We start from the raw sequence: 57,671 nt of genomic DNA, 5'->3' as shown, positions 1-57,671 counted from the left end.
AGCGGGTTGGCGGTATGCCGGGTCACCGTGATCACCTGGCCGCGGCGCTCGCGAAAGAAGCGGGCAATCTTTCCGAGCGCCGGATGATTGCCGTGCTCGGAGAACACCAGCAACACGTCGCCGGCGCCGGCGACGGAGATGTTCGCGGTCATCCGCGCGGTATCGAAGTTGTGCACGGTGAGGATGCCCAGCAGCGACAGCCGCAGCGCGAAGTTGCGCGCGTAGATGTCGTCTTCGCCCAACCCGATGATGAACACCTTGCCGTTGCGGCCGGCCTGTTCGATCGCGTCCGCCACGGCGTGCAGCGTCTCCGGTGGATTGATCAGCCGGGTCGCCTCCTCAGCCTCGGACTTGCGCCTCCACAGATTGCCGGCGGACGAGCCGCCGGCCTCGCCCTCGCTGGCCGCGGCCAGCTGCGGCGCGTCGCCGTTGTCGGCGCGGGCGATCGCCTCGCCGACCGAATACTTCAGGTCCGGATAACCCTTGAAGCCCAGCTTCTGGGTGAACTTGACCACGCTGGACTGGCTGATCCCCAACGCATTGGCCAGTTGCTGCGAAGAGTAGTCGCGCAGCAGCTGCGCGTTCTCCAGTATGAAGTCGGCAATGCGCCGCTCCACCGCCGACATCTGGTCGCGTTCCGAACGGATTTTGACCAGCGGCGACATCAACCTTCGATCCTCTCCAGACCCCGTATCTCGCGGATACCCAGGCCGGGGGCGTCCGTCACCGAGATTTCCGACTCGTTGAAGATTACCCCACCGTCGACCGGATTGAACTGCGCCAGCGACGGGCCGTCCAGGTCGATCTTGGCGATCACATTGGACTTGGCCACCGCCACGTGCACCGCAGCCGCCACGCTGATGCTGGTTTCCAGCATGCAGCCGATCATGCATTCGATGTCGTACATCGCGGCGATGTCGGCGATGCGGATGGCGTTGGAGATGCCGCCTGTCTTCATCAGCTTGATGTTGATGATGTCGGCGGCGCGCATGCGGATCAGCTCGATCACTTCCATCGGGCCGAACACGCTCTCGTCGGCCATCACCGGCGTGTGCACGCGCTCGGTGACGTAGCGCATGCCGGCGAGGTCGCGCGCCTTCACCGGCTGTTCGATCAGCTCCAGCTTGATGCCGGCGTCCTCCAGGGTCTGCAGTGCGTACACCGCCTGCTTGGCGGTCCAGCCCTGGTTCGCATCCAGCCGCAGCAGCGCGCGGCCTTCCACCGCGGCGTAGATCGCCTTGACCCGCTCGATGTCGACGCCGATGTCCTTGCCGACCTTGATCTTCAACGACTCGAAACCGCGCTCCACCGCCGAGATGGAATCGGCCACCATCTTGTCGATGTAGTCGACGCTGATGGTGATGTCGGTGGTGATCACCGGATCGCCGCCGCCCAGCAGCTTGTACAGCGGCGCACCGTAGAGCTGGCCCCACAGGTCGTAGATGGCAATTTCCACCGCCGCCTTGGCGCTGGTGTTTTTCTCCATCGCGCTCTGGATCAGCTGGGTGATGTGGTTGAGGTTGGCGATGTCCTGGCCGATCAGGCGCGGCGAGATGTAATGGCGGATCGCGTCGATGATCGAGCCGTGGGTATCGCCGGTGATCACCGCGGTGGCCGGCGCCTCGCCGTAGCCGACCTGGCCGGTGTCGGTATGCACCATCACCACGATGTCCTCGATCGTGCTGACCGTGCGCAACGCGGTCTTGAACGGGGTCTTCAACGGCACCCGCAACATGCCGAACTGGATGTCGGTGATTTTCATGGATGTGTGGCCAATGGCTGTTGTCTTGTGGAGCAGCGTTCGTGGAGAGTGTCGAACCGCATCTTGTTGGTCATTGCGCGGAAGCTCGGGAATATCCCGTTCACCGGCGGATGCGCACGATGCTGGTCATGCGATCGACGTAGCTCTGCTCGTGGTTGTACAGGTTCGGGATCAGCGGCATCACCGCGACCGAGTTGAGCTTGACGTGGCCGAAACCGCCCCCGGGTTTGCGATACGTCATGCCGCCGACGTCATTGATCACGTAGGGCTGGCCGTTGAACTGGCCGATCACCATCATCACGTGGCCGGGGATGTAGACCAGGTCGCCCACCTGCAGTTCGTGCGCTGCCTTGAGACGCGCCTCGCGGCTGTCCTTGCCGGTGAACGCGCGATGCTCCAGCGCGGGGCTGATCGCCTGCTTGCTGGTGTTGCGCGGCATCTGCACGCCCATGCTGCGATACACATCGGAGACGAAGCCCGAGCAGTCGCGGCCGTCGTACGCGTGGCCCCAGCCGTAGCGTTCGCCGAGGAACTTGAACGCTTGCCGGATAATGTTGGCCGGGGTCAGCGCCAGGTAGTCACCGGAAGTGTCGGTATTTTTCTGCAGCAGCGCCGGCGCGAGCTTCAGCGTGCCATCGGCCGCGCGCACGGGCAACTCGAGCACGTGCGTGGCGTATGGCGTCTGCCCGTTGACCGGCTGGTCCGGCGGCAGGTCGGTCAGCACCGGCACGCGCGTGCCCATGTCCAGTTGCAACTGCGACAGCGCCGGCTGCTCGCGGGTGAACACGGTGCGCACGCTGGCCCCGGTGACCACCCGGTAGGGCGTCTTGTCGACGTAGCCGAACACCTGCGTCGCACTGCCTTCGGCCACCTTCCGTTTTTCGGTCCACGCGGCATAGCGCGGGCTGACCACGAACACCCACTGGCCATCGGCACTGGCATGCACGATCGCCACCGGCGTGCCGGGAAACTCGGCGCTTTCCTGGAAGCGGTCGATGTCGGTGTCGCCCTTGGCGCTGAACACGCGCAACGTGGTCGGGAACGTGCGCAGCGCGGCGCGCTGCACGATGAGTCCGTAGCGCGTCGGCTGTTGCGCGGGAATCGCGCCGAGTGCGAGGTTGTCTACCACGCCTTTCAGCGTGGCGGCGGGTACCGGCTTGCCATCGACATCGAACAGCGGATGCTTCGGCAGCTCCGACAGCGCCTCGATCCAGCCGGCCACCTGTGCGCGGCTCAGGTTCTTCGGCAGCGCGCGCAGGTCGTGCATCGACGGGTCGATCTGCAACAGCTTTGCGTTCTGCGCCTCGATCGTCGCGCGATCCATGATCACCCGATCGGGCTCGCTCTGCAGGCCGATCCAGAACGCCGGGGTGAGCTGCGCCTCGCCCACCCCGAGCACGCCCGAAGGCGGGATCGCCAACGCCGGCGGGGCCTCGCGCGCGGCGGTCGACCCGGCGCCGAAGGCGAGGCTCAGCAAGGCGGCGGCAAGCAGGGAAAATCGCATCGTCCTGGTCCTGTAGGGAAGTGACATCAACCGGCCGCCAGTACCGACATCACATGGGCCACCACGATGCCGAAGCCGGTACCGAGGATATAGCCCAGCAACGCCAGCAGGATGCCTACCGGCACCAGCGCCTTGGAGTAGCTGGCCGCAAGGATCGGCGTGGCGGCGACGCCACCGATATGCGCCAGCGAGGATATGCCGCACAGGAACAGATCGAAGCGAAAGAGCTTGGCGAAGCCGACCAGCAGCACCGCGTGGATCGCGATGATGGTAACCCCGCACAACAGGTACAGCGGCGCGGCGGCGATGCCTTGGAAGTTGCTCTGCGAGGCCAGCACCGCCACCACGCTGATCAGCAGCGCGCCGGAAATCGTGCTGGCCCCGGGATAGCGCGCCAGCGGCGTATGCGCGACGACGAGGCCCGCGCCGGTGGCCAGCAGGATCGTCCAGGTGGTCGCGCTGAGCATGCTGGAGGTCGGCAGCCTGGTCGCCAGCCAGCCGGCCAGCGCCGCGGCGAGCAGGGCCATGCCCAGCCACAGCAACACGCTGTCCGGCGTGGTCGGGCCGCCCGGAGTCGCCACCGCCACCTCGATATCGCCGCTGGACTTCGCACGGGTCCAGCGGTTGAAGGCCGGCGCCAGCCGCGCCACCGAGAACAGCACCACCACCCACATCGAATAGCACAGCGCGTCGGTCAGCAGCGACATCGCCAGCAGCCCGTCGGACATGCCGATCGCCTGCTTCACCGCGATCATGTTGGCGGTGCCACCGACCCAACTGCCGGAGAGCGCGGCCAGCGGCTGCCAGGTATCGCCGGGCAGCCAGCGGTGATAGATCAGGAAGGCGCTGATGAAGGCCACGAACAGGCTGACCGAGGTGCACGCGAACACCGCCAGCACGCGCGGCCCCAACGCCCAGATCGCGCGCAGGTCGCAGTTGATCATCAGCAGGAACAGCAGCGCCGGCACCAGCCGCGCCACCAGCATCGACTGCGCGGCATGGATCTCCTCGTTGACCTGCCACAGGCCCGACACCGCCAGCGCGGTCACCAGCAGGTAGGTCAGCACGATCGGCGGCAGCACCGAGAACAGCTTCCAGCCGTAGCGACGCTCCACCGCCGGAAACAGGCCCGCGGCAAGCAGCATCACGGCCAGGTACGGCCATACCGTATGGATCACAAGCAGCCCCTCCTGGGTCGTTCGCGGATAGGCGCGGCCGACGGGTTTTCAACGTGAAGGAATATCTGATTCTTTTCTAATTTGATCGAAGCATAAATTATTGACCGTCATTTGCAAGCGTGTTACACAGCAGTTTCAGGGGATTCCGAAATCGGGGTGTGGTGATGAATGGGTTGCTGCCTGTCGCGAGGAAAGTATGCCGCCGTGGCCGTGCGCTGCGCATGCTGCTGTGCCTGCTCGCGCTGCCGGCCAGCCCGTTCGCACTGGCCGACGCAGCCTCACCCGGCGGCGCCGTCGCGCCCATCATGGCGCAGATCGACGCCGGCCATTTCAAGGCCGCCGACACGGCGATCGCCGACGCACTGGCACAGCCGGGCATCGACGCCGACACGAAAACCGCGCTGGCTTTCCAGCACGAACGCATGCGCCGCATCCTGCTCGACTTCACGCTCAGCGCGGACGAGGTCAAGGCGCGCGTGCGCGAGTCGATTCCCGACCTGACCGACGCCGAATTCGCGAAATGGGACGCTGCCGGCCTGTTCGAGCATCAGGTGATCGATGGCCGCACGCTCTACTTCAAGCGCTCGCCCGGCAACCTGTTCCGGATCAGCCCGCAAGCAGTGGCGCGCCGCGCGGTGCAGACGCCGATCACCGACGGCCCGATGGAATCGCTGAACGCCCACCAGCGCGCGATCTACCACGCGGCGCTCGGCGAGCATCGCAGCAGCGTGCTGCCGCGACGCGTACGCATGACCCAGACACTCACCGTCGATGCCGATGCGGTGCCCGCCGGCGAAACCGTGCGCGCATGGATTCCCTACCCGCAAGCGATCCCGGGCCAGCAGGAGGACATCCGCTATGTCGCCAGCGTGCCGGCAAAACACGACATCGCGCCGGCGTCCGCGGCGCAGCGCACGGTGTACCTGGAGAAGCCTGCGGTGGCCGGCCACAAGACGGTGTTCTCCGTCACCTATGAAGTCACCCTGCTGGCGCAGTACCACGCGATCGACCCGGCCAAGGTGCAGGCCGAAACGATCACCCCGGAACTGGCCCCGTTCGTCGCCGAGCGCGCGCCGCACATCGTGTTCACCGACGCGATGCGTGCGTTCTCGCGCAAGGTGGTCGGCAACGAGAAGAACCCGTACCGCATCGCGCAGAAACTGTTCGCCGCGGTCGACAGGATTCCGTGGGCCGGCGCACGCGAATACTCGACGATCAGCAACATCAGCGACTACGCGCTGCACGCCGGCCATGCCGACTGCGGCCAGCAGACGCTGCTGCTGATGACCCTGCTGCGCCTCAACGGCATTCCCGCGCGCTGGCAGTCGGGCATGGTGTTCTCGGACGACGGCACCGGCTACAGCAACATCCACGACTGGGGCTACCTGTACCTGGCGCCGTACGGATGGGTGCCGATGGATGTCACCACCGGGCGCCTGCACCCGGGCCCGGGTGACGACAAGGCACTGGAGTGGTTCTACCTCGGCGGGCTCGATGCGTACCGCATCGCGTTCAACGCCGACTACGGGCGCCGCTTCGTGCCGCCCAAGCAGCACTTTCGTTCCGACAACGTGGACTCGCAACGCGGCGAGGCGGAGTGGCGTGGCGGCAACCTCTACTTCGACCAGACCGGCTACGACTTCGATTGGCAGATCCATCCGGTGTCGCAGGGACGCAACAACAACTGAACCAGCAGCTATTTCATTTGAGGCATCGACGGCGTCGATGGGGAGATGGGGATATGGGCAGCAGCAACCATAAATTTCGCAGGACCGTCCTTTGCGTGGCGCTGGGCGCAGGCCTTCTGTCGATGGGCGCACCTGCCGCCTACGCGGGCAGCAACGACGGCTCGGTGGTCGGCCATACCGCCGCCGGTGCCGTGATCACCGTGCACAGCGCCGACAACGGATTCACCCGCTCGGTGACCGCCGACGACAAGGGCAACTACCGCTTCCCGTTCCTGCCGGTCGGAACCTATACGCTGGAAGGCAGCAAGGGCGGTGCGCCGGTCGGGCAACCGGTCAACGTCACGGTAAGCCTCGGCAATGCCACCACGGTCAACCTCGGCGCCGCCGCGGCCACGACCACCCTGGAAACGGTCAACGTCAGCGGCAGCATCCTGCCCGGCGTCGACGTCACCTCGACCGAATCGGCCACCAACGTCACCCGCGAGCAACTGGCCCGCATACCGGTGGACCAGAACATCACCTCGGTGGCGGTGCTGGCGCCGGGCGTCAACAAGGGCATCGCCGGCTTCGGCGGCATCTCCTTCGGCGGTTCATCGGTGGCGGAGAACTCGTTCTACATCAACGGCCTCAACGTCACCGATTTCTACAACCGCAACGGCTTCTCGTCGGCTCCGTTCGCGTTCTACCAGGAGTTCCAGGTCAAGACCGGCGGCTATTCGGTCGAGTTCGGCCGCACCACCGGCGGCGTGATCAACGCGGTGACCCGTTCGGGCACGAACGAATTCAAGTTCGGTGCCGAGATCACCGCCGAGCCGGCCGACTGGCATTCGGCCGGCGACAATCATTACCGCAAGAACGGTGATCTGTACCTCGTCTCCAGCGAAGACCGCGACTCGCTGTTCAAGACCAACGTCTACGCCTCCGGCCCGATCGTGAAGGACAAGCTGTTCTTCTTCGCCATGTACGAGGCACGCGCCGAAACCCCGCGCAATACCGACGACCTCGGCCAGACCATGACCCGCAACAATGCCCATCCCGGCTTCTGGGGCACCAAGGTGGACTGGCACATCAACGACAGCAACCTGCTGGAGTTCATGGCTTTCTCCGACAAGGACTCGAACGTCGGCAGCGTCTACAACTACGACCTTGCCAGCCACACGCGCGGCAGCAAGACCGACGAGATCTACACCGACAACGGCGGCCGCAACTGGGCGCTGACCGGCACCAGCTACCTGACCAACAACCTGTCGATGAAGCTGATGTACGGCCGCAACGAACGCGAGGCATTCAACCGCGCCCTGAGCGATCTCGAATGCAACCACGTCGGCACCGACGGCAACATCGCCACGCCGGACATGGCCCTGGGCTGCACCACCAGCACCTCGGTGGCGCACCGCAACGACGTGCGCAAGCAGGCCCGCGCCGATTTCGAGTGGACCCTCGGCGACCACCTCGTGCGCTTCGGTTTCGACCACGAGACGAACACGTCCGGTTACGATCGCTACTACCCCGGCCCCGACGCGATCTACTACACCGTCTACGCCGGCAACCCGGGCGATTCGATCTCCAACCCGAATGGCGGCGGCGTGATCCCGCCCGGCTACACCGGCTACGTCCGCGCGCGGCGCTACGAGATCAACGGCACGTTCGAGTCGACCAACTCGGCCTATTACGTGGAAGACAACTGGCAGGTCACGCCGAACCTGCTGCTCAATGCCGGTCTGCGCGACGACGGCTTCGACAACAAGGACGGTTCCGGCCGCAGCTACATCAAGATGGACAACATGATCGCGCCGCGACTGGGCTTTTCATGGGACATGAAGGGTGACGGCACCACCAAGCTGTTCGGCAACCTCGGCCGCTACTACCTGCCGGTCGCCAACGTGATCAACATCAAGCAGGCCGGTGGCCTGCTCGACCAGCGCACCTACTACGCGTTCGGCGGCTGGGAGACCAAGAACCGCGACGGCAACGAATATGCGATGCCGATCCTCGGCCCGCAACTGGGTGGCGTGGATACTTCGCAAGGCGACGGCACTGTCGGCGACCTGCGTTCCGAGGTCGATCACGACATGGACCAGGTCTACCAGGACGAGGCGATCCTCGGCTTCCAGCAGATGCTCGACGACAAGTGGTCGTGGGGCGTGAGCGGCACCTACCGCCGCCTGCACAACGCGATCGACGACATGGAGATCAGCGCCACCGCGCAGTGCGGCGAGAACGGCTACATCGGCTGGGTGATGGCCAACCCCGGCTCCAAGGTGCAGGTGTGGGGCGACACCAATTGCGACGGTACGCCTGACGGGTATCTCACCGTCGACACCTCCAAGGAAGGCTGGGCGATGTATCGCCAGGATGGCGTCGACGCGAACGGCGATCCGGTCCTGACCTACATCGGCCAGCGCGGCTGGGTGAAGCCCAAGCGCACCTATACCGCCGTGGAGTTCCAGATCGATCGCGCGTGGGACGAGAAGTGGGCGTTCAATGCGTCGTACACGCTGTCGTGGAGCCGCGGCAACGCCGAAGGCCCGGTCAATTCGGACACCAACTTCGACGACACCGGCCGCACCGAAAACTTCGACGACCCGTGGGTGAACTTCGGCGGCGACGGCTACCTGCCGAACGACCGCCGTCACCAACTCAAGCTGCGCGGCACCTATGCGCTGACCCCGCACTGGCTGATCGGCGCAGACGTGCAGGCACTGTCGGGCACGCCGATCACCGGTTTCGGCGTGGGCAATCCGTTCGATTACAGCAACTACCACAGCTACTACATCTGCGTGCAGAACTGCAGCTCGACCAACTCCGCCGACCGTGTCTACGTGAACTCGCCGCGCGGCAAGTACGGCCGCACGCCATGGACGTACAACATCGGCGCCAGCGTCACCTACCTGCTGCCGATCGGCGACAAGGGCCGCTTCAAGGCCAAGCTGGCGGTCTACAACCTGCTCAACTCGAAGCGCACGCTGAACGTCGATCAGGACCTGCAGACCACGATTGGCGACAGCACCAACCAGAATTTCGGATCGCCGATCAGCTTCCAGGCACCGCGCTTCACCCAGCTCACCCTCAGCATGGATTTCTGACGCCCCCCCTTGGGCGGCTCGCGGTTGGCGAGTCGCCCTTTTTTTGACGTGGGACCTCGGCTCGCGGTTGGCGAGTTGCCTTTTGCCCGGGACCTGCGCGACAGCCGCGTCGGGCGCCCCTCGACACGGAACACCGCCTTGCAACCGACGATGAGAACGAACGAGCCCACGCCGGTTGCCGCCATCGACAGCGCCCCAGCCACCGCCGACCATCGCCACTTCGACGGGGTCGACCTTGAAAAGCTGGCGCAGCGCATTCCCACCCCATTTCACGCCTATTCCGCGACGGCGATCCGCCAGCGCATCGGCGAACTGCAGTCGGCGCTCGACGGCCTCGACGCCACCATCTGCTTCGCGGTCAAGGCCAACCCGAACCTTGCCATCCTGCAGCTGATGGCGAACGCCGGCGTGGGCGCCGACATCGTCTCGATCGGCGAGCTGCGCCGCGCCCTGCATGCCGGCATACCGGCCGACCGCATCGTGTTTTCCGGCGTCGGCAAAAGCGCCGACGAGATCGCCGGCGCGCTCAGCGTCGGCATCGCCCGCTTCAATGTCGAGTCGCTCGACGAACTGCACACCTTGCAGCGGCTGGCGCAGGCGCGGCAGGTGATCGCGCGCGCCGCGGTGCGCATCAATCCGGATGTCGACGCGCGTACCCACGCGAAGATCTCCACCGGCAAATCGGAAAACAAGTTCGGCGTGAGCATCGAGGAGGCGCGCCGCTGGTTCGCCGAGCGCAAACAGCTTTCGCACGTGCAGCTCAACGGCCTGCACGTGCACATCGGCTCGCAGATCCTCAGCCTGGAACCGTTCCGCCTCGCGCTGCAGCGGGTCGCGGCGTTCTGGCGGGAGCTTGTCCAGGCGGGCCATTCGATCACCAGCATCGATGTCGGCGGCGGCCTCGGCGTGTGCTATCGCGCCGGCACGGATCGGCCGGTCGCCGCTGCCGATTACGTGGGCGTGATCCGTACCGCGCTGGCCGGCTACCACGGCCGCCTGCTGCTGGAGCCGGGCCGTTACCTGGTGGCCGAAGCCGGCGTGCTGCTGACCCGGGTGGTCCGCATCAAGACGGGCATCGAACGCCAGTTCCTGGTGCTGGACGCGGCGATGAACGACCTGCTGCGACCGAGCCTTTACGACGCCTGGCACGACATCGTGCCGGTGTCCGATGCAGCCCGTCCGACGACCCGCTACGACATCGTCGGGCCCGTCTGCGAAACGGGCGACACGTTCGCCCGTGACCGCGAGCTGCCCGAATGCGCAAGCGGCGACTTGTTGCTGATCAAGGGCACCGGCGCGTACGGTACGTCGATGGCGTCCACCTACAACTCGCGACCGCTGGCTGCCGAAGTACTGTTGCAGGACGGCCGCTACGCCGTGGTGCGCCGCCGCCAGCACTTCGAGGAAATGATTGCCGGCGAACAGCCGGCGCGAAACTGGGAAACCGCATGAACATGACCGCCCGCCTCGCCATCCTCGCCGCCCTGACCATGGGCGCCGCCGTGCCGGCACACGCCACGCAGGATCCGCCGATCACCATCGACAGCCACGTCGACATCCCCTTCAACTACATGGGCGAGCCACGTTTCGACGCGGGCAAGGACACGCGCCTGCTGGTCGACCTGGGCAAGATGGAGCGCGGCGGCCTCGACGCGGCGTTCTTCGTGATCTGGGTGCCGCAACACAAGCTGGACGCCGCCGGCTACGCCAAGGCGCGTGCACAGGCCCGGCAGAAGTACGATGCCATAGGCCACATGTTGCTCGCCTACCCCGACCGCATTCGCCTGGCCACCACGCCCGAACAGCTGGTGGCCAACCACAAGGCCGGCCTGCTCTCGGCGACCATCGAAATCGAGAACGCCTATTCGCTCGGCCACGATCTGCACCGCCTCGATGCCGCGTTCGATCGCGGCGCGCGCTCCGTCGGCCTGGTCCACGTCGGCAACAACGACCTGTGCACCAGCTCGCTGCCCGACACCGAACACGGCGAGCCGGCGATGAACAGCGCCGGCGACAAGGGCATGAGTGATTTCGGCCGCGCCGTGGTGAAGCGCGCGAACGAACTCGGCATGATGGTCGACATCTCGCACGCGTCGGACAACTGCGTGCGCGATGCGCTGAAGGCATCCAGCGCGCCGATCATCGCCACCCATTCCGGCGCCCGCGCCGTGCTCGACCACCCGCGCAACCTGCCCGACGACCTGCTGCGCGCGATCGCCGCCAAGGGCGGCGTGATCGACGCCGTCGCCTACAAGGAATTTTTGAAGAACGACCCGGGCCGCGCGGCCGCGGAAAAGAAACTGCAGGAAGCCGTGGCGAAACAGGCCGGCGAAAAGGAATACGACAGCGACGCCGACGACTACCGTCCGGAGATGGAAGCCGGCATGGCCGAGATCCAGAAGAAATACCCGCTGGCCACCCTGGACGACTACGTGAAGCAGATCCGGCACATGGTGAAGGTCGCCGGCATCGACCACGTCGGCCTCTCCTCCGACTTCGACGGCGGCGGCGGCATCACCGGCTGGAAGGATGCCGGCGAAACCCGCAACGTCACCGCCGCCCTGCGCAAGGCCGGCTTCAGCGACGCCGACATCGCCAAGCTGTGGGGCGGCAACCTGCTGCGCGTATGGGGCGAGGTCGAGCGCCATGCCGCCCATCATTAAGCCGCACCTGCTGCTCGCCGCGGTACTCGGGCTGGGTTGCACACTCGTCCACGCGGCCACGCCCGGGGCCAAAACCGCTGCCTACGACAAGATCGTCGACGCCACCGTCGCCCGTTACCACCTGCCCGGCATCGCCGTCGGCGTGATCGAGAACGGACAGGTCGTCTACACGCGCACCGTCGGCGAAACCGTCGCCGGCTCGGGCCGGAAGATCACGCCGGATACCCTGTTCAAGATCGCCTCCAACAGCAAGGCGATGACCACCGCCCTGCTCGGGCGGCTGGTCGACCAGGGCGAGCTGCGCTGGGACGACCCGGTGACGAAGTACCTGCCGCAGTTCCGCATGCACGACCCGTGGGTCACCGCGAACATGCGCGTGGCCGACCTGCTCACCCACTCCAGCGGCCTGCCCGAAGGCGGCGGCGACCTGATGCTGTGGCCGGAACCGAACAGCTTCACCCGCGCCGACATCATCCACGGCCTGCGTTTCATCAAGCCCGGCTACAGCTTCCGCTCGCAATACCAGTACGACAACCTGCTCTACGTGGTGGCCGGCGAAGTCGCCGCCGCCGCGGGCGGCGCACCGTACAAAACGCTGATGCGCCGCGAAGTGTTCGCGCCGCTGCACCTGGATCGCTGCCAGGTCGGTGCATGGAACCGCGACGCGGTCGGCGACGTCGCCACCCCGCATCGCCGCGACGACGGTCGCAATGTGGCGATTCCCGAGGAGGCCGCGATTCCCGCGATCACCTCGGCCGCGGCCGGCGGCATCCGCTGCGACCTCACCGACATGCTCAGCTGGGCACGCAACTGGCTGGTGCCTACGCCCGCGCAGCTGGAATGGCTGTCGCCGGCGCAGCGGCAGATCCTGCAGGCGCCACACATGCTGATTCCGGTGTCCGCACAGCGCCGGGCCTGGGACAATTCGCACATCATGGCCTACGGTTACGGATGGCGCATGACCGACGTGGACGGCCAGTGGAACGTCTGGCACACCGGCACCTTGAACGGCATGTACTCGATGCTGTCGCTGTTGCCCGACCACAAGAACGGCTTCGTCTTCATGATCAACGGCGAAGCCGATGACGCACGCACCGTGCTGGGCGAAGCGCTGACCAAACACTTCACCCAACCCGGCGATCCGCACGATGTGAACTGGTACGCCGACGCGCTGGAGCGCACGGCGAAACAGCACGCCGGGAAATCGCCGCTGCCGGATACCTCGACACAGCAGCCGGCTGCTGCGGAGGACATGGCGGCGTGGACGGGTACCTGGTACGACCCGTGGTTCGGCGACGTCTCGCTGTGCCCGCGCGACGGCAAGGTGCGTTTCGCAGCGGTGAAGTCGCCGACGCTGACCGGCACGGTGATGCGCCTTGGCACGCGCTATCTGGTGCACTGGGACGACCCCGGCGACCTGGATGCGTGGCTGGATTTCCATGCGGCCAGCCCCGACCATCCGGTCACCCTGCGCATGGCCAAGCTCGATCCGAACGGCGACTTCAGCTCCGACTACGAAGACCTCGACTTCCAGCGCATCGGAAGCTGCAGCCCATGATCATCCGGCCATCCATGACCATCCGCAGGAGCCCGCTCGCGGGCGATGCCTTTACTCCCGGGAGGATCGCCCGCGGACGGGCTCCTGCGAGAGCCTGGCTTCTGATCGCGTTCGCCTTGCTCGTCGTCATCGGCGGAATCGCCCACGCGGAACACCCGACTCTTTCTCCCGCAAAAACTGCCGCTGCCGCCAACCTGGTCGACATCCGCAGCCTGGTGCCGGACATCGCCGAGGACATCAAGTACGCCGGCAGCGACAACTTCGTCGGCGCGCCGGTGGACGGCTATCTGGCGCCGAAGTGCTTGCTGCTGCGCCCGGTCGCCGAGGCGCTGGCCCGGGTCGAACACGAGCTGCGCGCGCAACACCTGCGCCTGAAGATCTGGGATTGCTATCGACCCGCCCGCGCGGTGGCGAACTTCGTGCGCTGGGCGCGCGACCTGGACGACCAGCGCACCAAGCCGAAGCACTACCCCACGCTGGACAAGTCGCAACTGCTCGGCGACTACATCGCGCCGGTCTCCGGCCACAGCCGTGGTGCCACCGTCGATCTCACGCTGGAACGCTGCGTCGCCGGCGACAAGCCCTGCGAGCCGCTGGAGATGGGCACCGACTTCGACTACTTCGGCACGCGCGCAAACACCGACACCCCCGGCCTCACGTCGCGGCAACGCGAGAACCGCGCCTTGCTGCTCGGCGCGATGGAACGCGGCGGCTTCCGCAATTACCCGATGGAATGGTGGCACTACACCTTCACGCCGGAACCCACGCCGCACACGATCTACGACGTGCCGGTGCAATGAGCACGGTCGCACCGTCCCAATCCCTGCCTGGAGGTCTGGCATGCGTATGCCGAGGTTGATTTTCGCCGCGACGATCTTGCTCGGCAGCTGCGCAGCCACCGCCACCGACGCCGCGCAGCACACCGACCACCTGATGCGGAAATACGCCGGCAACGTTCCCGGTGCCTCGCTGCTGGTGCTCAAGGATGGCAAGCCGCTGGTCCGTCGCGGCTACGGCATGGCGAACATGGAGCAGCACATCGCCGCCACGCCGGCCACCGACTACCGGCTTGCCTCGGTGAGCAAGCAGTTCACCGCCGCGGCGATCCTGCTGCTGGCCGAGGACGGCAAGCTGAAGCTCGGCGATTCGATCCGCCACTGGCTGCCCTCGTTGCCCGGGATGGCCGACAAGGTGACGCTGCGCGAGTTGCTGAGTCATACCGGCGGGCTGATCGACTACGAAGAGCTGATTCCACCAGGCACCACCGGACAGCTCGACGACCAGGACGTGTTGCGCATGCTGTCGGCCACGTCGAAGAGCTACTTCGCGCCGGGTACGGCCTACCGCTACAGCAACACCGGCTACGTGCTGCTCGGGCTGGTGGTGGAAAAGGCTTCGGGCGAAAGCCTGCCGGCATTCATGCAGCAGCGCATCTTCAAGCCGCTGCACATGGACCACACGCTGATGTACGTGCGCGGCGGCCCCGAAGTGACGAATCGCGCCTACGGTTACAGTGAGGAGAACGGTCGCTGGACGCGCACCGACCAGAGCGTCACCAGCGCCACCCGCGGCGACGGCGGCATCTATTCCTCGATCGACGACCTGGCCAGATGGGACGCCGCGCTGTACGACGACCGCCTGCTCAGCGACGCCTCGCGCAAGCTCGCCTTCAGCCCGCACGTGAAGGTCGTCGGCGAACCGTACGAGGCCAGCTACGGTTTCGGCTGGCGCATCACCGGCGACACGCTGTGGCATTCCGGCGAGAGCATCGGCTTCCGCAACGTGATCGTGCGCTGGCCGAAGCAGCACCTCACGATCATCCTGCTCAGCAACCGCAACGAGCCGGAGCCATACCGCACCGTGCTGGCGATCGCCCAGCGGTACCTGCAATGATCCTTATGAGAGGTCCGTTTTCGCCGGGCCGCCTGCTGCGCCGCGCGACCCTGCTGGTGCTGGTCGCACTGCTCGCCGCCTGTGCGCCGCTGCCGCCGCGCAATCCGCTGGCGACCTGGGTGCCTTCGCCCAACCACGACATCCGCCGGCCCGTGTTGATCGTGCTGCACTACACCGACCAGCATTCGGTGCAGGAAAGCCTGGATACCCTGCGCACACGAAACAGCGGTGGCCCGGTCAGCTCGCACTATCTCATCGGCAGCGACGGCCACGTCTACCAACTGGTGTCCGACCAGTTGCGCGCGTGGCATGCCGGCCCGGGGCACTGGGGCACGATCACCGACATCAACTCCGCCTCCATCGGCATCGAGCTGGACAACGACGGCCATTCGCCGTTCGCGCAACCGCAGATCGACAGCCTACTGCGCCTGCTCACCGACCTCACCGACCGCCTGCACATACCGCGCACGCAGATCGTCGGTCATCAGGATTTCGCGCCCGCGCGCAAACCCGACCCCGGCCCGCTGTTTCCATGGAAGCAGCTCGCCGATGCCGGCTTCGGGTTATGGCCGCAAGGGATACTGATCGATCCGCCGGCCGGCTTCGATCCGTGGATGGCGCTGGGTCTGGTCGGCTATCCGCTGGAAGATCGTCCCGCCGCCGTGCACGCCTTCCACAACCACTTCCGTGGCATCGACGGCGACACGCTCGACGCCGAGGACCTGCGCATCCTCTACAACCTGGCGCAGCAAATCGAATCCGGCAGCACTACGCGAACCGCTGGCTAGAACGCCAACACCTGATCGGTATAGGTCTCGACCAGCGCGCTGAACGGCCGGCCATCGCCGGCGAACAGCAACGCGCGATGCTGCAGCAGAAAGTGTGGCATGGCCAGCGCGCGTGCGGTCGGTTGCATCTGCGTGCGATGCAACTCCCAGCCAGCAGGCAGTGGCGACCACAGCAAGTCGGCGCTTAGCGTCTCGCGGCGAAAATGCAGCGGCTGCACCACCTTGCCGAAGGGCGTGTCGGTGCTGTCGAGCTGGCGATTCATCGCGGCAGTCAGCCGGTTCGGCAGATACCAGTTGTCCGCTTCGGACAGCACGTGATCGCCGCACTTCAACCGCACCCGTCGGTACTTCACCGGCTCGCTCGCATCGATCGCCAACCGCGCGCGCCATTGCGGTGGCAACGGCTTGTCGCCACCATGCACACGTTGTGCAACGACGCGTGCCGGCGTCGCCATGTGATGGGCGCCGCACCAATGCTCCAGTGTCAACGTCGCGCTGTCATGGCTGAGCAAGTCGGCATTGAGGGTCTGCAGCAGGGCCAGCGCCTGGGTTCGGGCGAGCGGCGTATCGGGCCATTTCGGCGCCGCCGCAGTTCGTGCGATGGCGACGTTGCAGCCGATCATCGACAGCAGCGCGAACAGGCACACCCGGCGGAACGCCTTCACAGCCCTTTCGCCGCCTGCGCCACCGCGCGGAACAATGCACGGCCCTTGTTCATCGTCTCCTCCCATTCGGCGGCGGGATCGGAGTCGTAGACGATGCCAGCGCCGGCCTGCACGTGCAGGCGGCCGCCGTGGATCACCGCGGTACGGATCGCGATGGCGGTGTCGGCGTCGCCCCACCAGCCGATCCAGCCGATCGCGCCCCCGTAGATGTTGCGCTTGTACGGTTCCAGTTCCTGGATGATCTCCAGCGCGCGCACCTTCGGCGCGCCGCTGAGCGTACCGGCCGGGAAGGTGGCCTTCAGCACGTCCATGTAGCTCAAGCCTTCGCGTGCGGTGCCTTGCACCTGGGAGACGATGTGCATCACGTGCGAGTAACGCTCGACCACGAACGAGTCGCTCACTTCGACGCTGCCGGTCTCGCTGATCCGGCCAAGGTCGTTGCGGCCGAGATCAATCAGCATCACGTGCTCGGCCCGCTCCTTCGGGTCGGCCAGCAGCTCGGTCTCCAGCGCCTGGTCTTCCTCTTCCGTGGCGCCTCGCCGGCGCGTGCCGGCGAGCGGTCGCACCACCACCTTGCCGTCCTTCAGCCGCGCGAGGATCTCCGGCGAAGAGCCGACGATCTGGGTCTCTCCGAGATCGACGAAGTACATGTACGGTGACGGATTCAACGCGCGCAACGCGCGGTACACGTCGACCGGCCGCGCGTTGAAACCGACGCTCAGGCGCTGCGACGGCACCACCTGGAAGATGTCGCCGGCGCGGATGTATTCCTTCGCCTTTTCCACCATCGCCTCGAACTCGTCCTTCGTGAACGAGGATTTGAAATCGCTCTCGTCCAGCGCGATCGACTGGGTGAGCTGCGGATACGAGGCGCCGCCCTGGCGCAGCCGGTAGACCAGCGCGTCGAGCCGGCGCTGCGCCTCGGCGTAAGCCTGCGGCTGCGCGGGGTCGGCGTGAACGATCAGGTACAGCCTGCCCTTGAGGTTGTCGAACACCGCCACTTCCTCGGCCAGCATCAGCAGCACGTCGGGCGTGCCCAGCTCATCCAGGCGATCCCACTGCGCCAGCCGCGGCTCGATGTAGCCGATCGTCTCGAAGCCGAAGTAGCCGACCAGACCGCCCGAGAACGCGGGCAGTTGTGGCAGCCGCGGCACGTCGTACTGCGCGCGCAGCTTCTCGATTTCCGCCAGCGGTTCATCCAGATGGCGGCGCTCGGTGACCTCGCCGGAATCCTCCACCTCTAGCTCATGTCCGCGCAGGCGATACACCCGCTTCGCCGGCAGCCCGATGATCGAATAGCGTCCCCAGGTGGCGCCGCCCTCGACCGATTCGAACAGGAAGGTGTACGGGCCATCGGCCAGCTTCAGGTACACCGACAGCGGCGTGTCGAGGTCGGAAAACACCTCGCGAACCAGCGGAATGCGCGTATGCCCTTGGGCCACCAGCGCGTCGAATTCGGCTCGGCTGATTTTATCGGGGGAGATCACGTGGGAAAATCCGGATGGCCAAACGAGGAAGCGGCCATTGTAGGCGAAGCGCGGCTTCAGCCACTCAGGCGCTGGCGCGGCATGCCGTGCAGGCGCAGCGAAAACGCCACGCCGCTGCCGTCGTCGAGGTTGCGGGCGCTGGCGATGCCGCCGTGGCGTTCGGCCACGAGCCGTACCACGTAAAGGCCCAGGCCCAGGTGCGGGGCATCGCCGGGGGTGGCCTTGTCGCGCAGGCTGACCAGCGAATCGAACAAGCGGCCCTGCATCGTTGCGGGCAACGGCGGGCCCTGATTGGCCAGCTCGATTTCGGCGCCGTCCGGCGTGCTGCGCAGTTCCAGCCGCAGCCAGCCGTTCGGCGGGGTGAATGACAGCGCGTTGTCGAGCAGCTTGTCCAGCGCCTGGGCGATCAGCTCGGGCGCGCAATGCAGGTACAGCGGCGTGTCGGGCAACGTGCATTCCAGCCGGCGCGTATCGATCAGCGGCCGATAGGCGTCGGCGCAGCCGCGCACCACGTCGCGCAGGTCGACGTCCTCGGGTTCGGCGGCAAGGATCGAGCGTTCCATCCGGCTCGACTCGCTCATCGCGCGCACCAGCGCGCCGAGCCGCGCCACGCCGTCGCGGGCACGGGCCAGGTACGGCTGTGCTTCGGCCGGCAGCGCGGACCGCTCCTGCAGTGCATGCTCGAGGTTGTCCAGCGACGACTTCACGATCGCCAGCGGCGTGTTGAGTTCGTGCGAGAGTTTCGAGGCGAGCGTGCGCAGGTAATCGGTGTATCCGCCGACCACCTCGAACAAGCGCTCGAAGCTGCGTGCCAGGTCGCCGATCTCGTCCGGTGCATCGGTCATCGGGAATTTGCCGCGTTCGAACAAGCCGTCCAGACGTCCATCGTTGAGTTGCGCGCGCTCGGCCGCGTTGCGCAGCCGACCAAGCCGCAGGCTGAGCCGGGTGGCGAACGCGAGCAGGATGCCGCCGGCTACCAGCAGCACGCCGAAACTGGTCAGCAGCAGGCCGAGCAAGGCCTTGTTGGCCAGCAGCGGCACCGCGCGGCTGGCCTGCTCCAGCAGCAGCACGCCATCGACCTTGCCGGCGTGCTGGATCGGCACCGCGGCAGCCAGTACCACGCTGCCGCGCTCCTCGCCGTTGCGCCAGACCGCCACCGGCTTGCCGCCGCCGGCGGCGCCGACTTCGGCGGTGTCCAGCCGCGGCACGTCCTGCGACCACAGATCCGCATCCTCCAGCCTGGTCGCCAGCAGCGATCGGTAGACCAGCGAGGCGAACCAGCCGGGCTGGCCATCGCTGCCGGGCGTGGTGTCGAGACGTCCGCTGCGCGCCAGCAACCAGCCTTGCGGTGCCAGCACGCGTGCCTGCACGCGGTCGGGCACGAGTTGGGCCAGCTCGCCGGAGAGCGTTTCCGAATAGCGGATCAGCGGTCGCGTATCGGAAGCCATCCGATCGCCTCCCGCCGACGCGTCGTAGACGCCGACCCCCAACGCGTGCAACCGCAGATTGCGCGGCAGGCGCAGTTCGACGTGATAGCCGCTGCCGTCCTCCTGCCACTGCGCAGCGATCAGCTCGGGCAGGCCGTCGACCGCCGGATCGAGCGGCCGCGCCGTGAGCGACCCCGGTGCCGCACTGGCCAGCAGGTAGCGCCGTTGTCCGGCGGCGTTGGACAGGGTCAGGATCAGGTGATCGGCGGCGAGTGCGCCGACATCGGCGGCATCGGCGCGTGTGCGCCGGGTGTCGCGCACGTCCGCGTACAGATACAACCAGGTGTCGTCCGCGGCCAGCAGCAATTTGCCATGCTGACCCAGCGATTGGCTCCACGGCGTCAACGGCGCCCAATCGTCGCCATAACCGTCCACCGTGATCGGCCCCGCGGCCGACTGCACGTACCAGCCCCGCGCCGGCGCCGACTGCACTGCGCCGGTCACCACCAGGCTGCGTGCCACCGCGCCGGCCGAGGCCAGCAAGGCCTGCGCCTGACCTTCGCGCAGCAACGCTTCCATCTGCCGCACGTACAGCCAGCCGGCGATCGGCAGCGCCAGGGTGCACAGTGCAACCAGCAGGAGTTTTCGACGCAGGCTCATGCGGCTGGGCGATCAGCGGCCCGGCGCACGCGCGGGCATGGACGTATCCCGCATCCATCGGGATGCCACCACCACCTGCATGAAATCGCCAAGCAATGCACGGCGTGACGGATCGGCAGCGTCGAATGCCATCGACCAGCTCAGCCGGACGCCGCTGGCCGTACCGGGATCGCAAAACACCACCACGTCATCGACGTGATCGCTGCCGCTGTACACGGTTGCCTCGCATGGCATCGCCGGATGGTGCACGGCAAAACCGGAGACCTTGCCGGCCGGATCGTGCTGCAGGTAGCGCTTGCGATCGGCCTCGACCTCGGCAGCCAGCGTCGGCAGTTTGCGGGGCCACACGTTGAGTACCATCACCCGCTGCGGATTGCCGCTCCACTCGCCCTGGTAGAGCACGGCGTCGACACCGATCGCCCGTGCATAGGTGCAACAGTCGCGTGTCCAGCCGGCGGGTGTGGCGGCTGTGATCACCCACGCCGGCGTGTCACCGTCGCGGGCGCCACGTGCCAGCGTGTTGTCCACCGGCGTAGCTGCCTGCGCCAATGTAGTCACCACACCCAGCGCCAGCAACGACAGCACGCGGCGCATCGGCACGCGCCACCTCACGGCTTCCACCGGTAGCCCACGCCGTGCACGGTTTCGATCGCGTCGAATTCCGGTGCCACCGCGATGAACTTCTTGCGGATGCGCTTGATGTGCGAAGTGATGGTGGCGTCGTCGACGACGAGCTCCGCCTCGCGCATCAGCTGGTCGCGGTTCTTCACGTGGCCGGGGAAACGGATCAGCGTGTGCACCATCCAGAACTCGGTGACGGTAAGCGGCACTTCCTCGCCGTTCCAGCTGATCCGCATGCGCTCGGACTCCAGCTTCAGCGGGCCATGCTCGATCACCGTCTCGCTGGACGCCGGTGCCTTCAGCGATTCGATCCGGCGGAACAGCGCGGCGATGCGCGCAGCCAGCTGGTGCAGGCTGGTGTCCTTGCTGAGGTAGTCGTCGGCGCCCAGGCGCAGACCGGAGATCACGTCGAAATCCGAGTCGCGCGCGGTGAGGAAGATCAGCGGTAGCGTCGACGATTTCGCACGCAGTTCGCGGCACAGGTCGAAGCCGCCCTCCGGTTCGTCGCCGAGGCCGATGTCGATGATCACCAGCTCCGGCAATTTCATCGCAAAGGCGCTGGATGCTTCCTGGCGCGAGCCGTAGCCACGCGCGTCGTAGCCGAAACGGTTCAGCGCCTCGACGTAGTTGGCGCGGATCAACGGTTCGTCTTCGACGATGGCAATGCTGCGGCCCATGGCGCGCTCCCTGTTGTAGTGCGCGCAGCGTGCTATGCGCGCCGCGCCGACGCAAGTCGCCTGGTGCAACTGCCAGCGATTTGCCACAAGCCAGCGGCAAACCGGCCGCATTGCGCCGGTCGTCGCGCCGCTGCGGCCGGTTTGATGGGAACCGTGCACCGCACGTGGAGACGCTCATGTCAAAAACCGAAATCACCGAACGCGACCCGAACACCGAACTGCAAGGCTTCGAACCCCTGCGCATGACCTTGGCGCTGGGCGCGCTGCTGCTCGGCCTGCTGCTGGGCATCCACTGAGGAGACTGTCATGTCGAAGCTCTTTTCCCATCCATTCCGTTTCAACCCATTTGCCGTGGAAGGCACTGGCACGTTCGGCGCGAAAGGAGTCGCGCCGGACGTGGGCCAGGATGAAACCGACCCGGATTGGCAGCCGATGTAACGCCTGCTCCGCCCCCTGTTCCCTCCGACATGGTGGTTGTTCTCCCCTCGCTTGCGAGGGGATTTTTTTTGCGCGCCATCCATGGAAAACGCCGTCAGCGTTTCGCCCCGATTGCACCGCATCCCGGCTCCGTTGCGTCGGCGCTTCGGCCGCTGTCCGTGCGGCAATGCAACCGTGCCACCTTTCAACTTCAAGGAATGACCATGCCTGCCTCACGACGATTCCCATCTGCACTGTGTTGCTTGCTCGCGCTCTGCGGTTTGCTGTTCGGCATGGCCGCGCACGCCGGTACGCCGGGCAGCGGCGAGCTGCGCCTGCACGATCGGGCCGGCCACATGCAAAGCCTGGCCAGCCTGGATACCGACGTGGAATACCACGTCAGCGGGCTGGTCGCCGAGGTGCAGGTGCGCCAGCAGTTCCGCAACACCGGAAAGGACTGGCTGGAGGGCGATTACCTGCTGCCGCTGCCCGTCGGCGCGGCGGTGTACTCGATGGCGCTGGACATCGGCGAGCGCCGCATCGTGGCCGACATCAAGCCGAAGGAAGCGGCGCGCAAGGTGTTCGAGCAGGCCCGCACCGAGGGGCGCAAGGCCGCGTTGATCGAGGCGGACAACGGCAACCTGTTCCGCACCGCTGTCACCAACGTGGCACCGGGCGAGGCAGTGACGATCGTGCTGCATTACTGGCAGCGGATCGATTACCAGGCCGGCGAATTCTCGCTGCGCTTCCCGCTCACCTTCACCCCGCGCTACCACATGCAAACCGGCGCGCAGCCAGGCGATACCGGCATCGACGCGCCGCAGGTGTTTGCCGATGACGACGCGTCGGCGCCGCTGCGCACGCATATCGCGGTGCGGCTGGATGCCGGCGTGCCGCTGGCCGACGTGGCCAGCCCCAGCCACGCGATCGTCAGCGAGCGGCAGGGCAAGTTGTGGAACATCCGCCTGCGCGACGACAGCGTGCTGCCCGATCGCGACTTCGTGCTGCACTGGACGCCGCAGCCACGGACCCAGCCGAACGTGGCCAGCTTCAGCCAGGACGTCGACGGCACGCACTACGCGATGCTGATGTTGTTGCCGCCGCAGCAGCAGGCGCAGCGGTTGCCGCGCGAACTGATCCTGGTCATCGACACCTCCGGCTCGATGGGCGGCGAATCGATCCGCCAGGCGCGCGCCGCACTGGACCTGGCGTTGAGCCGGCTGCAACCGGGCGATCGTTTCAACGTGGTCGAATTCAACTCGATCCTCAACCCATGGCAACAACAGGCCGTGGCCGCCACGCCCGCGGCCTTGCAGCAGGCGCGCGCGTGGGTGGGCCAATTGCAGGCCGGTGGCGGCACCGAGATGGAGCCGGCGCTGCGCTTTGCACTCGGCGGCCACGCGCCGCCCGGCTATGTCCGCCAGGTGCTGTTCGCCACCGATGGCGCGGTCGATGACCCGAACGGGCTGATGCACTTGATCGACGAACGACTGGGCGATTCGCGGCTGTTCCCGATCGGCATCGGCAGCGCCCCGAACGCGCAGTTCCTGCAGGCAGCGGCACGCCACGGCCGCGGCAGCGAAACCGTGATCGCGGATACCGGTTCGCTCGCCGCATCGATGCAGCAATTGCTGGCCAAGCTCGACCACCCGGCCCTGCGCGACCTGCGCGTGGACTGGCCGGCGGGCAGCGAAGCGTATCCGCGCCAGCTGCCGGACCTGTACCTGGGCGAGCCATTGCTGGTTACCGCGAAACTGCCGCAGCGGATCGCGAAAGTGCAGGTGCACGGCAAGCTGGCCGATCGCGACTGGACCGTACCGGCGGACCTGTCCACACCGGCACCCGCCGAGGGGCTGGACCGGCTGTGGGCTCAATCGCGCATCGCCGATCTGGAGGATCGACTCGCCCGCGGCGGCAACGCGGAGGAACTGGTCGGGGAAATCACCCGCACCGCACTCGCCGCCCATCTGGTCAGCCGCTACACCAGCCTGGTGGCAGTGGACACGACGCCGGCACGCAGCGCCGAGGCCGCGCTCAAGCACACACGGATCCCCAACGTGATGCCGTCCGGCACCCACTTCGCGCAAACCGCCACCCCGGCCGAACTGGAAGGGTGGCTGGCCCTGCTCGGCCTGCTGCTGGCGGCACTGGCTTGGCGGATGCAGCGGGCGGCGCGATGAACCGGCGGCGTGGCTGGCGTTACCTGATGTTCGCCGCGCTGGCGCTGGCGGCCGGACTGGGCCTGGATGCCGGCTGGATCCACGCCAAGGCGGCGTTGGCGCAGGTACTGCTGGAGCGCGCCTGGGCGCACTCCGACCACGGCCGCCGCACGCAGCGGCCGTGGCCGTGGGCCGATATCGCGCCGCTGGCCCGGCTCAGCGTGCCGCGGCTAAAGCGGAATTTGATCGTGCTCGACGATGCCAGCGGCCAGGCGCTGGCGTTCGGCCCCGGCTGGACGCCGGGCAGCGCACGGCCCGGAACGCCCGGGCTCGTCGTCATCAGCGCCCACCGCGACACCCAGTTCAGCTTTCTGAAGGCGTTGCGCCCGGGCGACCGCGTGCACCTGGAGGGCCCGGCCGGCGGCAGTGACTACCAGGTGGAAGCCAGTCGCATCGTCGACAGCCGCCAGCACGGCCTGCCCGCTGCCGACGCGATGGACGGGCTGTGGCTGGTCACCTGTTATCCGTTCGACGCGATCGTGCCCGGCGGGCCGTTGCGCTACGTGGTCCAGGCGCGCCGCCTGAACGGCGGCAGCGGATGATCGAACCGGCGGGAACCAACCCGGAGCGCCCCGGTCAGAACTTGTGATTGGCACCGGTTCCATTGCCGTGGAACGTGCCGGTGCGATGGTTGACCCCTCCCTCTGCAGCGATCGCATCGGCACAGCCAATCACTGGTGTTTCCTCTCACGTCATTCCGACGACGTTTACCCGGCGCAACTGCGCCGGGTTTTTTATGGAAGCGTCGAAGAGTCTTTGCCGGCTTGTCGTGCATTTCAGCCGGCTGGAGACGCGATCCCTGCCTTCGCAGGGATGACGGGCTTTGAGGGGTCCTCAGCCGATCGCCTTGCGCATGGCGGCGCACATCCTCAATCGATCGCCTTGCGCATGGCAGCGCACATCCTCAATCGATCGCCTTGCGCATGGCGGCGATCTCGGCACCGTAATCCTTCGCGTGGAAGATCGCCGAACCGGCCACGAACGTATCGGCGCCGGCAGCGGCGATCGCGCCGATGTTGTCGGCAGTGACGCCGCCGTCCACTTCAAGGCGGATCGCGCGGCCGCTCGCCTCGATCCGTGCGCGCGCCTGGCGCAGCTTGTCCAGCGTGCCGGGGATGAACTTCTGGCCACCGAAACCGGGGTTCACCGACATGATCAGGATCAGGTCGAGCTTGTCCATCACGTAGTCGAGGTAATCCAGTGGCGTGGCCGGGTTGAACACCAGCCCGGCCTGGCAGCCGGAATCCCTGATCAGCCCCAACGTGCGGTCGATATGCTCGCTCGCTTCCGGATGGAAACTGATCAGGCTGGCGCCGGCCTTGGCGAAGTCCGGCACGATGCGGTCGACCGGTCTGACCATCAGGTGCACGTCCACCGGCGCCGTGATGCCGTATTTGCGCAGCGACTGCAGCACCATCGGGCCGATCGTGAGGTTCGGCACGTAATGGTTGTCCATCACGTCGAAATGCACCCAGTCGGCGCCGGCGGCAAGCACCGCGGCGGTGTCCTCGCCGAGCCGCGCGAAGTCGGCGGCGAGGATGGATGGGGCGATGATGGGGGATTGCTTGGTCATTTGAGTGCCAACCGGATCGGGTGTCTTTGTGGGAGCGGCTTCAGCCGCGATGCCTTTGGTGCAGACAAGGGCATCGCGGTTGAAGCCGCTCCACAGTCTAATGCCTACTTGAACCCGCGCATTTCCTTGATCCGGTCGTACGCAGCGTTGATATCGCTGGCGCGCGCCTCGGCGCGCTTGCGCATGTCCTCGGGCAGGTCGCCGAGGCGGTCGGGGTGGTGTTCGGAAATCAGCTTGCGATACGCGCGCTTGATCGCGCGATCGTCCGCGTTGCGATCGATGCCGAGCACCGCGTACGGGTCCGGCCCCTGCGCCGAGCGCTGCGGCGGCACGTAGCCGCCCGAACCGGTCGAACCATGCGCGTGGCCATGACCGTGGCCGCGCGGGCCGCCGGCGTTCCACGCGTAACCCTTCATCGCCATCAGGGCCATCAACTCCATGTCGCTGATGCGCAGCGCAAAGGCCAGCTGGCGCAGGATCGACATCTTCTCCGGCGACGGGTTGCCTTCGGCCAGCACCGTCTCGATCACCACGTCGAGCACCGGAAAGGCATGGTCGCGGCGCAGGCCCACCCAGTTGCGCAGGGCGGTAATGGTCTGCGTGACATCGAACTCGGGCTGCTTGCCGACGTTGAAACTGGCCACCGCCTGCTTGCGCAACTCCGCGCTCAGATTCATCCGCGTCATCAGGCGCTCGGCTACCGCGATCTCCTGCTCCGACACGCGGCCATCGGATTTCGCCACCGCGCCGAGCAGGGTGAACAACGGGCCGACGAAGCCGCCGGCTTCCGGAATCGCGCGCTTGCGCTGGCTGTAGCGCAGGTTGTCGAAAACAAACCCGATCACCGCGCCGGTGATCGCACCGGGCAGGTGGCCGATGATCAGCCCGAAAAAGGCGAACCACAGCGTGTAGGAAAAACTCATGGATGATCCTGCGGCTGCGGCGATTGGACGCTGTACCAGCGCGCCAGTGCGTCGAGGTCGGCGTCGCTGACCGGGCCGATCGCAGCGCGCATCACCGGCACATTGCGGCGGCCGTCGCGATACTGCTTGAGGGCATCGCGCAGATAGTCCAGCCGCTGGCCGGCCAGATTCGGCACGCCGGGCATGCCGGCCTGGCCGTGGGTACCGTGACAGGCCGCGCAAAGCCCGAGCCGAGCCGGCGCAGCAGACTGTCCACGGACATGTGTCGGGATGGCAGCGGCAAGACAGGCGGCCGCGATCAGTGAAATACGCATCGGCAACAGATGGGGCTAAAGGTCGCCAATTCTAGCAGTCCGCCTGAATTCCCTCGCTCCCGCGTTTCCGGCACCCCGGCCGCAGCGGCTACAATAGACGGCTTCCCCATCCGTGGAACCCGCCGCCGTGCCCACCACCTTGCCGCAATCGAACCTGCCCGGCCTCGAACTGATCCACCGCGGCAAGGTACGCGATGTCTACGCGCTGGACGACGACCGGCTGCTGATGGTCGCCACCGATCGCCTCTCGGCATTCGACGTGGTGCTGCCGAACCCGATCCCGGGCAAGGGCGAAATGCTCACGCAGATGTCCAATTTCTGGTTCGGCAAGACCGCGCACCTGGTGCCGAATCACCTGCTCGACGTACCGCTGGCCGAAGTGCTGCCGCCAGGCACCGACCTGGCGCTGTACGCGAAGCGTACGGTGGTCGCGCGGCGCCTGAAGCCGGTGCCGGTGGAAGCGATCGCCCGCGGCTACCTGATCGGCTCGGGCTGGAAGGACTATCAGGCGAGCGGTTCGCTGTGCGGCATCGCGCTGCCGGCCGGGCTCAAGCAGGCGCAACAATTGCCCGCGCCGATCTTCACGCCATCGACCAAGGCCGCCGTCGGCGACCACGACCAGAACGTCAGCTACGACGTCGTGGTCGATGCGGTCGGCGCCGAACTGGCCGGCAAGGTGCGCGACGCGACGCTGGCGATCTACCAGTGGGCAGCCGCCTATGCGGCCGAACGCGGCATCATCATCGCCGACACCAAGTTCGAGTTCGGCACCGACGCGAACGGCAAGCTGTACGTGATGGACGAGATGCTGACGCCGGACTCCTCGCGCTTCTGGCCGGCCGACGAATACCGCATCGGCATCAGCCCGCCCAGCTACGACAAGCAGTTCGTGCGCGACTGGCTGGAGACGCAGGACTGGAACAAGACCGCGCCCGGTCCGGCGATCCCGGACGAGGTGATCGCCCGCACCGCCGCCAAGTATGCCGAGGCGCTGCAGCGCCTGGCCGGTATCAAGCTCGACTGAATACCGTTTTCGGACGAACACCCTTCCCCGTTCGCGCTGAGCGCAGCGGCGGAGTCGAAGCGCATCGCGCGAGGCGTCGACTTCGCGCCTTCGGCGCTACGCTCAGCCCGAACGGATCGGGATATATTCAGGCCGGATGCCAGCAGGACCATACCCAACCCGGAGTTGCCCCGATGCGCGACATGCAGAGCTGGCTCGACAGTTACAGCGGCGACCACCAGAACCCGACCAACCGGTTGTTCCACTGGTTTTGCGTGCCGCCGATCGTGTGGTCGGTGATCGCGCTGTTGTGGGCGATCCCGGTGCCTGTCAGCCAGCTGCGCCCCGGCTCGTGGGCGGTGCTGGTGATGGTGCTGGCGTTCTACTGGTACTGGAAGCACTCGCACCGGCTGGCCGTCGCGCTGCTGATCGCGTTCGCCCTGCTCGGCCTGCTCACCAACTTCCTGTACTCGCGGCTCGGTGTCGCCCAGCTTTGCTACCTGGCCATCGGCGTCTTCGTGGTCGCCTGGATCGGCCAGTTCATCGGCCACAAGTTCGAGGGACGCAAACCGAGCTTTCTCACCGACCTGGCCTATCTGCTGATCGGCCCGGCATGGCTGATGGCCAAGCTGCTGCGCGGACTGGGATTCAAGCAAGTCATATGACCACTCTGCTTACCGTGATCAGCAGCCTGCTGTGGTGGGTGTTGTACAGCAGCATGGCTGCGCTGGTGTTCGCCCTGATCGGCTGGTCGGTGCTGCGCTGGACCGAACGCTGCGCGGTGGTGTTCAATCGCATCTATCTCGCCTGCCTGCTGTGGACGATGCTCGGCATGCTGCTCGTCGTCGGCGTGGCCGCCTACGAAGGTCATCTGCATCCGCCCTATGGCGCGCTGCTGAGTTCCGGCCTGCTGCGCTGGATGCTGGTGCTGGACATGCTGGTCGGCAGCATCCTGCTGTGGCGGCTGGTGCCACGCATCGACGCCCGCCGCATTCGCCCCGGCAGCGCCTGCATGGCGGTGGCGGTGATCATGGCGATCGGCTTCGGCGTCGCTACCAGCCTGGCCTGAACAATGCTGGCCACGCGGAGGGGTGAAGCGTTCACCCCTCCGCTGGGTCACACGTGCGTCAGCATGCCGCCGAAGAGCACCGCCATGACGGCGAAGAAGATCACCCCCAGCACGATAGCGATCACGCTGTAGACCAGTTGCACCGTGCAAGCCTTGCCGTAGCCGATCTGGCTGCCGTCCTGCGCCAGCAGCAGATAGTTCACCATGGCAGCGCCGACCAGGAAATTCACGATCATCGACAACAGTCCGCCGACGGCTCCCTGCGTCACCATGCCCACGACTGCCATCGCTACGACCACCGCGATCCAGGTCAGCACCAGCGCTCCCACCGCGCGCAGGTAGGACGGCATGTAGCCGACCACCAGGCGGAACGACACGCTCAGCACCAGTGCCGCAAGCAGGATGCCCACGACGACCATCACCAGGATCCCGACCAGACCCATGCCGGCCAGCGCGGCCCACGAAGAAGTACCCATAAATCCCCCTGACTCGGTGAAAGGAAAACCGCCCGGCGGCATCCCCATGCCACCACCCCTCCCCTGGCGGTGGCGCCAGCCTAACCGATTCCTCCGGCCCCGGCAGGATGCCTCCCTCGGCCAGCACGGGGTGTGTACCCATCATCAGCCCGGTGGAGGCGCGACCTTTGCGTGGCGCATCGGCCGTGCATGAAACGAGGCCGGTCGTTGGCTTCTGAAACCTTGACGCCCCGGCGATCGTGTCACCGTGCGGCTATTTTGCCGCGCCCGATTCCGGCGCCAGCGGCAACTCCAGGTAACTGGGATGTTTCGGGTCCAGGTGAACCGAGACCAGCGCGGTCCGCGCCGTGTCCGCTGTTTCGTAACCGATGCGACCGCCACTGTTGTAGTTCTTCTGCAAGGACGGCGTGTTGATCGGCGCCAGGACGACGCGCAGGCGGGTACCTTTCGGCAATTCCCTGACCGTGAATCCGAAGCCGTCGAACCTATAGGATTCGATGGCACCCGGGGTGACTGGCTTCTCCGTGGACAAGTCGCTGCGAAACCGGGCCCGCACGAAGTCCTGGCCGAGCACGATGGTGCGGCCCTGCGGCAACAGCGCCTCGATCTCGCAGCCGATGTCCGTGTCGGGAACGTCGAGCGAGACATGGGCGACCAGATCCATGACACCGGCGATCGTCATGGGCGCATCGATCGCTTCGCTCTGGTAGACGAGCCGTTCGGCCTTGAACGCCGTCGAAGCATCGGTCAGGTCATTGTCGTCCGGGCGCTTGAGCAGCTCATCGGCCGGTTCCAACGCCAGCGGCGCGCTGCGGAACGTGTCCGGCGATTGCTTCGCCGGGGCCGATTCGGCGAGGTAGCCGGAATGAAACACGTCGCTGGCCGGACCGTCGGGGGAGCTCAGGTACAGCCGCAGGGTATGCGTCGACAGGTCCTTCAACGATGCCGCGTGACGCCACTCGCCGGCACCCATGACGTAATAGTTGACGCGATCGCTCAGCATGGCCGGCCGCTTGCCGGCCTTGAGCACCCAGTTGAAGAAGTCGATATGCAACTGGTCGATGTCCAGCACCGAGTTCTTCGGGAACGTCAGGCCACCCAGTTTCTCCTGCGGCGCGCGCGTGCCCGGATGGTCCCATGGGCCGATCAACAGATAGAAACGGGACTTGGCCTTGGCCGATGCATTGGCCATGAATTCGCGGTAATAACGCAACGCGCCGCGCTGGTCGCCATCGAAGTAACCCGTGATGGTGAGGATCGGAATGTCGACGGACGCATAATCCGCAGGCTTCGGATTGAACGCCGCCCAGTAGCTGTCGTAGGCAGGATGCGCGAGCCACTCCAGGAACGCGTCGCGGTTGGTTCCGGCAAGGTCGGCCAGTTCATGGAACGGTTGGCCGGACTCGTAGGCACGCACAAAACGCGTCTGCCAATACTTGTCGTCCCCGAACAGGTTGTCGTTGCCCGTATGGCCGCTGGTATACGCCAGCCACCGTGCCATGTAGCTCAGGAAGATGCCTTTCGGCTGCGGAAAATCCCAGCCCGGATAGACCGCCGCCGTCGGCACCGCCGCGGCCAGGTGCGGCGGATGTTGCGCGATGATCTGCCATTGATCCATGCCTCGATAGGAGCCGCCGCGCGTGACCACGCGGCCGTCGCACCAGGGCTGCGCCGCCAGCCACGCGATGACGTCGGCGCCGTCGGGTCCGTTGCCGTACAGCGGCGTGAACTTGCCCTGCGAAGTGCCGCGACCACGCACGTCCACGCTGACGTAAACGTAGCCGTTTTCCGCGAACTTCACCGCGCGCTGCTGGGTTTCATCGGAGATGTACGGCGTCATCACCAGTACCACGGGCAACGGTTCGCGCACGTCCGCCGGCTTCCAGATCGTCGCAGCCAATTTCACGCCATCGCGCATCGGGATCATGCGGTGCAGGTCGACGGTCACGTTCTCGCCCATATCGGCGGAGGCGGATGGCGCCACCGCGGCGGGAGCAATCGGGCACGCGAGGGAGGTCGCGATCAGCATGCCGACAAGGAGTTTCCAGCCAGTATTCATCGATGTCCCCTTTTCAAGATGACACTTCGCGCCGACGATGAACGATCATCACTGTCGCCTCGCTCCGGAGGCCGGAATCGGCGAGGCTGCAATATAGCTTGGCCACGTCCGACCTTTTCGGGACGGCGGTCAACGCGCTACCGACTGCATCGCCTTCCGATTCTCCACGCGCACCGCCTCGACAAAGCCGCCAAACGGAATATCGGTGATCCCCACCAGTCCGATATGGCTGTTCTCGCCATCGAGCAAGCGCCCTGTCACCGGCTGGTCGACGTACTGGAACCAGTGCACGCCCACGACGTCGGGATTGGCGACCGCGGCGGCGACGAAGCGCGCATAGGCCTCGCCGCGCTGTGACTCGTTCCACACCGACACCACGCCCTTGCCGAACGGGCCGCGATCGTCGGAGCCGAAGTGGAATTCGCTGATCAGCACCGGCTTGTCAAGCGCATGCATCGCGGCGACGTCGAAGCCGTGCTGCGGCAGGTCGGCGTAGACGTTGAAGCTGACCACGTCGCAGTACCTGGCGCAGGCGGCGACGGCTTCGGGCGTATTGACGGCGAAGCGGCCGCCGAGGAACAGGTGGTGCGGATCGTGCCGATGGATCGCGTCGGCAACGGTGCGGAAATAGGTGTCGGCATACAGCCGCAGCCAGGCGCGGTAGTCGTTCGCGATCGCCGGGTGTGCCTCGTCCGGCGCGGGCGCGGCGAAACCGGTGGCGTCCAGCGCACGCCATGAACCCAACGCGATGCCCCAGGCCGCGGACAGCGTTTCCGGCGCCACGTACTGCTTGCGCAACATCGCAATGAAGGCCTGCTTGGCCGGGCTTTTCGCGTCGCCGGCCAGCGTGCCGAGCGCGAGACCCCAGCGGCCTTGCGGGCCGGTGCCGGCCCACGCCAGTTCGTTGTCGGCGAAGTAGCCGAGCAGCCAGGGATCGTCGCGCACGCCCGCACTCGCCTTCGCCACCGCCGCTTCCGTGGCCTGCACGAAGCGCGGATCGAACGGGTCGGGCATGCGGCCCCACCAATCGAAGCCAGTAGCCACGTTGGCGTAGTTGCCGGCGATGTTGATCGAACGCGTATACGGCAGGCGATGGGCCCGGCCCAAGGCGGGGTCGCTCCAGTTGCCGATGGTGTTGAAACCCCACGCCTGCAACCGGTCCAGCGTGCGTGCACGCCACGCGCCTGGCCAATCCTTGCCGTCGAGGCGATACAGATTGGCCGCGTAGAAATCGAACCAGCGGCCGTGGTTGTAGCCGATGCCCTGGCTGGCCGCCTGGTCCTTGCTGCGGTTGTCGCCACTGCCGTAAAACACCGCCCACTCGCCACTGTCCGCTGGCAGGCCGGTGAACATGAATTCGCGGCCCTCGACATAGCTGCGGCCACCGTCGGCGTTCACGGCGTTGACGCCGAGCGAGAAGAACGCATGGCCGTCGGGTGTCACCAGCCGCCAGCGGCCATCCACCCTCTGCGTGTGGAACCAATGGGTCTTGTGCAGATTCCGGACGTCCGGACGTCCACCATATTCGTCCTGCCCGACCACCTTCACCGGTACCGATGGCTCACGCACATGCGCGGCGCGCAACGCGTCATCGGTAGCGATTTTCTCCGGCCACCGGCTGCGGGTGAACTGGCCGTAACGGTCGACGATGCCGGTGTACGCCGCGCGCAAACCGGCCTCGCCCGGCACCGTATCGACCCGGCCAAACAGCAAGGTCTGCGCGGCCTGCGGCGCAGGCACGGCGATCCGGATCGCGCTGACCCGTTGCAGGTCCAGTGCGCCTTGTACCGTGGTCGCCAGCAGGATCAACCGGCCGTGATCGTCGAACGGCATCGGCGGTCCGGACTGCATGCCCTCGCTGCGTGGCGACTCGGCGCGCAGCGGGATCACCACCGTCTGCGCCGGCCCGGCCGGCACGCCGACCGTCGCCTGCAATCGCTGCCCCGTCGCGTCTTCGATCTCCACCGCGAGCGTCACCGCCCACGGCATCGCGTTCTGCACGCGCATGTGCAGTTCGCCCTGCCCCGACCAGTCCCATGCCCCATCGGCTGGCGCAATCACGATCTGCGGGTGTGCCGCCGGCTGGAACGCGTAGCGCTGCTGCACCACGCCGTCGCTGGCGCGCTCGACGGCACCCACGCGCTGCACGTGATCGAGGGTGATGTGGGTCCCCGCGCCGGCATTGGCCAGATCCGCCACACCGGGCGTGCCGGCATGGCAGGCGCCCAGCCCGCACAGGCACAGCACGATCCATGCACGACGCTTCATCGCCAGGCAACCTCCGCGTCAAGTCGAAACCTGTGGGAGCGGCTTCAGCCGCGACGCCCTCCACCCATTGCTTCACCGTGCGCAAAGGCATCGCGGCTGCAGCCGCTCCCGCAAAAAAGTCAGGAGCGGCTGCGCGTCCACCATTGCCAGCCGTAGTACACCGGCACGCCCAGCGCAATGATCACCAGGCTCATGCCCGCATCGCCGGGCGCATGGATCGCGCTGGCCACGATCACGCCGAACACGGTGATCGTGAAGATCAGCGGCAGCAACGGGTAGAACGGCACCTGGTAGGGCGCCGGCTCGTCGATGAAGTGCTTGCGATACCAGAACAGCGTGCCGATGCCGAACACGTGGCCCAGCCACTCGCCCACCGTGGTGTAGTTGAGCAGCTGGTTGAAGCTGCCGGACAGGGTCAGCACCACCGCCCACGCGCCGAGCAGGGCCAGCGCGATCTGGGGTGCGCGCGTGCGCGGATCGACGCGGCCGGCGGCACGGAAGAACACGCCATCGGCGCCCATCGTCTGCAGCACGCGGGCGCCGCCGGCGATGGCGATGCTGCAGTAACCGAAGGTGGAACAGGCGATGCCGATCGCCATCACGGTGGCGCCGTTCTCGCCGAACAGCCGCCGCATCAGGTCCGCCGCCGGCGCCTGGCTGGCGGCGAGACCGGCATGGCCGAGCCCGGCCAGGTAGGCGTAATTGGCCAGCACGTAGCAGATCACCACACCCAGCATGCCCATGCCCAGCGCGCGCGGCAAAGTGCGCTGCGGGTTGCGCACTTCGCCGGCGAGGTCGTTGAGATAATGGAAGCCGCCGTAGGTGAACAGCACCGGCAGCAAGGCGCCGGCAAACGCCCACGACGACGCCGGATGGTCGGCTTCGGGCAGCAACGCCAAGCCGAGATGGCCATGCGCCAGCACCAGCCCGGCCACCACCAGCAAGGCGATCGCAGCCAGTTTCAGCACGGTGAAGATGTTCTGCATCCAGGCGCCGGCGCGGATGCCGAACAGGTTGATGCCGACGATGAACACGATCGCACCCACCGCCACCGGTTTCACGTACAGCAATGGTGCGCCGATCGCCGCGCAGAAATAATCGGCGAACATCGTGGCCACCGCCGCCACGCTGCCGGGGTAGTTGATCAACGCCATGGTCCAGCCGAACAGGAAGGCCGGCAGCAGGCCGAACGCCTCGCGCAGATACACATAGATGCCGCCCGCCTGCGGCCGGCGCGCGCCAAGCTCGGCGTAGCACAGCACCCCGGCGAGGGTAAGCAGGCCGCCGATCACCCACAGGATCAGCACCTCGCTGCCCGACGAGGTATGCCGCGCCACCGTCGCCGGCGTAAGGAAGATGCCCGCCCCGATCACGCCGCCGATGACGATCATCGCGGCGTCCCAGGTGTTCAGGCGGCGGGCATAGGCATTGGCGGGTTCGGTAAGCATGGCGGCTACCTTGCCATTGTCGATGCGGTTTCCACCAGTCCCGTGTGGCATGGGCCATGCTTCGCCGTCGACCGAAGCGTCGACCACGGCGGCTCCATTACGGTGCGCGGACCTCCACTCGCGACCTTCATCCATGACCATCGCCTGCTTCATTCGCTACGAGATCGACCCTTTCCAGCGCGCCGCCTTCCAGACCTACGCCGAGAACTGGGGTCGCGTCATTCCCCGCTGCGGTGGCGAGCTGCTCGGCTACTTTCTGCCGCACGAAGGCACCAACAATGTGGCGTGGGGCCTGATCGCATTCGACAGCCTTGCCGCCTACGAGACCTACCGTACGCGCCTCAAGACCGATCCGGAGGCCCGCGCGAACTTCGCCATGGCCCAGGCCGGACGCTTCATCCATCGTGAGGAGCGGACTTTCGTGGAGGGCGTCACCGGTACGCTCGGCCTTCCTGCGCACTCCGGGGGATCCGCCGCATGACCCGGCACGACTGGAGGCCTCGCGTAGAGATCGGTCGCAACCATCCTGCAAATTGACAAGCAGCGGCTGCACCGGAAGACTGTCGCCGGCGGCGCGATGCGCTGCCGCTTCCGGTGCGGCGGCCATGCCGTCGCCATCGCTATCGAGGGGTGCTGCAGCGGACGCCGTCCGCCACGCTCGGTACGCGAATCCGTTGCAAGGGCGCCCTTTCCGCTATTGGAGGTGTCGCCATGTCCATTCCCGCTACCGCTCGTCGGTGTGCCTTTGCCACATCCGCCGACCATCCGTCGATCCAGCCGGACGATGCATATCTGGCCGCGTCGCTGCAGCGCCTCGGCGTCGACCCGGTTGTCTGCGTGTGGAACGACCCGCGGGTGGACTGGTCGGCATTCGACGCCGTGTTGATCCGCACCATCTGGGATTATTTCAAACACCACGCGGCGTTCCTCGACTGGCTGGACCGGCTGGATCGGCTGGGTGTACCGACGATCAACGACAGTGCCCTGCTGCGCTGGAACAGCGACAAGCGCTACCTGCTCGAACTGGCCCGGCACGATGTCCCGATCATTCCGACGCGGCTGGCCAGCGCGGCCGAATTGCCCGGCGTGCTGGCGACGATGTCGGGATCGCTGGTGATCAAGCCAAGCATCAGCGGCGGCGCCTGGCATACCGTGCGCGGCAGCGTCGGCGACGCGGCGTTCGACGCGGCGGTGGCGAAGCTGCCGCGCGAGCTCGACTATCTGGTGCAGCCGTTCGTGCCGGAGGTCGTCAGCGCCGGCGAATGGTCGCTGCTGTATTTCGCCGGCACGTTCAGCCATGCGGTGCTCAAGCGTCCGGCCGCGGGTGACTATCGCGTGCAGGGCGAACACGGCGGCAGCGCCGTGCCGGCGCAGCCCGATGCCGCGACGCTTGCCGCGGCCGCGCACGCACTGGCGGCGGTCGCCGCGATCGGCCATGGCGATCACGCCTATGTACGGGTCGACGGCGTGATCAGCGCGGGCCGGTTCCTGATCATGGAACTGGAGCTGATCGAACCGTTCCTGCACCTGGCCGCGCACCCGGCCGCGGCCGAGCGCATGGCGCTGGATGTGGCCGGGCGCATCGCCCGCGCCCGGCCGCCCGAGCACACACCGACGACGTTGGGCGCGCACTGACATGGCACGCGAGGCTCAGTTGCAGGCTGCCGATTCATCGCTTGCCGAGCCGCCATCGCGCTGGCTGCGCGGGTTGTCGTGGAGTGGCTCCCTGCTGGTGTTCGGCGGAGCGGCGTGGCTGCTGCACCGCTACGTCAGCCATCTCGCGTGGCGTGACGTGGTGGCGGCCTGGTCGGAGCTGCCGGCACGGCATATCGCGTATTCGGTCATGGCGGCAGCGGTCAGTTTCGCGATGCTGGCGCTGTTCGACGTACTGGCGGCGCGCACGGTGGTGGGCGATCGGGTCTCCGCCGGGTTTGCGGCGTTCGCCGGAGCGGTCACCCAGGGCATCTCGAACACGCTCGGCTTCCATGCGATCACCGGCACCGCCCTGCGCTATCGCCTCTATGCCGCGGAGGGCATCGGCGCCGGCGATGTCGCGCGGATCGTCGGCGTGGTCGGACTCGGCGTAGCGCTGGGTTTTGTCGTGGTGATCACCGGCGCGCTGTGCTGGCAGCCGGCGATCACGCACGGCTGGGGCCGGTTGCCGGGCACGCTGCTGGTGTTGGCGTTGGCGGCACTGCTGATCTGGCTGGGCCGGCGCCCGCGCCGATGGGCGGCGGGGCGCTGGACCCTGGCGTTTCCCGGTGCCGGGATCGCCTCGATGCAGATGCTGATCGGCACGGTGGAGATGCTGGCCGCGATCAGTGCGCTCTACGTGCTGCTGCCGGCCGGGTCGGCACCGCCGTTCGTCGATTTCCTGCCGATCTACGTCGGCGCCGTGCTGGCCGGCATCGTCAGCCATTCGCCGGGCGGGCTCGGCGTGTTCGAGACGATCATGCTGGCGTCGTTTCCCGCCGAGGCGCGCGCGGATCTGCTCGCCGCGATGCTGTGCTACCGGCTGACCTACAGCCTGCTGCCGTTCGGGCTGGCCAGCATCGCGCTGGGCGGATTCGAATGGCGGCTGCGCCGTCGGCGCGCCGGGACAATCCGCACGGGGTAGTTCGAAACTTCGATCAGTTCGACGGTGGATAGTGGCGAATCAACCGCTGCTGGCGCAGGTGGTGGCGCGCCAGTGCCGCCATCCCGATCGGCCGATGCCCGCGCGCGCGATTGGCCGCGCCGAGTTCGAACATCAGGCGCTGCTTGGCGAACACCATGCGGTAGACCTGCCGCACCGAATATTTCGGATCCCACGCGTGCACGGCTTCGGATCCGGCACCATTGACTTCGATGATGGTGAAGCGGCCGTGGCGCAGATCCTTCAAGGTGCGATAACGGACGTCGAAACGGCCTGCGTGGAATTGCGGCATGTCGCTGGCAACCGCTTCTATCGCGGCCAGCAACTCCTCGCTGGCGACGGCCGAGCCGTCCTCGTAGCGGCCGCCGACGCGGGTCGAACCGATCAGCGAAAGGCGCACGCTGTCGCCGGGTAGCGGTACTTCGTCGGGATCGTGGCGGCATTCGTGTTCGCGCTGGTTGCGCGTGGCCCGTTGCAGGCGCGGGTCGTTCTCGATCAGCTGTGCCACGGTACTCACGCCGTCGCCGATGACCTGCGGGTAATGACGCAGCAGGATGCCGAGCAGCCAGCCGCGCGACTGACCCGGGCGACGCACGTAGAAGATGCCGGCTTCGCCCGGCTCGTCCAGATAGCGCTGAAGCATCAGCGCCTCGCCGACCGGGTAGCGCGCCAGGTAATCGGCCAGATCCAGTGCATCGTCGAGCCGGCGCACGCCAAAGCCGCACCAGCCGAGGTCCGGCTTGGCCACCAGCGGAAACACCAGACCCGCATCGCGGATCGCCGCCGACGCGGTGGCCAGCATGTCGCCGCCTGTGAGCCGCAGCATCACGTATGGCGCCACCCGCGCGCGGGCGCGCGGCCCCATGCAGGCGAAGTATTCCGACTTGGTATCGCCGACCAGGCCACCTGCGGTGATCCGCGGGTTGACCGCGGACGGCAAGGTCAGGCTGCGATGGCGCAGGCCCAGCCAGAACCACTGCAGCACCATGGGAATCAGGTTGAGCCATTTCGGGATGCGCTCGAACATGCCCATTCGCCGCGGCGCCGCCGACGAGGTGTGGCGCCTGCCCGCCACATGGACGATCCGCTCACTCATGCCCCAGCACCTCATAGCGAATGGGCTTGTACGCGAAGTTGTTCGACTGCCCGGCGGAGCACGCCGTCAGGCCGATCAGCAAGTCCATCTGCGCCTCGAACACGATGTAGTCGCCGGCCCGGCTCAGCGGTGGCTCGACCCGGATCACGCCGGTGAGCGGATCGATCGGCACGTTCATGAACACGTTGAACGCGGTCGGGATGGCATCCGCCGCTATCCCGTAGGGAGCCAGCGCCTCGGCCAGGTTGCCTAGGCAGCCGCGGTGCGGCTGGGCATCGCCGTAGATGATGCGGAACATCTCCGCCGAACACGGCGACAGCAGGAAGTCATGCCGGCCGACGGTGTCCTCGGCGATGCGCAGCATCACCCGACTGCGATTGGAGTAGATCGGGTCGCCGGTGCTGAGGTAGATCCTGCTGGCGTAGTCGATGCTGCGCCCGGAAGAGATCGCCTCCGCCGCATCGTTCCGGTTGAACGCGACCAGGTCGGCCACCTGCTCGCCCTGCGGATCGATCACCTTCAGCCGCTCGTCGCGCTTCAACTCGAAGGCGACGCCACTGCGCGGGGCAATGGTGTGGATCACCGGCGTACTCCGGAATCAGCTGCACGAAACGGACATTGCCAGTCCGGTCCGACCACGCGCCCGCTGTACTGGCGCGCCTCCGAGTTCTCGCCGTGAACGGCCAGCATCGGATTCGCCGAGCCGGCATACGCCACGTCGCGCCGGACGATCGCCTGGCGCAGCTTCACGTAACGGCCGTCCGCGCGCAGCTGCTCGAACTGGCCGTGCAGATTGAACACCAGCGCCGGACATTGAAAGCGGCGGGCGCTACGGCTCGCATCCGGGTGCAGGCCCACCACATAGAACGCCTTGCCGCCCACGCTCATGCTGAAGTGCGCCGAAGCGGGATCGTCGCTGACGCTGGCGTCCCAAGCGTGTTCGCGACGGTCGATCGCATGGATCGCGCGCAGGCGTTGCCACAGGGCCGCCTCGAATGCCGACTCGGACAATCGCGCGGAACACGGGAAAAACAGGACGAAGCTGACGAAAGGCACGCCGTCACCATGCCGCGCCGCGAACGCCTGCAGCGCGCCGGTGATGCAACGATCATCGCGCGCGCTGGCGATGTCATGCGCACAGAGATAATGCAGGCGCTGGTGCGCGTGCGCCGCCTTCGCACCCAGGCACGGGAACGTCGCCTGCCCGATGAATGCATCGAAGGCGCGCTCGGTCGCGGCGACCTGCGTCGACCACGTCGACACCGGGTCCGGATGAATGTCGCGCTCGCACGTGAGCATCGTCATGTCGCCGGGTTTCCACGCCACGCAGACCACTCGGCCTGCCTTGCCGCAAGAGCCTACGGGCGGCGACGGTTAGCGGGCGTGAAGGCCTGTCCACTGCTGGATAGTGTGGCGTTGCGTACTATCTGGAACTTATAACGGCGCCCTTGGCCGCCATCCTGCGTTGCTCGTTGTCGCCATAGCTACGGCTATGACTCCGCCTCGCGCCTTGACTGGCGGCCAAGGGCACTCGTTCTAATGTCCCATCAAGTACGCAACGCCACACTAGAATGGCCGGGCCCCTTCCCCATCCGGCAACCGGCTTGGCTTCCGCCCCACGCAAGATTCTTCACGTCGACATGGATGCGTTCTACGCGTCGGTGGAGCAGCGCGACGATCCGTCGCTGCGCGGCAAACCGGTGGCGGTGGCATGGCGCGGCGCGCGTTCTGTCGTGTGCGCGGCCAGCTACGAAGCACGCTTGTTCGGCGTGCGCTCGGCGATGCCAGCGATCCGCGCTGAACGGTTGTGTCCGCAGCTGGTATTCGTGCCGCCGGATTTCGTGCGCTACAAGGCGGTGTCGCGGCAGGTACGCGAGATCTTCGCGCGGCATACCGAGCTGATCGAACCGCTGTCGCTGGACGAGGCCTACCTCGACGTCACCACGACGAAGACCGGCCTGCCCTCGGCCACCGCCACGGCCGAGGCGATCCGCACCGCGATCCGCGAAGAGACCCGGCTCACCGCGTCGGCCGGCGTGGCACCGAACAAGTTTCTGGCCAAGATCGCCTCGGACTGGAACAAGCCCGACGGCCTGTGCGTCATCCGTCCGCACCAGGTCGAGGCATTCCTCACGCCGCTGCCGGTCGGCCGGCTGCCCGGCGTCGGCAAGGTGATGGAGGCCAAACTGGCCGCGCTCGGCATCGCCACCGTCGGCGACCTGCGCCCGTTCGCGCTGGTCGAACTGGAGCAACGCTTCGGTCGCTGGGGTCGCCGCCTGCACGAGCTGTCGCGCGGCATCGACGACCACGCGGTGCAGCCGGAACGACCGACCCTGCAGATTTCCGCCGAAGACACGTTCGAGCACGATCTGCTGCTGGATGAACTCGAACCGCATATCCGCCGGCTCGCCGAGAAAGCCTGGGCCGGCTACCAGCGCGAGAACCATCGCGTGGCGCGTACGGTCGTGCTGAAGCTGAAGACCGCGGACTTCCACACGCTCACGCGCAGCCTCACCCCGGCCCGGCGACCGATATCGGCGAACGAACTGGCCGACATCGCCTGCGCGTTGCGCGAACGGGTCGAGCGCCCGGTCGACAGCCGCTACCGCCTGGTCGGCGTGGGCCTGGCCGGCTTCGTCGACCAGGACAGCTACCGCGCGCAGCGCGACCTGTTCGATGCCCGCTGAGGTAACCCCGACGAGCCGCTTCTTCGTGGGAGCGGCTTCAGCCGCGAGGCTCCTGGCTCTTCCGGGTGGTTCGGGGCAGGAGCATCGCGACCGAAGTCGCTCTCACCCGTTCCGTCACGCCCGGATCCAGCGCCACAGTTCGCCCCAGGACGGCTTCTTGCCGTACATCAGGATGCCGGTGCGATAGATCCGTGCGGCGAGCCACACGCAGGCCAGCAAGGCCAGCACCATCAAGGCCAGCGACACGCACAGCTGCAGCAACGGCACCGAAGTCATCGACCAGCGCACCGGCATGGTGAACGGCGAAAAGAACGGGATGTACGACATCGTGACGCCGAGAGTCCCGGTGGGGTCCTTGATCAGCGCGAACACCGCGAAGAAACCCACCAGCACGAACATGGTGACGAAAATCGCGTACTGCTGGGTCTCCTGGATGGTGTTGCACATCGCGCCGATCGCGGCATACAACGCGCCGTAAAGCAGGAAGCCCAGCGCGAAATACAGCAGGAACACCACCAGCAGGCTCGGCGCGATGCCCGGTATCGCAAAGCTCCTGGCCGCCTCGGCGCTCACGCCGAACGCGCCGGCCAGACGCGCGCCCTGACTGCCCAGGACGAAGGCCGAGCCGACCCAGATGGCCATTTGCGTCAACCCGGCCAGACCCACGCCCAACACCTTGCCCAGCAGCATCTGGAACGGGGTCAGCGACGAGGTGAGCACTTCCATGATGCGCGAGGTCTTCTCCTCGATCACCGAAGTCATCGTCTGCTGGCCGTAGATGAGGGTCGCCAGGTACAGGACGAAACCCATGAAGTACGCGATCATGAACGAGGCTTTGCCGCTCTGGCCGGTGAGCTTGCCGTCGGACACTTTGGTGGTGTCCAGGTCGGCCGGTGCCATCGCCTTGGACACCAGCGCCTGATCCACGCCCGACTTGGCCAGGCGCACGCCGGCCAGCGCCTCGGAGACGTCCCGTCGCAGCCGCGACATGGATTCGGGCGAAGTCACGTTGTCACCGTAGTAGGTGAGCTTGCCGCTGGCCAACGTGTTGTCGGCGAGCACCAGCACGCCATCCCAGCCGTCGTGCTGGCGACCTTTCGCAAAACCGGTCTTGGCGATCAACCCGTCACGCACCTGGGCGAGGCTGGCCGCATCGGCCGGGAACACCTGCACCCGGTAGCGCGGCTTGGCACCTTCGGCGTCACCGAAGGTGGCCGCCTCGAGCACCTTGCCCACCGGCTGGCCCAGGCCGCCGCCGGAAGCATCCACCACGGCCACGTTGCGGGTGCGGTCGCCGCCGCTCATCATCAGGCCGGGCAAGAGCACCATCAGCACCATGAACACCGGCAGCAGCACGGTAGAAATCACGAACGCCTTGGTGCGCACACGCTCGACGAACTCGCGCCGGATCACGGCAAAAATCTTCTTCATGCGGCGACTCCGGCGGGAAGGGGGATGGCGGCAGGATCGGCACCGACCTTGGCGATGAAGATCGCCTGCAGCGAGGGTTCCACCACTTCGAAGCGGCGCAGGCCGACGCCTTCGCGCACCAGCGCGGCCAGCAGTTGCTCGGGATCGGCACCGTCGGCCATCTTCAGCTCGGCACTGGCACCGTAGTCGTCGACCCGGGCGATCAGGCGCGGATCGGCAAGGATCGCGGTGGCGCGCTCACGGTCGTGGCTGAAGCCCAGCGCCACGTGGCGTCCGCCGAAATCCGCCTTGACCTGCGCCACCGTGCCGCTCACCACCGTCTCACCGCGCGCGATGATCGCGATGCGGTCGCACATGCGCTCGGCCTGCTCCATCACGTGGGTCGAGAACAGCACGGTGCGGCCGGCCTTGGCGATGCCCACCACGATGTCCTTCATCACCTGCGCGTTGACCGGGTCGAGTCCGGAGAACGGCTCGTCGAGGATCACCAGGTCGGGATCGTGCAGCAGCGCGCCGGCAAACTGCACCTTCTGCTGCATGCCCTTGGACAGGTCCTCGACCTTCTTCAGCGCCCAGTCGGCGATGCCGAGCCGTTCCAGCCACGCCAGCGCGCGACGGCGTGCATCGCCGCGCGAAATGCCCTTGGTCTCGCCCAGGAAGATCAGGTGATCGAGCACCTTCATCTTCTTGTACAGGCCGCGCTCCTCCGGCAGGTAGCCGATGCGCGCCGACAGTTTGCGGCTGCCGTCGGACGAACCGAACAACGACACCTTGCCCTGGTCCGGTTCGAGGATGCCCATGATCAGCCGGATCGTGGTGGACTTGCCCGCACCGTTCGGCCCGAGCAGGCCGAAGATGCCGCCCGGGTACACGTCCAGGGACAGCTTGTTCACGGCGGTATGCCCCGAGAACCGTTTGGTGACCGACTCGACACTGACACTGGGTGACGTCATGGATTTCCTTCCCCTGGTGGCGGACTCACGCGGCCCGCAATCCCCGAAACTTAACATGCGCCCCATGGGCCGCCAACGTGACCGATGGCAGATCGGGCGACGTCCGCGCGCGCGATCCGCGGCACACGACGCACATGCGAAATCGCCGAGCGGTCGATCACGACTCGCGCCCGAATCGCGGCAGGTTCCAGTGGTAGTGCAGCGAAAGGAAACGCAGCGCGAAGCAGGCCAGGATCGGCAGCCAGGTCGCCCACACCGCCGGCCAGCCGTAATGCTCGCCGATCACCGTCAGCGCCGCACCGACAAAAGCCGCCAGCGCATAGATCTCTTTTTGCAGTACGACCGATACGCGCGCCAGCAGCACGTCGCGGGCCATGCCGCCGCCGATCGCGGTGATCATGCCGAGCAGGATCGCCACCTCGGCGTTGTGGCCGAACAGCAACGCCTTGTGCGCGCCGTACACCGCGAACAGGCCCAGCCCCATCGCGTCGAAAAGCCGCACCGGATAAGTCAGCCGCTCCACCCAGCGATACGCCACGATGGTGAGCAGGGCAGCCACGATCGCGGTGACCAGGTAGCGCCAGTCCGACAGCCCCGCCGGCGGGATCGCGCCGATGCACAAGTCGCGCGCGATGCCGCCGCCGCAGGCGGTGATGAAGGCGATCGCCAGGATGCCGAACAGGTCGAGGTTGCAACGCCTGGCCGCGGTCGCGCCGCTGATCGCGAACGCGAACGTGCCGGCCAGATCCACCAGGTTGAACAGCAGTTGTTCGTTCATGCGGCCGGCTCACTCGAGGGCATGCCGACGACGCGGCAGATGCCCCGCCATTGAACCAGCTTCAGCCGAGCTTGCGCGAGATCGTGAAGAACACCAGGTTGCCCAGGCCGGTCACCACGGCCAACACCGCGATCATGCCGGGGGTGACCTGCTGCCAGCCGAACCACTGGATCAACCCGAAGCCGACGCCCACCGCCAGCAGCACGACGCCCCAGCGCAGCGAGGAATGGCGCCGGCGCAATTCCTCGTCGCGCAGCAGCGAATTGACCAGCTCCTCCGAACCGCCGGCGTTGACCATGTGCCGACGCACCATCGCGTCCATCACGACCTTGATCGCGTAAGCGATGCAGATGAACAGCGTAATCGGGATCAGTATGCCGAAGTCCATGGAATGCTCCTGTGTGTGGATGTGGAATGTGGGACCTTCGCAGCGATAGATACGGGCAGCCGCCGGACGGTTGCAACGCGAGGCTTGCAACCGTTGCCCGCCTGCGCGTATCCCTTGCGCCATGGATGACATCCGCAACCCCGACCGCGAGCTGGTCGACGCCGTGCTGGCCAACCGGCCGGGCGCGTTCGAGCGCCTCGTGCGCGAGTACCAGGGGCTGTGCTGGCACATCATCCAGCGCATGGTGCGCAACCCGGAGGACGCGCGCGAGCTGTGCCAGGACACTTTCCTGCGCGTGCACCAGTGCCTGCATCAATACCGCTACGAGAGCGCGCTGAAATCCTGGATCGGGCGCGTCGCGTATACCATCGCGTTGCGCCATCTGCAGCACAAGCGCATCCCGCTGGTCGACAACGGTGCCGACGACGACTATTCGCTGGTCGACAGCATCGGCGACGGCTTCGACCTGGAGGCATCCTGTGCAGACGAGGAAGCAGCGCGCCACCTGCACGCCGCGATCGAGCAGTTGCCGCCGTTGCAGCGCACGCTGCTGACCCTGTATTACCTCGAAGAGACAACCATCCCGGAGATCGCCCGGATCACCGGCCTGGCCAGCGGCACCATCAAGAGCCACTTGTTCCGCTCACGTTTGCGCCTGCGAGGCGTGCTCGAAGCGCGGACCGGAGTTGCAGCATGACTATCCAGCACATCGACGACCACATCCCGTCCTTCGACACCGCCGCGCATGAGCGCGAATGGCTGGCGCAGGAAAACGCCATGCGGCGCGAGCGCCTGCAGCTCGATCCGGCCGGCGACGACGCACGCAGCCGACGCTACCGCCTGCTCGCGCGCGCCTTGCGCGAACCGTTGCCGGATGCGCTGCCGGCGGATTTCGCGCGGCAGATGGCCGCACGGGTCGCCGCCAGTCCGGCGCGACGGGCAGCCTCCGGTACACGTTTCGAATTCACGCTGATGCTGCTGCTGACGATCGCGCTGGCCGTGGCCGCCGTTGCGGTGACGGCGATGTACGGCGACGCGTGGCTGCCGTCGTTCGCCACGGTCCTGCCCACGCCGCATGCACCGGCCACCCGCTGGCTGCTGGCACTGGCCGGCTGCCTCGGCGCGTCGTGGCTGCTGGGGCAGTGGCAGCGGCACCTTCACGGCCCGACCACCTGAATTCCCGAACCGTCCCGGCGTCCGGTTGAAACCGGAACCGGGTGATCCGCTACTCTTCGCAGTCCGTCCGCCATCGCCGGAAACAGCATGCACCTCGAACTGCCGAAGGTTCGGCTGGAGTCCTTCAGGGATTTCGCCAAGCACTATCTGATGATCGTACTCAGCATCCTCACCGCGCTCGGGCTGGAGGCATGGATCGAGCACGCGCACCATGTCCACGCCGCCGAAGCGGCCAGCCTGCGTATCGATGCGGAGATCCGTTCCAACCTGGATGCAATCGAGTCTTCGCTGGCGCAGGACGCACGGCAAGCGAAGCGACTCGCCGCGATTCGCGACGGTCTGGTACAGGACTTCAAGGCGCACGCGCCGGAAGCGACGATCGCGCAGCATATCCAGTCGCAGGTCTCGGCCAGGAATTTTCAACTTAGCCTGAAGTGGCCGACCCTGCGCCACGAAGCCTGGGATGTGGCGGTGGCGGATCAGTCCGCCAGCTGGATCGACCGGGAGCGCATGCAGCGCTATTCCGCGGTCTACGCCAACCAGCGCGATGTCAGCACCAGCCTGAGCGCGAACCTGGCGCTGGTGATGGACGGCCCGCGGATGATCGACACGCTGACCGACCTCGACTCCGGGGATGTGCAATCGCGCGAGTTCCTGCATGTGGTCAGCCAGATGGCGACGATGCTGGATCAGGCGCAGCAGAGCCTGCTGTCACTGCAACGCCACCTGCGGGACGCATTGCCCGCGCAGGCCGACAGCACGGCGGCGAGCCGCCGCTGAACCGGAAGACTCCGCTACAGCTCCAGTACCGCATCCAGTCCGCGATGCAGGCCGACCAGGCCGGACACTTTGCGGATCGCCAGCAGCGCACCACCCACATAGGGCTTCGCACTGCTGCCGGCGTTGTGGCGCAGGCTCAGGGTCTGGTCCGGCATGCCGAAGATCGCCTCGACGCCGATCACGAAACCGGGCAGGCGCAGCGCATGCACCTGCGATCCCGAGAGCGTGCCGCCGCGGGTCTCGCGCACGCCGACGGTCTGCTCCAGCGGCACTTCCAGCAACGGCTGGCGCACCTTGCCCAGCCGCGTGGCCAGCTCGCGCACGGTGCCGCTGGGCGCGTCCGGTTTGCCGGCGGACGCGTAGTCGATGATCTCCCACTGCGGGATCAGCTTCGCCGCCATCTCGGCGAACTTGATCAGCAGCACCGCGGTCAGCGCGAAATTGCCGCAGGCCAGCACGCCACGCTGGCGTTCACGCGCCGCCGCGTCGATCTGCGCGTAATCCTCGTCGGTGAGGCCCGAGGTACCCACCACCACGTGCGCGCCATGTTCCAGCGCGGCGAGGATGTTCGCCTTCGCGCTGTCCGGCCCGGTGTATTCCACGAACACGTCGCACGATTGCGCCAGCGCTTCGGTGGCGCCGGCGAAGATCGCTGCCTGCAGGCGCGGCTCATCCAGTACTTCACCGAGCGGCCGTCCCGCGTGTCGACGCGCGACCGCGGCGACCAGCGCCAGGTCATCGGCGGCAGCGATGCCGCGCGCCAGTTCGGAGCCGGCCCAGCCGGTCGCGCCGGCAAGACATACCTTCAGGGGCATGGCGTTCAATAGCCGATGACCTCGCCGTCCTTGCGCATCTCGGTGGCACCCCAGTACACGTGTTGCCTGGCGTCATACATGATCGCCTCGTAGCCGCCGAAATTGCCGCTGCCCGGCACGATCTTGTAGCCGCGTTTCGCCAGTTCGGCCTTCACGGCGGGATCGAACCCCGATTCCATTTCCACCGTGCCGATGCCCTGCGACGGCTCGCCGGTCGGCTCGGCGTTGCCGTAGTGACGCCAGCGCGCGGCGTCGCCGGCGTCCTGCACGTTCATGCCGTAGTCGATCATGTTGGTCAGCACCTGCACGTGGCCCTGCGGCTGCATGTCGCCGCCCATCAGGCCGAACGCCATGTACGGTTCGCCGTCCTTCATCACGAAGCCGGGGATGATGGTGTGGAACGGCCGCTTGCCGGCGGCGTAGACGTTGGCGGCCTTCGGGTCGAGCGAATACAGCTCGCCGCGATCCTGGAACATGAAGCCGAGGCCGTCGGCGACCAGGCCCGAACCCATGCCGCGATAATTGGACTGGATGATCGACACCATCATGCCGTCCTTGTCGGCGGTGGTGAAATAGGTGGTGTCGCCGTTGAACAGTTTCGGATGGCCGGGGCCGAGGTTCGGGTTGGCGTGATCGAGATGGATCAGCTTGCGCCGCTGGTCGGCATAGGCCTCGGACAGCAGGCCCTTCATCGGCACGTCGACGAAGCGCGGGTCGGCGTAGAACTTCGCGAGGTCCTCATAGGCCAGGCGCTTGGCTTCCAGCATCGCGGTGATCGCATCGGCGCTGCCCACGCCCATCTTCTTCAGGTCGAAACCCTTGAGGATCTGCAGCATCTCCAGCGCGGCGAAACCCTGCCCGTTCGGCGGCAGTTCGTAGACATCGTAACCGTGGTAATTGACCGATTGCGGCGTGACCCACTCGCCATGGTAGCCGGCGAAATCCGCGTAGCGCAGGTCGCCGCCGATGCGCTTGAAGTAGCTGTCGATGGTGTGCGCGATCGCGCCCTTGTAGAACGCGTCGCGGCCACCCTCGGCGATCATCGTCAAGGTGCGCGCGAGGTCGGGATTGCGGAACACCTCGCCCTCGACCGGCGTGTGGCCGTCGATCAGATAGGTGTGGCGCGCATTCGCGCTTTCCTCGATCAGGCCGTGCTCGCGCTCGAACTTGGCCATGCCGCCTTTCCAGTACTTGGCGACCAGTTGGGTGACCGGGAAACCGTTCTTCGCATACGCGATCGCCGGCGCCAGGTCGTCGGCCAGCGACAGCTTGCCGAACCTGTCGTGCAGCGCACCCCACGCATCAACGGTGCCGGGCACGGTGACCGGCAGCGAACCGACCGGCGGGATGTGCGCTTGCGCCGGCATCCCGGCCTTCGCATAGGCGGCCTTCACCTCGGCCTGCATCTTCGCCAGGTCGCGACCCTTCGCCGACGGGCCGGAGCCGTTGTAGCCATAGAGCTTGTGCGTCTTCGGATCCCACACGATCACGAAACAATCGCCGCCGATGCCGTTCAGCACCGGCTCCATCAGGCCGAGCGCGGCGTTCGCCGCGATCGCCGCATCCACCGCGCTGCCGCCCTTCTTCAGGATGTCGACGGCGATCTGCGAGGCCAGCGGCTGCTCGGTCGCCGCCATGCCGTGCTGCGCCAGCACCGGCGAGCGCGAGGCCCAGGCGTGGCCGGAGTAGCGATCGCCGCGGCCGACGTCGGCGTTGGCATTGGCCGCCGCCAGCAGGGCGATGGCGGCGGCGATACGGAGTTGCGCAAGTTTCATCACGAGTCCTCTGACGGAAACACGGACAGCACGCCCTCCGTGGCAGCAGAGCTATTTTTTCTTCGGCATGTAAAGGTCGGTGATGGTGCCTTCGTACACTTCCGCCGCCATGCCGATCGACTCGCTCAGGGTGGGATGCGGATGGATGGTGAGGCCGATGTCGGCCGCCTCGCTGCCCATCTCGATCGCCAGCGCCAGTTCGGAGATCAGGTCGCCCGCATGCACGCCGACGATGCCGCCGCCGACGATGCGATGGGTTTCCTCGTCGAAGATCAGCTTGGTGAAGCCCTCGGTGCGATCGATGCCGATCGCGCGGCCGCTGGCGGCCCACGGGAACTTGCCCACGCCGATCTTCAGGCCTTTCTCCTTCGCTTCGCGCTCGGTCACGCCGACCCAGGCGATTTCCGGATCGGTATAGGCAACCGACGGGATCACCCGCGCGTCGAAGTGGCTCTTCATGCCGGCGACGACTTCCGCAGCGACCTTCGCCTCGTGCGTGGCCTTGTGCGCCAGCATCGGCTGGCCGACCAGGTCGCCGATCGCGAAGATGTGCGGCACGTTGGTGCGCATCTGCGAATCGACGTTGATGAAGCCGCGCTCGGTCACCGCGACGCCGGCCTTGTCGGCGCCTATCTTGCCGCCATTCGGCGAACGGCCCACCGACACCAGCACGCGATCGAACAGCGTGGTCGCCGGTATGCTGTCGCCTTCGTAGCCGACCTCGATGCCTTTCTTGGTGGCCTTGGCGGAGACCACCTTGGTCTTCAGGTGCACGCCCTTGAGCTTGCTGCCCAGGCGCTTGGCCAGCGGCCGGATCAGGTCGGCGTCGGCGCCGGGGATGAGCTGGTCCATGAACTCGACCACGGTCACCTCGCTGCCCAGCGCGGCATACACGGTGGCCATTTCCAGGCCGATGATGCCGCCGCCGACCACCAGCAGTTGCTTCGGCACGTCGCGCAGCTCCAGCGCGCCGGTGGAGTCGACGATGCGCTCATCGTCCCACGGGAACGCCGGCAGCTTCACCGACTGCGAGCCGGCCGCGATGATCGCGTACTCGAAGCGGATCAGCTTCGCACCGTCCCTGGTCTGCACTTCCAGCTCGTTCGGCGAGACGAACGTGCCGCTGCCCTCGAGCGTGCGCACCTTGCGCTGCTTGGCCATCGTGGCGAGGCCGCCGGTGAGCTGGCCGACCACCTTGCCCTTGAAGCTGCGCAGCTTGTCAATGTCGATCTTGGGCGCGCCGAAGCTGACGCCATGCGCGGCCATCGCCTCGGCTTCGTCGATCACCGCCGCGGCGTGCAGCAGTGCCTTGGACGGGATGCAGCCCACGTTGAGGCAGACGCCGCCGAGGCTGGCGTAGCGTTCCACCAGCACGGTGTCGACGCCGAGGTCGGCGGCGCGGAACGCGGCGGTGTAGCCGCCGGGACCGGAGCCGAGCACGACCAGCTTGCATTCGATGTCGGCCTTGCGGCCGGAGCCGCCTGCGGCCTGCGGCGCCGGCGCAACCGGAGCCGCGGCCGGAGCGGCGGCAGGTGCGGGTGCGGCCGGTGCTGGTGCTGCCGGCCTGGGCGCCTCGGCTTCCGGCGCCGCGGCATCGCCGGCCACTTCCAGCACGGCGATCACCGCGCCCTCGGAAACCTCGTCGCCGACCTTCAATTTCACTTCCTTGATCACGCCGGCGGCGCTGGAGGGAATCTCCATGGTCGCCTTGTCGGACTCCAGCGTGATCAGGCTCTGTTCCTTCGCCACCGTGTCGCCGGCTTTCACCAGCACTTCGATCACCGGCACGTTGTCGTGGCCGCCGATGTCGGGAACCTTGATCTCGATCGTGTTCGTGTTTGTCATCGTCATCGCCTCCGGTCAGAGCAGCAGCCGGCGGATGTCGCCGAGCTGGTTGGCGAGGAAGGCGGCGAAGCGCGCGGCGAGCGCGCCGTCGATCACCCGATGGTCGTACGACAGGGACAATGGCAGAACCAGCCGCGGCGCGAATTCCTTGCCGTTCCACAGCGGCTTCGTCACCGATTTGGACACGCCGAGGATGGCCACTTCCGGCGCGTTGACGATCGGCGTGAAGTAGGTGCCGCCGATGCCGCCGAGCGAGCTGATCGAGAAGCAGCCGCCCGACATCTCGGCCGGGCCGAGCTTCTTCTCGCGCGCCTTCTTCGAGATCTCGCCGAGGTCGCGGGCCAGGTCGAGCAGGCCTTTCTTGTCGCAATCGCGGATCACCGGCACCACCAGGCCGTCGGGCGTGTCGACCGCGATGCCGATGTGGAAATATTTTTTCAGGATCAGCTTCTCGCCCGACTCGTCGAGCGAGGCGTTGAATTGCGGAAACTGTTTCAGCGCGGCCACTACTGCCTTGATCTGGAACACCAGTGGCGAAATTTTCAGATCCTTGTTCTCTTCGCCGAGCTTCTTTCGGAACGCTTCCATCTCGGTGATGTCGGCGTCTTCGTGCTGGGTGACGTGGGGGATCATCGCCCAGTTGCGCGCCAGGTTCGCGCCGGAGATTTTCTGGATGCGGGTGAGCGGCTTCTCCTCGATTTCGCCGAACTTGGCGAAGTCGACTTTCGGCCACGGCAGCAGGTTCAGGCCGCCGACCGAGGCGGACGCGCCGCTGACCGGACGCGCGCCGGAAGCGAGCGCGTGCTTCACGTAGGCGCTGACATCATCGCGCTGGATGCGGCCGCCGCGACCGCTGCCCTTCACTTGCTGGATGTCCACGCCCAATTCGCGCGCAAAGGCGCGGATCGCCGGGCTGGCGTATGGCGCATCACCGGGCATCACGATGCTGGCGTCGAGTGGTGGGCGGGCGCTGGGAGCGGCGTCGCCTTCGGGTGCGTTGCCGGGCTGCACGCCTTGGCCCGCGATCGGGGCGGGTTTGTCTTCCGGTTTGGGCGCAGCGGGGGCAGGCGCAGGTGCTGCCGGGGCCTGGGCTACCTCACCCCTGCCGTCTCCCGGGGCGGGAGAGGGGGGCGCGGCGACGGCTTCGTCGTCGACTTCTATCACTGCGATGACCGCGCCCTCGGACACTTCGTCGCCGACCTTCAGCTTCACTTCCTTCACCGTGCCGGCGAACGGCGCGGGGACTTCCATGGTGGCCTTGTCCGACTCAAGCGTGATCAGGCTCTGTTCCTTCTCGATCCGGTCGCCGGCTTTGACCAGCACTTCGATGACGGGAACGTCGGCGTGGCCGATATCGGGAACGCGGGCTTCTTTGAGGTCGGCCATGGTGACTCCTGCTGGCGATGGCGTGCCGCTCGGGGATGGCGGCTGCATACAAGGCCTCAATCATAGCGAAGGCACGCAGCATTCGTATGGCGGCTCGTGCAGTTTGCTCGGACTGTCGCTTACCATGCGTAGGCGTATGCATGACCTTGAGCGCACGCCTTGCCGCGGTCCATGCCCTACTCTCGTCTCACCAACAAGCCGCGCGGGGCGGCACAGGAAGGAACCCATGCTGACGATCCGTGACCTGTCGAAAACCTATGCCAATGGCGTTCGGGCGCTGCGCGGCGTCTCGCTGGACATCCCCAACGGCATGTTCGGCCTGCTCGGCCCCAACGGTGCCGGCAAGTCGTCGCTGATGCGCACGATCGCCACGCTGCAGGATCCGGACGAAGGCACGATCAAGCTCGATGACATGGACCTGCTCGCAGACAAGCAGGCGACCCGTCGCCTGCTCGGCTACCTGCCGCAGGAATTCGGCGTGTACCCGAAGGTCTCGGCCGAGGCGATGCTGAGCCACTTCGCCGTGCTCAAGGGCGTCACCGTCAAGAGCGAGCGGCGCGAACTGGTCGAGGCATTGCTGCGCCAGGTGAACTTGTGGGACGTGCGCAAGCGCAAGCTCGGCACCTATTCCGGAGGCATGCGCCAGCGCTTCGGCATCGCGCAGGCGCTGATCGGCGACCCGCGCCTGGTGATCGTGGACGAACCCACCGCCGGACTCGACCCGGAGGAACGCAACCGCTTCCTCAACCTGCTGGCCGAGATCGGCGAGCGCGTGGTGGTAATCCTGTCCACCCATATCGTCGAGGACGTCACCGACCTGTGCTCGCGCATGGCCATCATCGGCCAGGGTCAGGTGCTCCTCACCGGCGAGCCGATCGAGGCGATCCGCTCGCTGGATGGCCGGGTCTGGCGGCGCAGCATCGACAAGGCCGAACTGGACGGCTACCGCGCCCGCATGAACATCCTGTCCACCCGCCTCGCCGGCGGTCGCACCCTGCTGCACGTGCTGGCCGACTCGCTGCCGGAGGAAGGTTTCGAACCGGTCGCGCCGGATCTGGAAGACGTCTATTTCGGCCGCCTGCGCGCGCAGGCCACCGCCAAGGCCGCCTGACGCCCGCCGCCACGGCGGCGGTCATCCAGAAAGTACAGGGACGGAAATACCGATGTCATTCAAGAATACCCTTTTCGAAATATGTCGATTCGAGTTGCGCCAGCAGCTCAAGGCACCGCTGTTCTGGATCGTGGCCGCCGCGTTCGGCGCTCTCGCCTTCGCCTTGAGCAGCACCGATGCGGTGATCCTCGGCGGGGCCAGCGGCAACGTGTTGCGCAATGCACCGCTGGTGATCGTGCGGCTGCTCAGCGTGCTCACCGTGCTCAGCATCTTCCTGGTGACGATCTTCGTCGCCGGCGCGGCGCTGCGCGATTTCGACCATCGCACTTCGGAGCTGTTCTTCACCACACCGATGAGCCGCGGCGCCTATCTCGGCGGTCGCTTTGCCGCCGGCTACGTCGCGGCGCTGGCGGTCATGCTGACCTGCACGCTGGGTATCGCCATCGGCGGCATGATGCCGTGGATCGACGCGGCACGCCTGGGGCCGGCCAGCTGGCACGGTTACGCCTGGGCGTTCGGCGTGATGGTGATCCCGGACATGCTGTTCATCGCCGCCTTGTTGTACCTGCTCGCCACCACCACCCGCTCGCTGCTGGCGACCTACATCGGGCTGATCGCCTACTTCGTGCTGCAGGGCATCGTCGGGCAGCTGACCAAGGACGTGAACAACCACTTCATTGCCGCGATGCTCGACCCGTTCGGTGGCCGCACGCTTGCACTGGTCACGCGCTACTGGTCGGCCGACCAGGCCAATCACGAGCTGCCGGCGCTGGCCGGCGTGCTGCTGTTCAACCGGCTGCTGTGGATCGGCGTCAGTCTGGCCATGCTGGGCGCCACCGTGGCGCTGTTCCGGCCGAATCGCGAAGGCTTGCAATTGCCCAGGCGCAAGAAGCGTGCGGAGCCGCCGATCCTGCTCCCGCCCGGCGGCGCCGCCGCACTGACCCTGCCCCGGGTAAGACTGGCCGACGGCCTGCGCGCGCACCTGCTGCAACTGCGCACGCAGTTCGCGTTCGACACGCTCGGCGTACTGCGCGGCGCGCCGTTCCTGATCATGCTGGCGCTGGGCGTGGCCAACCTGTTCGGCGCCTTGCTGCTCTCGGGCCAGATCTACGGCACCGCGACGTGGCCAGTGACGCACCAGGTGCTGGAGAACGTGCGCGGCGGCTTCCAGTGGCTGCTCTACATCATCATCACGTTCTACGCCGGCGAGCTGGTATGGCGCGAGCGCAGCCAGCGTTCGGCCGAGGTCAGCGATGCTTTTCCGGTGCCGGACTGGGTGCCGCTCACCGCCAAGCTCGGCGCACTGGTGGCGGTGATCGCCACCTTCCTGCTGGTCGGCGCGCTGGTCGGCATCGGCTGGCAGCTAGGCCACGGCTATACGCACCTGGAGCTGGGCCTGTATCTGGAAACGCTGGCGTTGCAGGCGATCCCGTTCGTGCTGCTGGCGGTGCTGGCGCTGTTCGTGCAAGTGCTGTCGAACAACAAGTTCCTCGGCTACCTGCTGACCATCGTGTGGCTGGTACTGAGCGCGATCGGCTTCGACCTGCTGCACTGGGAGCAGCACCTCTACAACTACGGCACCACGCCGGGTGCGCCGTACTCGGACATGAACGGCTTCGGCCACTTCCTCAAGGGCGTGCTGTGGTTCGACTTCTACTGGGCCAGCTGCGCGGTGGTCCTGGCGGTGCTGGCCGCGCTGTTCTGGGTGCGCGGCACCGGCCACGCGTGGCGCGATCGCTTGAACGAGGCGCGCGCGCGGCTGCATGCGCCGGCGGCGATCGCGATCGCGCTGGGCCTGTTCGCGTTCATCGGCAGCGGCAGCTGGATCTACTACAACACCAACGTGCTCAATCATTTCGAGAACAGCACTGCACAAACCAGACAGCGCGCCGACTACGAGAAGAAGTACGCGAAGTACAAGGATCTGCCGCAGCCGCGCATTACCGCGGTGAAGGCCGACGTCGACATCTACCCGTACCAGCGCCGGCTGGAAATCCGCGGCCATTACACCCTGGTCAACAAGCACGCTGCGCCGATCAGCGAACTGCACGTCAATTACACCGACGACTTCAAGCTGAAGTCGCTGCAGTTCGCGCCGCACGACACGGTCAGCAATGACAAGGATCTGGGCTACACCATTTATCGGCTGAAGACACCGTTGGCGCCGGGTGCGTCGATGTCGTTCGACTTCACCCTGGAATACGCGCCGAAGGGCTTCACCAACAGCCCCGAAGGCACCTTCCTGGCGCACAACGGCACGTTCTTCAACAACCAGATGTTGCCGCAGTTCGGCTACCAGACCCGCTACCAGATCACCGACCGCAACGACCGCCGCAAGTACGGGCTCAAGGGCGAGGCGCCGCGCATGCCCAAGCTCGGCGACGAAAAGGCGCGCGGCGATACCTACATCAGCAACGACGCGGACTGGATCAGCTTCGACACCACCGTCTCCACCGCCGCCGACCAGATCGCGGTGGCACCGGGTTACCTGCAAAAGGAATGGACGGCCAACGGCCGGCATTATTTCCATTACACGATGGACCAGCCGATGCTGCCGTTCTTCTCGTACCTGTCGGCGCGCTATGCCGTGAAGCACGAGATGTGGAAGGGCGTGGACATCGCGGTGTACTACAACCCGGCGCACGCGTGGAACGTCGATCGCATGATCCAGGGCGCGAAGGATGCACTGGACTACTACGACGCCAACTTCACGCCGTACCAGTTCCGCCAGCTGCGCATCCTGGAGTTCCCGAACTACGCCAGCTTCGCGCAGTCGTTCGCCAACACCATCCCGTTCTCCGAATCGATCGGCTTCATCGCCGACCTGCGCGACAAGTCGAAGATCGACTACGTCTACTACGTCACCGCGCACGAAGTGGCGCACCAGTGGTGGGCGCACCGGGTGATCGGCGCGAACATGCAGGGCTCGACCATGCTCAGCGAATCGCTGGCGCAGTACTCCGCGCTGATGGTGATGAAGCACAAGTACGGCGCCGACCAGATGCGCAAGTTCCTGAAATACGAACTGGACGGCTATCTGGCGGGCCGTGCCACCGAAAAGCTGGCCGAGGAGCCGCTGGCCAAGGTGGAGAACCAGCAGTACATCCACTACAAGAAGGGCTCGCTGGTGTTCTACGCGCTGCAGGATTACGTCGGCGAGAACGCGCTGAATGCGATGCTCAAGCAGTTCCTGATCGACAAGGGCTTCCAGCAGCCGCCATACACCACCTCGCAGGAATTCATGGACGCGCTGGGCAAGGCGCTCGGACCGAAGTGGCAGCCGCTGCTTGACGACCTGTTCTGGAAGATCACCCTGTTCGACAACCGCATCACCGATGCCACCGCGAAGAAGCTGCCGAACGGCAAGTACGAAGTGACCCTGAAGGTGC

50 protein-coding genes and 1 riboswitch (2 of these 51 only partly in view) are annotated in these 57,671 nt (G+C 66.6%); of the genes, 23 read left to right on the top strand and 27 right to left on the bottom strand.

From position 1 onward, the window contains the following. The 4 genes from CIW53_RS11855 to CIW53_RS11840 all read right to left on the bottom strand — a co-directional run. Positions 1-665, bottom strand: partial view of a MurR/RpiR family transcriptional regulator gene (locus tag CIW53_RS11855; protein ID WP_149364930.1) — the 5' portion only. It extends 193 nt beyond the left edge of the window; only the first 665 of its 858 coding nucleotides appear in the window; it begins with the start codon at positions 663-665; its stop codon lies off the left edge, out of view. After that, complete coding sequence (locus CIW53_RS11850; RefSeq protein WP_149364929.1) at positions 665-1,762, bottom strand: dipeptide epimerase; 1,098 nt, start codon at positions 1,760-1,762, stop codon at positions 665-667. Before CIW53_RS11850 ends, CIW53_RS11855 begins: the two co-directional genes overlap by 1 nt. A 100-nt stretch (positions 1,763-1,862) precedes the next feature. Next, a complete protein-coding gene (locus tag CIW53_RS11845) occupies positions 1,863-3,266 on the bottom strand; it encodes an SH3 domain-containing protein (protein ID WP_149364928.1) in 1,404 nt (467 codons plus the stop codon). A gap of 26 nt (positions 3,267-3,292) precedes the next feature. Next, positions 3,293-4,444: a DUF819 family protein gene (locus CIW53_RS11840; RefSeq protein WP_149364927.1), complete on the bottom strand. Its 1,152-nt coding sequence runs from the start codon at positions 4,442-4,444 to the stop codon at positions 3,293-3,295. Between the two features lie 164 nt (positions 4,445-4,608). On the opposite strand from CIW53_RS11840, the gene CIW53_RS11835 reads away from it, so the two are divergent. From CIW53_RS11835 to CIW53_RS11800, 8 genes are all read left to right on the top strand, one after another. Continuing rightward, a complete protein-coding gene (locus tag CIW53_RS11835) occupies positions 4,609-6,132 on the top strand; it encodes a transglutaminase domain-containing protein (protein ID WP_149364926.1) in 1,524 nt (507 codons plus the stop codon). Between the two features lie 53 nt (positions 6,133-6,185). Beyond that, complete coding sequence (locus CIW53_RS11830) at positions 6,186-9,218, top strand: carboxypeptidase regulatory-like domain-containing protein (RefSeq protein WP_149364925.1); 3,033 nt, start codon at positions 6,186-6,188, stop codon at positions 9,216-9,218. A 150-nt stretch (positions 9,219-9,368) separates the two neighbouring features. Continuing rightward, complete coding sequence (gene lysA, locus CIW53_RS11825; RefSeq protein ID WP_149364924.1) at positions 9,369-10,670, top strand: diaminopimelate decarboxylase; 1,302 nt, start codon at positions 9,369-9,371, stop codon at positions 10,668-10,670. Continuing rightward, entirely contained in the window at positions 10,667-11,881 is a 1,215-nt protein-coding gene (locus CIW53_RS11820; RefSeq protein WP_149364923.1) for a dipeptidase, read from the top strand. The genes lysA and CIW53_RS11820 overlap by 4 nt, the downstream gene beginning before the upstream one ends. Next, the gene (locus tag CIW53_RS11815) at positions 11,865-13,439 is read left to right on the top strand and encodes a serine hydrolase (RefSeq protein WP_149364922.1); all 1,575 of its coding nucleotides are present in this window, start codon (positions 11,865-11,867) and stop codon (positions 13,437-13,439) included. Before CIW53_RS11820 ends, CIW53_RS11815 begins: the two co-directional genes overlap by 17 nt. Positions 13,440-13,555: 116 nt before the next feature. Then, positions 13,556-14,239, top strand: a complete 684-nt coding sequence (locus CIW53_RS11810) for a M15 family metallopeptidase (RefSeq protein WP_242451876.1) — start codon at positions 13,556-13,558, stop codon at positions 14,237-14,239. 40 nt (positions 14,240-14,279) lie between these two features. Then, on the top strand, positions 14,280-15,332 hold the full coding sequence (locus tag CIW53_RS11805) for a serine hydrolase domain-containing protein (RefSeq protein WP_172969652.1): 1,053 nt from the start codon (positions 14,280-14,282) through the stop codon (positions 15,330-15,332). Positions 15,333-15,337: 5 nt separating this feature from the next. Then, a complete protein-coding gene (locus CIW53_RS11800; protein WP_149364920.1) occupies positions 15,338-16,120 on the top strand; it encodes an N-acetylmuramoyl-L-alanine amidase in 783 nt (260 codons plus the stop codon). Here the strand turns inward: CIW53_RS11800 and CIW53_RS11795 are convergent. The 5 genes from CIW53_RS11795 to pdsR form a co-directional block, all read right to left on the bottom strand. Next, the gene (locus CIW53_RS11795) at positions 16,117-16,785 is read right to left on the bottom strand and encodes a hypothetical protein (protein WP_242451875.1); all 669 of its coding nucleotides are present in this window, start codon (positions 16,783-16,785) and stop codon (positions 16,117-16,119) included. The genes CIW53_RS11800 and CIW53_RS11795 overlap by 4 nt on opposite strands. Next, the gene (trpE, locus tag CIW53_RS11790; RefSeq protein ID WP_172969662.1) at positions 16,782-18,254 is read right to left on the bottom strand and encodes an anthranilate synthase component I; all 1,473 of its coding nucleotides are present in this window, start codon (positions 18,252-18,254) and stop codon (positions 16,782-16,784) included. Before trpE ends, CIW53_RS11795 begins: the two co-directional genes overlap by 4 nt. A gap of 74 nt (positions 18,255-18,328) precedes the next feature. Beyond that, entirely contained in the window at positions 18,329-20,359 is a 2,031-nt protein-coding gene (locus tag CIW53_RS11785) for an ATP-binding protein (protein WP_149364918.1), read from the bottom strand. A 12-nt stretch (positions 20,360-20,371) separates the two neighbouring features. Continuing rightward, the gene (locus CIW53_RS11780) at positions 20,372-20,953 is read right to left on the bottom strand and encodes a hypothetical protein (protein ID WP_149365045.1); all 582 of its coding nucleotides are present in this window, start codon (positions 20,951-20,953) and stop codon (positions 20,372-20,374) included. A gap of 14 nt (positions 20,954-20,967) precedes the next feature. Next, positions 20,968-21,657 (bottom strand): proteobacterial dedicated sortase system response regulator, encoded by a 690-nt coding sequence (gene pdsR, locus CIW53_RS11775; RefSeq protein ID WP_149364917.1) that lies wholly within the window; start codon positions 21,655-21,657, stop codon positions 20,968-20,970. Between the two features lie 306 nt (positions 21,658-21,963). Here pdsR and CIW53_RS18080 point away from each other — a divergent pair, with 306 nt between their 5' ends. The 3 genes from CIW53_RS18080 to CIW53_RS11765 all read left to right on the top strand — a co-directional run bounded on the left by CIW53_RS18080 (position 21,964) and on the right by CIW53_RS11765 (position 24,835). Beyond that, complete coding sequence (locus tag CIW53_RS18080) at positions 21,964-22,095, top strand: hypothetical protein (protein WP_277949635.1); 132 nt, start codon at positions 21,964-21,966, stop codon at positions 22,093-22,095. Between the two features lie 242 nt (positions 22,096-22,337). Further along, positions 22,338-24,254 (top strand): marine proteobacterial sortase target protein, encoded by a 1,917-nt coding sequence (locus tag CIW53_RS11770; protein ID WP_172969651.1) that lies wholly within the window; start codon positions 22,338-22,340, stop codon positions 24,252-24,254. Further along, on the top strand, positions 24,251-24,835 hold the full coding sequence (locus CIW53_RS11765; RefSeq protein ID WP_197736652.1) for a class GN sortase: 585 nt from the start codon (positions 24,251-24,253) through the stop codon (positions 24,833-24,835). The genes CIW53_RS11770 and CIW53_RS11765 overlap by 4 nt, the downstream gene beginning before the upstream one ends. Positions 24,836-25,197: 362 nt before the next feature. Here CIW53_RS11765 and rpe read toward each other — a convergent pair whose 3' ends face one another. The 3 genes from rpe to CIW53_RS11750 all read right to left on the bottom strand — a co-directional run bounded on the left by rpe (position 25,198) and on the right by CIW53_RS11750 (position 27,103). Continuing rightward, a complete protein-coding gene (gene rpe, locus CIW53_RS11760) occupies positions 25,198-25,866 on the bottom strand; it encodes a ribulose-phosphate 3-epimerase (RefSeq protein ID WP_149364915.1) in 669 nt (222 codons plus the stop codon). Positions 25,867-25,970: 104 nt separating this feature from the next. Next, positions 25,971-26,789, bottom strand: coding sequence for a co-chaperone DjlA (djlA, locus tag CIW53_RS11755; RefSeq protein WP_149364914.1), 819 nt, complete (start codon positions 26,787-26,789; stop codon positions 25,971-25,973). Then, a complete protein-coding gene (locus tag CIW53_RS11750; RefSeq protein ID WP_149364913.1) occupies positions 26,786-27,103 on the bottom strand; it encodes a c-type cytochrome in 318 nt (105 codons plus the stop codon). The genes djlA and CIW53_RS11750 overlap by 4 nt, the downstream gene beginning before the upstream one ends. A 127-nt stretch (positions 27,104-27,230) precedes the next feature. Here CIW53_RS11750 and CIW53_RS11745 point away from each other — a divergent pair, with 127 nt between their 5' ends. The 3 genes from CIW53_RS11745 (at position 27,231) to CIW53_RS11735 (ending at position 29,175) form a co-directional block, all read left to right on the top strand. Beyond that, on the top strand, positions 27,231-28,127 hold the full coding sequence (locus CIW53_RS11745) for a phosphoribosylaminoimidazolesuccinocarboxamide synthase (RefSeq protein ID WP_149364912.1): 897 nt from the start codon (positions 27,231-27,233) through the stop codon (positions 28,125-28,127). A gap of 173 nt (positions 28,128-28,300) precedes the next feature. Next, complete coding sequence (locus CIW53_RS11740) at positions 28,301-28,771, top strand: Mpo1-like protein (RefSeq protein WP_149364911.1); 471 nt, start codon at positions 28,301-28,303, stop codon at positions 28,769-28,771. Further along, positions 28,768-29,175 carry a hypothetical protein gene (locus CIW53_RS11735; protein WP_149364910.1) on the top strand — a complete coding sequence of 136 codons (408 nt, stop codon included), beginning with the start codon at positions 28,768-28,770 and terminating at the stop codon, positions 29,173-29,175. The genes CIW53_RS11740 and CIW53_RS11735 overlap by 4 nt, the downstream gene beginning before the upstream one ends. Positions 29,176-29,222: 47 nt before the next feature. Here CIW53_RS11735 and CIW53_RS11730 read toward each other — a convergent pair whose 3' ends face one another. From CIW53_RS11730 to CIW53_RS11715, 4 genes are all read right to left on the bottom strand, one after another. Continuing rightward, positions 29,223-29,651 carry a hypothetical protein gene (locus tag CIW53_RS11730; RefSeq protein WP_149364909.1) on the bottom strand — a complete coding sequence of 143 codons (429 nt, stop codon included), beginning with the start codon at positions 29,649-29,651 and terminating at the stop codon, positions 29,223-29,225. A 253-nt stretch (positions 29,652-29,904) separates the two neighbouring features. Then, a complete protein-coding gene (locus tag CIW53_RS11725) occupies positions 29,905-31,710 on the bottom strand; it encodes a CocE/NonD family hydrolase (RefSeq protein WP_149364908.1) in 1,806 nt (601 codons plus the stop codon). 129 nt (positions 31,711-31,839) lie between these two features. Next, a complete protein-coding gene (locus CIW53_RS11720) occupies positions 31,840-33,978 on the bottom strand; it encodes a beta-agarase (protein WP_149364907.1) in 2,139 nt (712 codons plus the stop codon). Between the two features lie 119 nt (positions 33,979-34,097). Beyond that, a complete protein-coding gene (locus tag CIW53_RS11715) occupies positions 34,098-35,426 on the bottom strand; it encodes an amino acid permease (RefSeq protein WP_149364906.1) in 1,329 nt (442 codons plus the stop codon). Positions 35,427-35,559: 133 nt separating this feature from the next. Between CIW53_RS11715 and CIW53_RS11710 the strand changes: the two genes are divergently transcribed. The 3 genes from CIW53_RS11710 (at position 35,560) to CIW53_RS11700 (ending at position 38,043) form a co-directional block, all read left to right on the top strand. After that, positions 35,560-35,907 carry an NIPSNAP family protein gene (locus tag CIW53_RS11710; protein ID WP_149364905.1) on the top strand — a complete coding sequence of 116 codons (348 nt, stop codon included), beginning with the start codon at positions 35,560-35,562 and terminating at the stop codon, positions 35,905-35,907. A gap of 138 nt (positions 35,908-36,045) precedes the next feature. Next, positions 36,046-36,121: riboswitch (S-adenosyl-L-homocysteine riboswitch) on the top strand. A gap of 16 nt (positions 36,122-36,137) precedes the next feature. Then, positions 36,138-37,061, top strand: coding sequence for a hypothetical protein (locus CIW53_RS11705; RefSeq protein ID WP_149364904.1), 924 nt, complete (start codon positions 36,138-36,140; stop codon positions 37,059-37,061). A 1-nt stretch (position 37,062) separates the two neighbouring features. Beyond that, the gene (locus CIW53_RS11700) at positions 37,063-38,043 is read left to right on the top strand and encodes a UPF0104 family protein (RefSeq protein ID WP_149364903.1); all 981 of its coding nucleotides are present in this window, start codon (positions 37,063-37,065) and stop codon (positions 38,041-38,043) included. A 13-nt stretch (positions 38,044-38,056) separates the two neighbouring features. Here the strand turns inward: CIW53_RS11700 and CIW53_RS11695 are convergent, their stop codons facing one another. Genes CIW53_RS11695 through gntA form a run of 3 tightly spaced genes read right to left on the bottom strand, consistent with a single transcriptional unit; the run spans position 38,057 to position 40,462 of the window. Beyond that, the gene (locus tag CIW53_RS11695) at positions 38,057-39,157 is read right to left on the bottom strand and encodes a hypothetical protein (RefSeq protein WP_149364902.1); all 1,101 of its coding nucleotides are present in this window, start codon (positions 39,155-39,157) and stop codon (positions 38,057-38,059) included. Beyond that, positions 39,150-39,740: an urea carboxylase-associated family protein gene (locus tag CIW53_RS11690; protein ID WP_149364901.1), complete on the bottom strand. Its 591-nt coding sequence runs from the start codon at positions 39,738-39,740 to the stop codon at positions 39,150-39,152. Before CIW53_RS11690 ends, CIW53_RS11695 begins: the two co-directional genes overlap by 8 nt. Further along, the gene (gene gntA, locus CIW53_RS11685; RefSeq protein WP_197736651.1) at positions 39,737-40,462 is read right to left on the bottom strand and encodes a guanitoxin biosynthesis heme-dependent pre-guanitoxin N-hydroxylase GntA; all 726 of its coding nucleotides are present in this window, start codon (positions 40,460-40,462) and stop codon (positions 39,737-39,739) included. The genes CIW53_RS11690 and gntA overlap by 4 nt, the downstream gene beginning before the upstream one ends. A 299-nt stretch (positions 40,463-40,761) precedes the next feature. Here gntA and dinB point away from each other — a divergent pair, with 299 nt between their 5' ends. Beyond that, entirely contained in the window at positions 40,762-41,844 is a 1,083-nt protein-coding gene (dinB, locus tag CIW53_RS11680; RefSeq protein ID WP_277949634.1) for a DNA polymerase IV, read from the top strand. Between the two features lie 114 nt (positions 41,845-41,958). Here the strand turns inward: dinB and CIW53_RS11675 are convergent, their stop codons facing one another. The 4 genes from CIW53_RS11675 to CIW53_RS11660 all read right to left on the bottom strand — a co-directional run bounded on the left by CIW53_RS11675 (position 41,959) and on the right by CIW53_RS11660 (position 45,394). Then, the gene (locus tag CIW53_RS11675; RefSeq protein WP_149364899.1) at positions 41,959-43,275 is read right to left on the bottom strand and encodes an ABC transporter permease; all 1,317 of its coding nucleotides are present in this window, start codon (positions 43,273-43,275) and stop codon (positions 41,959-41,961) included. Next, entirely contained in the window at positions 43,272-44,228 is a 957-nt protein-coding gene (locus CIW53_RS11670) for an ATP-binding cassette domain-containing protein (protein WP_149364898.1), read from the bottom strand. Before CIW53_RS11670 ends, CIW53_RS11675 begins: the two co-directional genes overlap by 4 nt. A gap of 157 nt (positions 44,229-44,385) precedes the next feature. Further along, entirely contained in the window at positions 44,386-45,006 is a 621-nt protein-coding gene (locus CIW53_RS11665) for a trimeric intracellular cation channel family protein (RefSeq protein WP_149364897.1), read from the bottom strand. Between the two features lie 61 nt (positions 45,007-45,067). Further along, on the bottom strand, positions 45,068-45,394 hold the full coding sequence (locus tag CIW53_RS11660) for a DUF6249 domain-containing protein (protein WP_149364896.1): 327 nt from the start codon (positions 45,392-45,394) through the stop codon (positions 45,068-45,070). A gap of 121 nt (positions 45,395-45,515) precedes the next feature. Between CIW53_RS11660 and CIW53_RS11655 the strand changes: the two genes are divergently transcribed. From CIW53_RS11655 to CIW53_RS11645, 3 genes are all read left to right on the top strand, one after another. After that, positions 45,516-46,091 carry a sigma-70 family RNA polymerase sigma factor gene (locus CIW53_RS11655; protein ID WP_149364895.1) on the top strand — a complete coding sequence of 192 codons (576 nt, stop codon included), beginning with the start codon at positions 45,516-45,518 and terminating at the stop codon, positions 46,089-46,091. After that, positions 46,088-46,570, top strand: coding sequence for a hypothetical protein (locus CIW53_RS11650; RefSeq protein ID WP_149364894.1), 483 nt, complete (start codon positions 46,088-46,090; stop codon positions 46,568-46,570). The genes CIW53_RS11655 and CIW53_RS11650 overlap by 4 nt, the downstream gene beginning before the upstream one ends. 87 nt (positions 46,571-46,657) lie before the next feature. After that, complete coding sequence (locus tag CIW53_RS11645) at positions 46,658-47,350, top strand: hypothetical protein (protein ID WP_149364893.1); 693 nt, start codon at positions 46,658-46,660, stop codon at positions 47,348-47,350. Between the two features lie 14 nt (positions 47,351-47,364). Here CIW53_RS11645 and dapB read toward each other — a convergent pair whose 3' ends face one another. The 4 genes from dapB to aceF are packed head-to-tail and all read right to left on the bottom strand — an operon-like array spanning position 47,365 to position 53,219. Next, positions 47,365-48,165: a 4-hydroxy-tetrahydrodipicolinate reductase gene (gene dapB, locus CIW53_RS11640; protein WP_149364892.1), complete on the bottom strand. Its 801-nt coding sequence runs from the start codon at positions 48,163-48,165 to the stop codon at positions 47,365-47,367. Positions 48,166-48,170: 5 nt separating this feature from the next. Then, positions 48,171-49,940, bottom strand: a complete 1,770-nt coding sequence (gene ggt, locus CIW53_RS11635) for a gamma-glutamyltransferase (protein WP_149364891.1) — start codon at positions 49,938-49,940, stop codon at positions 48,171-48,173. A gap of 51 nt (positions 49,941-49,991) precedes the next feature. Beyond that, positions 49,992-51,785 carry a dihydrolipoyl dehydrogenase gene (lpdA, locus tag CIW53_RS11630; protein WP_149364890.1) on the bottom strand — a complete coding sequence of 598 codons (1,794 nt, stop codon included), beginning with the start codon at positions 51,783-51,785 and terminating at the stop codon, positions 49,992-49,994. Positions 51,786-51,800: 15 nt separating this feature from the next. Next, positions 51,801-53,219 (bottom strand): dihydrolipoyllysine-residue acetyltransferase, encoded by a 1,419-nt coding sequence (gene aceF, locus CIW53_RS11625; protein WP_149364889.1) that lies wholly within the window; start codon positions 53,217-53,219, stop codon positions 51,801-51,803. Positions 53,220-53,397: 178 nt separating this feature from the next. On the opposite strand from aceF, the gene CIW53_RS11620 reads away from it, so the two are divergent. Both CIW53_RS11620 and CIW53_RS11615 read left to right on the top strand, forming a co-directional pair. Then, positions 53,398-54,282, top strand: coding sequence for an ABC transporter ATP-binding protein (locus tag CIW53_RS11620; protein WP_149364888.1), 885 nt, complete (start codon positions 53,398-53,400; stop codon positions 54,280-54,282). A 52-nt stretch (positions 54,283-54,334) separates the two neighbouring features. Beyond that, positions 54,335-57,671 carry the 5' portion of a M1 family aminopeptidase gene (locus tag CIW53_RS11615; protein ID WP_149364887.1) on the top strand. It continues 266 nt past the right edge of the window, so the window shows 3,337 of its 3,603 coding nt (coding positions 1-3,337); its start codon is at positions 54,335-54,337; its stop codon lies beyond the right edge, outside the window.

This window comes from Rhodanobacter sp. T12-5 (assembly GCF_008329435.1).
Classification (GTDB): Bacteria; Pseudomonadota; Gammaproteobacteria; order Xanthomonadales; family Rhodanobacteraceae; genus Rhodanobacter.
This window is presented reverse-complemented; position numbering and strand designations above follow the sequence as displayed.

Coding starts and splice junctions, on each gene's coding strand:
- CIW53_RS11800 (WP_149364920.1), top strand. CDS start 15,338: ATGAGAGGTCCGTTTTCGCCGGGCCGCCTGCTGCGCCGCGCGACCCTG.
- aceF (WP_149364889.1), bottom strand. CDS start 53,219: ATGCAGCCGCCATCCCCGAGCGGCACGCCATCGCCAGCAGGAGTCACC.
- CIW53_RS11655 (WP_149364895.1), top strand. CDS start 45,516: ATGGATGACATCCGCAACCCCGACCGCGAGCTGGTCGACGCCGTGCTG.
- CIW53_RS11710 (WP_149364905.1), top strand. CDS start 35,560: ATGACCATCGCCTGCTTCATTCGCTACGAGATCGACCCTTTCCAGCGC.
- CIW53_RS11845 (WP_149364928.1), bottom strand. CDS start 3,266: ATGCGATTTTCCCTGCTTGCCGCCGCCTTGCTGAGCCTCGCCTTCGGC.
- CIW53_RS11740 (WP_149364911.1), top strand. CDS start 28,301: ATGCGCGACATGCAGAGCTGGCTCGACAGTTACAGCGGCGACCACCAG.
- CIW53_RS11715 (WP_149364906.1), bottom strand. CDS start 35,426: ATGCTTACCGAACCCGCCAATGCCTATGCCCGCCGCCTGAACACCTGG.
- CIW53_RS11780 (WP_149365045.1), bottom strand. CDS start 20,953: ATGCGCCGCGTGCTGTCGTTGCTGGCGCTGGGTGTGGTGACTACATTG.
- CIW53_RS11675 (WP_149364899.1), bottom strand. CDS start 43,275: ATGAAGAAGATTTTTGCCGTGATCCGGCGCGAGTTCGTCGAGCGTGTG.
- pdsR (WP_149364917.1), bottom strand. CDS start 21,657: ATGGGCCGCAGCATTGCCATCGTCGAAGACGAACCGTTGATCCGCGCC.
- gntA (WP_197736651.1), bottom strand. CDS start 40,462: ATGACGATGCTCACGTGCGAGCGCGACATTCATCCGGACCCGGTGTCG.
- CIW53_RS11805 (WP_172969652.1), top strand. CDS start 14,280: ATGCGTATGCCGAGGTTGATTTTCGCCGCGACGATCTTGCTCGGCAGC.
- CIW53_RS11660 (WP_149364896.1), bottom strand. CDS start 45,394: ATGGACTTCGGCATACTGATCCCGATTACGCTGTTCATCTGCATCGCT.
- CIW53_RS11730 (WP_149364909.1), bottom strand. CDS start 29,651: ATGGGTACTTCTTCGTGGGCCGCGCTGGCCGGCATGGGTCTGGTCGGG.
- CIW53_RS11850 (WP_149364929.1), bottom strand. CDS start 1,762: ATGAAAATCACCGACATCCAGTTCGGCATGTTGCGGGTGCCGTTGAAG.
- CIW53_RS11765 (WP_197736652.1), top strand. CDS start 24,251: ATGAACCGGCGGCGTGGCTGGCGTTACCTGATGTTCGCCGCGCTGGCG.
- CIW53_RS11785 (WP_149364918.1), bottom strand. CDS start 20,359: ATGAGCCTGCGTCGAAAACTCCTGCTGGTTGCACTGTGCACCCTGGCG.
- CIW53_RS11695 (WP_149364902.1), bottom strand. CDS start 39,157: ATGAGTGAGCGGATCGTCCATGTGGCGGGCAGGCGCCACACCTCGTCG.
- CIW53_RS11725 (WP_149364908.1), bottom strand. CDS start 31,710: ATGAATACTGGCTGGAAACTCCTTGTCGGCATGCTGATCGCGACCTCC.
- CIW53_RS11670 (WP_149364898.1), bottom strand. CDS start 44,228: ATGACGTCACCCAGTGTCAGTGTCGAGTCGGTCACCAAACGGTTCTCG.
- CIW53_RS11705 (WP_149364904.1), top strand. CDS start 36,138: ATGTCCATTCCCGCTACCGCTCGTCGGTGTGCCTTTGCCACATCCGCC.
- CIW53_RS11735 (WP_149364910.1), top strand. CDS start 28,768: ATGACCACTCTGCTTACCGTGATCAGCAGCCTGCTGTGGTGGGTGTTG.
- CIW53_RS11830 (WP_149364925.1), top strand. CDS start 6,186: ATGGGCAGCAGCAACCATAAATTTCGCAGGACCGTCCTTTGCGTGGCG.
- rpe (WP_149364915.1), bottom strand. CDS start 25,866: ATGACCAAGCAATCCCCCATCATCGCCCCATCCATCCTCGCCGCCGAC.
- CIW53_RS11720 (WP_149364907.1), bottom strand. CDS start 33,978: ATGAAGCGTCGTGCATGGATCGTGCTGTGCCTGTGCGGGCTGGGCGCC.
- CIW53_RS11835 (WP_149364926.1), top strand. CDS start 4,609: ATGAATGGGTTGCTGCCTGTCGCGAGGAAAGTATGCCGCCGTGGCCGT.
- CIW53_RS11620 (WP_149364888.1), top strand. CDS start 53,398: ATGCTGACGATCCGTGACCTGTCGAAAACCTATGCCAATGGCGTTCGG.
- CIW53_RS11665 (WP_149364897.1), bottom strand. CDS start 45,006: ATGAACGAACAACTGCTGTTCAACCTGGTGGATCTGGCCGGCACGTTC.
- CIW53_RS11650 (WP_149364894.1), top strand. CDS start 46,088: ATGACTATCCAGCACATCGACGACCACATCCCGTCCTTCGACACCGCC.
- lpdA (WP_149364890.1), bottom strand. CDS start 51,785: ATGACAAACACGAACACGATCGAGATCAAGGTTCCCGACATCGGCGGC.
- djlA (WP_149364914.1), bottom strand. CDS start 26,789: ATGAGTTTTTCCTACACGCTGTGGTTCGCCTTTTTCGGGCTGATCATC.
- CIW53_RS11815 (WP_149364922.1), top strand. CDS start 11,865: ATGCCGCCCATCATTAAGCCGCACCTGCTGCTCGCCGCGGTACTCGGG.
- CIW53_RS11700 (WP_149364903.1), top strand. CDS start 37,063: ATGGCACGCGAGGCTCAGTTGCAGGCTGCCGATTCATCGCTTGCCGAG.
- ggt (WP_149364891.1), bottom strand. CDS start 49,940: ATGAAACTTGCGCAACTCCGTATCGCCGCCGCCATCGCCCTGCTGGCG.
- CIW53_RS11750 (WP_149364913.1), bottom strand. CDS start 27,103: ATGCGTATTTCACTGATCGCGGCCGCCTGTCTTGCCGCTGCCATCCCG.
- CIW53_RS11645 (WP_149364893.1), top strand. CDS start 46,658: ATGCACCTCGAACTGCCGAAGGTTCGGCTGGAGTCCTTCAGGGATTTC.
- CIW53_RS11820 (WP_149364923.1), top strand. CDS start 10,667: ATGAACATGACCGCCCGCCTCGCCATCCTCGCCGCCCTGACCATGGGC.
- lysA (WP_149364924.1), top strand. CDS start 9,369: ATGAGAACGAACGAGCCCACGCCGGTTGCCGCCATCGACAGCGCCCCA.
- CIW53_RS18080 (WP_277949635.1), top strand. CDS start 21,964: ATGTCGAAGCTCTTTTCCCATCCATTCCGTTTCAACCCATTTGCCGTG.
- dapB (WP_149364892.1), bottom strand. CDS start 48,165: ATGCCCCTGAAGGTATGTCTTGCCGGCGCGACCGGCTGGGCCGGCTCC.